The following is a 57,671-nucleotide window of genomic DNA, read 5'->3' on the forward strand; positions in this document are numbered from 1 at the left end:
GGTAACTATACAATTTTTTTCCGACTTCCTTTTTGTTAGTAAATTTTTAAAGATATAGTTACTTTCGAACTAAAATTTTTGATTACTTAACCTGTTATTATGGTTACTATACAATTTTTCATGATGTCCTTTAGCTAAGAATATCTTTCACTAAAAAGATTAGAATATTATCAATTGTTTTTATTTAATATTTGTTGAATATTGCTCCACATATCATTCGATTTGAACTTGAATGAGTCGGATTTCTTCATCAAATTCTAAACTAAAATCCTCAGGTAATTTTTCAATAATTATAAATTTTTTCATAATTCTCTTTGGGTATGAGGTATAGGAATATTGGTATCAGAAAGTAGCAGTACAATCTTACTCATGTGCAAATATATTTAAAGTATTTAAATATTGAATTACAAATTAAAAGTTAAATCAATTTTTCTCATAGGTGTGTGTCAGAGTGGTCAAATGAGATAGGTTCAGGGCCTATTGCTTAGTGCTTCGTGGGTTCGAATCCCATCACACCTACTTGAAATATTTTCAAAATAATTAAATCCAGAAAAGTATTATCCCATTTTCATCAACATCCCGAATGTTGGCGCTGATTTTACATACTAACATTCAAGAAAAGATTAGCGTGTTTTCACACAAAGTCACACTTCAAAAATATTTATTATTAATGACAATAAAGAAATATATGATATTCTTGCTTCAAAATTAGCTAAATTAATCAACATCGACAAACCAACTTTCATATTCATTGATAAATCAAAAAACAAACTGGAAAAGATAAATAATTTCAATGAACTATTTTTAAATAATTTAAACAATATTCAAAAGCAACCTATTAAAACATAAAAACATAAAAAATTTTCATGATTCTTATGTTTCTTATGTTTTTCAAGAATTTGGAAAATTTAAAATACACTTACTTCAAAAGTAAAATTCCTGATTACACAAATCCGATAAAAGGGTATCTATACAATTTTTCGCTGATTTCCTTTTTGTAAATAGAATTTCAAAAATTAAGAACATCCTATCGGTACTGTTTTCTCTGATTCCAGATTTTCCTTAAACTACTTAAACCGCCACAATTTTGGTCAAACGAGTCCATATTCGCAGTTAATTCAGCTACTTTAAGACTTGCTTTACAACCATTTTTAATTAAACGTTTGCCTTGAGGTTTTTTCATCCGGGAAACGGCATAATTTATATCCTGTGCGGAAGCAACATTTATTCCTAAATCCTGAGCCAAATCATTACTTGCATGTTGGGTATGGAAACCCAAAATTTTTACCGCTGGAACTCCTAAAGCCCCGACTTCGATTGTCAATCCCATTCCTGCACAATAAATTACTCCCTGTGAAGCATTCATCAAACTAATCAAATCAACATAACCTTCAACAACAAAAATATTGTTTTTGGTGATATGGGGTGTTATAGTGGATGTTTCAAACCTGAATGGAATGACCAGTATTGTTTTATCTATTTTTTCCACTTCTTTAATTATTTCGGGAATATCTGAAGCTCTTGTATCTCCGCCTAAAAAAAGAACATAAAAATCATCATGCCGATACTGTTCATATATTTTTTCAGCTTCCAATATTGGAACTCTCTTTACATATTCTGCCTGAGGATATCCTTTAATATTTACAGTATTTGTAATATCATACATCTCTTCTAACTGTTTTGCAGCTGTTTTATTCGGAACGGTGATTAAATCCGCATAGGCTATCATTTCTATGGGGTTATAAATATCCTGTTCTATATGAAGTTTGGGCAGATTTAATTTTTTTGATGCTGCGATTCCTTTACGAACGTCTCCTGCATTCCCGCATGTTATCGTTAAATCAACAGGATGTTTTTTTAAGGCCTTATATGTGCGGACAGTATCTCTTAAAACCAGTCTTGCGATTGTAAAATTGCTTCTTTTCTTTGTTGTGTTCCTTCGCCCTTCACCTATTGAAAAAATTTCATTACTATAGGGACTCAATAATTCCATTGCCCCGTCACTATGGGTTAAAGATAAAATATCTGCATTGACTTTTTCAATTATAGGAATTAAGGCTTTTGCCGGAGCGGTTTCTGCTACAACAGCGATATTCATTTATTACTCACCTTTTTAATATTGACCAGATAAATCATTATAATTATTGAAATTAAATAGAATAAAAATACGACCAGATCAGTAGGTCCTGTTTCTATCCATATTATTAAATGAGCCATCAATATCGCATACAATGCAATGAAGATGCTCCTGACATTAATCTGTACTTTATAGATTAAATTAATTATGAATCCCAAGATTGTCATTTGCAATAGCATTGCATATACTCCAAAATCCAGCAATGCCGGTCCAAAAATTGTTGAAGTTGTTGAATGCGCATATCCTAATGTGGTTGAGCCGACAATTACCCTTGGATCTGAAGATTTAAAAAATCCCATAAGGGTATTATATAATAACTGGCCGTGAGTGCTTCCCTGCATAAATGCTGCACGGTCTAGGACCTGTAAAGTGTATCCTGCCCTATAAAATAACAGTTCAATTGGAGTTGTTGTCCAGCTTTGCCATTCAATTGATTTAACCGCAATATATCCCACTACCATCAGCAATAGAAATATGGCAATTATGGATAATATCAGATATTTCCAGGCCAGATCCTTGGTATAATACAAGGTTATCAGCACGCTTATTACAATGGCTATTGCAGTTGTTCTATAACCGGTAGATACGAACAGCAGTAAACCCAATATAAAGAGCAGAAAATATTTTTTGTTATCGTATTTTGCCAGTAGGATATTAATCGAAGGTAAAAAGATTAAATAACTCAATAGCCATATCCTTGTTGCTGCACGGGCTTTAAGATAACCGCTAAATAAAGGAATTCCTCCCAAATAGATTAAATTCACTATCTGAAGCAATATTCCAATTATTACCAGTGATAAAACTAAGCGCTCTGAGAAAATCTTATCTGTTTTTTCAGAATTTATATTGATTTCTTTATTCTTAAGGAAATAATTTGACAATATCATTCCTATGATATAAAATAGGATTCCTAAGAATATTATTCCAATGGTGTATAAATCAACACCAATTAACTTATTTAAATGATAATTAAAGGCTATTCCTGAAGATATTAAATAAACAATGACCAATAGAACAAATACCATTGGTGAAAAAATATCATATTTTTTATAATCCATAATCATCTACCATAAAATAGTTAATTAGCCTCAAATAAATAGTAAATATATAATTATATTTTTATAAAGTTATATAAACATTTTATTTTGATGAATATATTCAATCAAGTGAGGAACATGTCTAATAAGGTACTTAGGAATAGTTTCATTTTAGTAGTGGGCAACTTACTTTTTAGAGTGGGCGGCTACATTAACAGACTATTAATGAGTAGAATGCTCGGACCGGAAGGATACGGTTTATATGGATTAACTTTACCGTTTCAGGGAATATTCCAAATTTTATCTGCCGGAGGATTGCCTCCTGCAATATCAAAATATGTTGCAGAATATAATGCAAAAGATGAAAAAGCTCTGACCCGGCAGGTTATTTATACTGCAACCAAGTTCATGGTTTTAATGGCAATATTGTTAAGCATTATCCTATTATTTTCATCAGATTTTATTGCAAACGTAATATTTCACAAACCGATGGTCGTATGGCCATTAAGAGCCGTTAGTCTAATAACTCCTTTTAGTGTAATTGTAGGGGCTATGAGAGGTGCATTTCAGGGAGTTTATAAAAATGAATATACTGTATATAACAGGATGGCCGAACAGTTAGCAACAATTGTTTTTGCTGTTGTATTTGTCTATTGCGGATTATATGCTATGGGAGCAGTATTGGGAGGAGCATTCGGTTTTATTGTTTCGGCTGTAACTGCAGTATTGTTATATAAAAAATTCATCAGTCCGATGTTCTATTCTGAAGATTCATTGGATTTAAGTCTTAAAGAGGAATTAAAATTATTGTGGATGTTAATCTGTTTTGCGGTGCCTGTAGCTATTACTGCATTATCTGAAATGGCAATTTATGATGTTGGCACATTGGTTATAGGTGTTTTAATGTTGTCTACCGATGTTGGGTTTTATAATGCCGCAGATCCTATTTCAAGAATTCCCTTAGTTATTTCACTATCAATTTCAACAGTATTGCTTCCCGCAACAGCGGAAGCTTATGTTTTAAAAAATCAAAAATTATTGCAGGAATATGTTGTGGACTGTTTGAGATATTGCATTCTTACAGTCATTCCAATGTGTGTAATGATAAGCATGTTCAGCATGCCTATTATTCAGTTACTGTTTGGAAATGTTTATACTCCGGGTTCAGGAGTTTTAAGCATATTGGTAATAGGAATGTCTTTTTATAGCATATACATGATTAGTAGCAGCATACTTCAGGGCACTGGAAATCCCAGATTGCCGATGTATATACTGCTTGGGGGCACTGTAATAAATATTGTGTTGAATGCAGTTTTTGTTAAACTGATGGGTATTGTAGGTGCTGCCATAGCTACAACAATAACTACATGTATATTGATGATTATTATAATGCTATTTGTAATCAGGACCACCAAAATATCAATTCCATGGAAAAATATATTGCTAGTGTTAATTTGCAATTTAATTTTAATGGCAGTTTGTTATTTAATTCCTAAAACATTAATTGGTTTGATTATAGGAATTGTAATTGGCAGTGCCATCTATTGCGTATCATTAATAAGGTTAAAAGTTTTAACAAAACGTGATATAACCTTTTTTAGCCAGTATATTAACAAAATACCTGTACTAAAAAAATATACTCCTAAAATAGTTAAATATATTGAAAAAAAGAACTACTATGCAAAATAGAAAAGTGATAAATCTGAATCACATGTTCGTATGCGTATTTTCAGATTCATAGTTCGAAATTAAAGCTTACGGTTGTAAATTTCATGCCGCTATCGCGGATTTTTTTAGATTTTATGTTGACGTCTCCGTATTTCTTTAAGAAAGTATTGATCTCTCTTGAAACAGAATTGTAATTTTTCCTGTCATAAACCCTGTAGTTTCCCATGAATTTAACAGTTTCATTTTTATTTAGGACATTTACTTTATCCATTCTGTATGATTCGTTATTTTTCTCTAAAACGGAGTTTACTTTGGTCACTATTTCCTCTTTAATTTTCTCTTTTTCCTCTACTGTAATCATGATTTCTCCCCCATTATTTTAAAATTATTTTTAACATTGTGTTCCAATAGTTTTTAAAGCCACTGGATGTTTTCAAAATCATTAATCGAATAATTCCTCCTTCGCACATTCTTTAGGAATAGGATTATTCTGCAACTGCTTTTGAGACTTTATGGGAATTATGGCTTAAATTATTTTGTCTTAAAAAAATTTAAAACAAAACTTTCCATTGCCTAGTTATTATTATTATCGCCATCCTGTTATTTAAATCATATCTCAGCATGTGATGAGCAAGGCTCCTAAGTTATAAATAGCTATAAAAAGAATATATTAACATGAATTTCATGAATGATGATGCAAGCATAAAACAGTTTCAAATGATTAAATTCATTAATGAAAATTGCGATGATGACCATGTGATGTCAAAAATTACGGTTGTGCTTCGTCGGGATAAGATTGAAGCTCCCTATTACATGATTACTAAAATCCGAATGTCTTCCTGCATTGACAGACCGGAAAAGGGACTTATTCATGCAATGGATGTATTCAACCATACAAGAAGGCATAATTTAACCGAGGATACATTCAATGAAATCAAATCATTAATCATTGCCGACGGTTATGAATCAAGTCTGGTGAAAATCTCTGAGGATGACAAACAGCTGAAGATGGTTTTAATGTCCAGAAATGATGATGAAATCGCTGATCTCTTTAAAAAATATGGAAAACTCTTTGATAAAATAGATAATTTGACAGACTAGTGTTTGGGTTTTGAGTTATTGGTCATGTTGAATATGAAAGCCAAAAATACAATTTTGCATCCGATCGAATTATTTTCCATGACTCTAGTCCTGGGAGTTGAAATAGGACTTGCCGCAATAATATTTCATTGCGCTCTCGCACCTTAAGATAATGGTAGTTTTCGCATTGTCCTGATATGTGGAATAATTTCTCTGAAATGAAAAAAGGGCATTGAAAATTACATTCAACACTTGATAAAAAAAGAAAATTTGAGGTGTTTTAATTAAATTGTTAAAACACTCTTTTCAGTCTCTTCTAAATAAATCTCTTGTGTATACCTTATCTGTAACATCGCCGAGGATATGTGAATCAAAGCGGTTTGCAATAATCACATCACTTTCGCTCTTGAAACGGTCAATGTCATTCACCACTTCGGATTTAAAGAATTCGCTTCCATCATCCAATGTTGGCTCATAGATGATTATTGGAATTCCTTCAGCTTTAATGCGTTTCATGACGCCCTGTATTGCTGATGCTCGGAAATTGTCACTGTTACTTTTCATTGTGAGTCTGTAAACACCGACAGTCTTAGGATTCCTTGAAATGATTTGGTCAGCAATGAACTCCTTGCGCACGGAATTGGAATGAACCACTGCCTCTATCATGGTCTGCGGAACGTCCTTATAATTTGCAAGCAGCTGTTTTGTATCTTTAGGTAAACAGTATCCTCCGTATCCGAATGAAGGGTTGTTGTAATGTCCTCCGATACGAGGATCCATGCATACTCCGTCTATTATCATCTGTGTATCAAGGCCTTTGGTCTGGGCATAGGTATCAAGCTCATTGAAGTAACTCACTCTTACGGCAAGGTAAGTGTTTGCAAAAAGCTTAATTGCCTCGGATTCAGTTAAATGCGCTAAAAGCACTGGAATGTCCTGTTCAGGAGAACCTGCTCGTTTTTCCTCTTCTCTTGCACCTTCCAGAAGAAGGTCTGCAAACATCTGCCCTTCTTCTTTTTGATTATCATCACATCCAACAACTATGCGGCTTGGATGGAGATTGTCGTAAAGCGCTTTGGACTCACGAAGGAATTCCGGACTGAATATTATGTTTTTTATTCCATATTTTTCTCTCACGGATTCTGTATAGCCAACAGGTATTGTTGATTTGATAACCATGAGAACGTCCGGATTGACCTTAAGGGTCCATTCTATAGCGTCCTCAACGGCAGAGGTATCAAAGAAATGGTTCACGTCATCATAATTTGTTGGTGTGGCTATGATAACAAGTTCGGCATTCTTGTATGCGGATTCCTTGTCGGTAGTTGTATTAAGATTAAGTTTTCTTTCTCCTTCACGTGCTTCTTTAAAAAATCTTTCAATCTCATCGTCCTGTATTGGACTGATAAACTGATTTAGTTTTTCTGCTTTTGATTCTGTAGTTGTGATTGCTGTAACATCATGTTTTTGAGCAAGTAGAACGGCAAGTGAAAGCCCTACATATCCCACACCTGCAACTGTAATTTTCATGTTAAGTTTTCTCCTATTTATCAATTTTTTTTTATCTTGATTGTGCAAAAGTACATCATTTCTTTGAGGTTGAATTGCACAAACGGCAGCACTGTCACTTTTGAAAATGCTCTTTTCAATTCTTAATATATGTATCATCTGATTTAAATAGTATATGCTATGATTGAAATTCAATGCCATACATTGTTTTGAAATCTTCAAAAATCAGAATTTTCACCCGGAGATGTGAAAAGTAAAGTTGATATCCATGATTCAATATATGTTTAAGCATGGCAGGTAAATTGAATGTTTATGGCATCGTCGAAATTGTTTGCGGAATCGTCATTCTTGTTGGATCTCATTTTCTCAGTGGAAGCGGAATGATGGGACCTTTCACAGCAGTACTGGCATTGCTAATCATTGTCGACGGAATACTTAGAAACAAGCATTTATTCAATAATTGAAGATATTGTGTAAAACATTGGATAAAGATGCGTTTGTATGGGAAATATCATATTTTGTTGTTCGTTGTTGAGGGTTTGATTCTTATAAGCGGATCCATATATAATATTCGCAAAATCGATAAAAGTAACTGTCAATGACAGATTTACCCAAGCATGGCATTTTTCGAAGGTCATGTTTTTTGATGTTATATCGGTTAGTGAAAGCTATTTCTTTCGGATAGACTATTTAAAATATGGATTATATAATATTGAATTAAGCATTAAAAAGGTTTTGAACATTATGAACATTTTAATAACTAACGATGATGGTGTTTTTGCACCGGGGATACTGGCTGCAAAACAGGCAATTGAGGATTTGGGAAATGTTGTTGTTGTGGCTCCCGATAAGAACAACAGCAGTATAGGGCGTCGTTTGTCATTATTTAATCATCTGGAAATTAATCGCTACAAACTTGATGATGGAAGCTTGGCCTATTCTCTTTCAGGCACTCCTGCAGATTCTGTAGTCGTTGGTGCAGACTACCTTATGGACGAAAAACCGGATTTGATTATAGCAGGGATAAATCAGGGCATAAATATAAGCTGTGATGTCACTTCTTCAGGCACTGTCTGTGCAGCTCTGGAGGCGGCCAGTTTGGGAATTCCTGCAATAGCTGCTTCGTTATTTGTAGACCCTAAAACTTCCTACAAACAGGATGAAAATGGGGAGTGGTATGTGGACTATGATTTTACATTGGCAAAAAAGGTTTTGCGCAATCTCGTTTTAAAAATAATCGATGAAGGATTTCCTGAGGGCGTTGACTTATTTAACCTGAATGTGCCTTCAAATTATGAATGTGAAGACGTTAAAATCACTCGCCTGTCCCATAAAATGCTTGATAAGAAAGTCATTGACAATACTGATGAGGAAAAAAAAGACATATTCAACTATCCTCTCGATGAAAGTCAGGACAGGGATGATTTAATCATGATAGTCTCTGATTTGGTTAGGGATTATGAGGTTGGAAGCGACGGATATGCGTTGACTGTGGAAAAAAGACCAAGTTTAACCCCACTTAATGTAAATATGACTTATACGGAATTGAATGACTGGAAAATATAGTCGATGAAAGAATTTCAGGCATCTGATTTTCAAACCGCATGCATGAATCTGCAATCAGTAATACTCGTCATCATCGTCTTCTTCACTGGAAGTTCTATCTATTTTTTTAATTGAGCGTATGACTTTATTGATTTCGTCTATTCCTTCTCCTTCAATGGCCGAAATAAATATTGAATTGTCGGCATTGTCAATGTATTCATTAAGATATTCCCTATCTTCAATCAGATCCATTTTATTAAAGAGGTAGTAAACGGGAATTTCAGAAAATATTTTCTCAATCTGCTTTAACAGGTTATACTGGTTGTCAAGGTGGAAACCGCAGGTTTCGGATGCATCAAAAATAAACAATATCGCATCGGCCAGATGTTCAAGCGCCACAATCGCATTCATCTCAATATCATTCATCTCTAAAACGGGCCTGTCCAATAATCCAGGTGTATCAATAATCTGTATGCTTCTCCAATGCATTTCAGTATGTCCGATTTGTATTCCCTTAGTTGTGAACGGATAATTTGCAACTTGAGGATCGGCACCGGTAATCTGTTTTAGGAGAGTTGATTTGCCCACATTGGGAAAACCGGCTATTACGATTGTAGTTGCATCAAAATCAATTGTAGGCATATTTCTCAGGTTCTGTTTTGCAAAATCCAAAAAATCCAAATCCTTTTTGATTTTATTTACAACAGATGAAATTCTTCCGTAAGCCTGTTTTTGAATTGCAGTTGCTCTTTCAGAAGGGTTTTTCCTGATTTTTGCACCATATTCTTTTTCAAGTTGGGTTATGATTCCGTAAGCCCAGTTAAGTGCACCAAGAGATTGTTTCATATCATCAACCCCTACGGTAATGTCAATATAATCCTGATAAAATGGATGAAGTTCTTCAATTTCAGGAACCGCATCGATAATTGATTTTAGTTTATCTTTAATAACCTGACAGGAAGTGACTACTCTTCTCTCTTCAATTCTTTTACCTTTCAAATGTTTTGGTATTTTCTGACTTCTGATTAGGTCTGCCTGTTTTTTACCTCTGCTGAATCCCTTGTCTAACAATTCTTCGGGAGTAGGTATTGTTGGTATCATCATTATATCACTCTAAATATCAGTTGCTTATATGCTTTCTCTCTCAACCTTTCTATACTATAGTTTAGATTTGGCAGGTTAATTAAATTTGTGGATAAGGTTGTGATATTTTAGTTGGTATATTATTTGTTTTATATAATAATTAATATGAAATGTTTACTATGGGAATTACTGATTATATTAAAACTAGATATAGAATAATCATGTAGGGCAGTACAATACAGGTGCAGTTATTTGGCTGGAGATAGAAGTCAAACTAATGTTTTGATGTGGATTGTGGTATACCACATGATAATTTCCTTTGGATGAATTTTCATCTCTATGCCAATGTTTTAAACATAAATTATAAAAAAATAAGAGTAATAGTTTAAATAATTAAACATAAGGAAAATAAATGATGCTTAAATTATTTTTACAACTAATGAAATAGGAGTTTATTTTAATGAAAAAAATATTTGAACCTGTTGAATTGAATAACCTGACTGTCCGCAACCGTCTGATACGCTCTGCCACTTGGGAAGGAATCGCAAATTCAGATGGCAGCTTGATGGAGGAAGCCTACGACATCTATTGCGAGCTGGCAAAGGGCGGTATTGGTGCAATCATCACAGGCTTTACAAGTGTTGTTCCACACGATCACAATTCGGACGGTACGATGAGGCTGTGTGATGATACGTTGATTGACCAATATCGTGAGTTGGTAGAAATAATCCACACTGAGGGCTGCCCTGTCATCACTGAGATTGCTCTTGGGGATTATCATCGGGAAAAGAACGGCAGGCACATGCAGGTGGAGCCGGATGATATGTATGTGGAGGAAATACAGATGGTAATCAGCCAGTTTGTCGATGCAGCTGTACGTGCAGAAGAGGCAGGCTTTGATGGTATCCAAATTCATGCCGCTCACTTCTTTTTCCTGAGCCGTTTCATATCTCCTGCAGCTAATCACAGGACAGATAAGTACGGCGGATCAACAGAAAATCGATGCAGGATTCTAGTTGAGATTATAGAGGGCATCCGTAAGGCTGCCCCGACACTTCATATCACAATAAAAATCAACTCCAGCGATTTCACTTTTGGAGGTGTGGATGAAAAGGAGTGCATTGCTATCTGTAAGATACTGGATTGCTCTGGAATTGACTCCATTGAGGTCAGCGGCAACGGCACTTCTGTTGCAGCAATCAGGGCACATGTCAATGAAGGATATTTCGTATCCGCTGCCATTAAGATTGCAGATTCAGTGTCATGCCCTGTATCTGTTGTCGGTGGATTGCGTAGCAAGGATACAATGGAATACATTATAAATAAGACAAATATAAGTATGATTTCACTATCACGGCCGCTCCTGCGAGAACCTGACCTTCCCAATAAGATGAAAAATGATTCTACTGTGATTTCAAAATGCATATCCTGCAATCGTTGTTACTCCTCACATTTACATAAATGCATCTTGCGGGAGATGGATTTGCCATGATAGTTGGGTGAATGTTTTGAATGAATATTTGGTTGTAAATATATTCTCAAGTAGCTCTTTATTCATACTTAAGACTTTTATAAGTTGATATTTTGAACTACCTCGAGCTGTGGAGCTCGAGGTAGTTCAATAGTATTAAGCATTTTCAGGACTAAAACCAAATACTTTAAATGCTAACTTGAAAGCAAGAGGTCTTACAATGAAATTAATTAAACAATAAGCTACAAACCAACGAATTGGCCACATTAATAAAAATTGGTCAATTGGCAAATTTGTTGTCACACCAAAAATTAGAGGTATGATAAAACTCATTTGCAAACTAATAAAAAAGGGCACTGGATTCCAAATTCCTGTTTTTTGTCCTGGTTGGAAGTTAAACACTTTAACGGCCAGTTTAAACCCTAACGGATTGCAAATAAAGTTAGCAAAAAAATATGCTACTGGCCATCTGATTGGCCATAATGCTACACATAACCAAAGAGGCATTCCAGTAGGCACAGCAAAGATTAAAGCCATTACTAGACTCATTATTAAACTTATAAAGAATGCTACCGGGTTCCAAATTTTCATATTAGATTTTTATATTTTTCCAGGGTATTAATATTTTTTGGCACATTTAAAAATGGAAAATAGGACAAAATTATTAAGGAAAAACAACTTTTAAAATTGCAAATGTTAATGTTAATGTTGAATCCAGTTGGGATATCATCGTAAATGCCCTCATAAAAAATTCATCTTAAACATAAGTTAATTAAGTAAAAGAAGAAAAAATAATATGTCGAGTATGTCCAAGAAATTTGATTCAAGTTAGAGAATATTCATTAGTCTTTAACGATGACGACTGTAAAGATTGCGATACATGCATTAATTCATATCCAAATGATGCTTTAAAAAAAGAGGAATGATTATATGATTGAAACTGATGTAATAGTAGTAGGTTCCGGACCTGCAGGTTCAAGTGCTGCAAAACACGCTGCATTAGGTGGCGCAAAAGTTATTTTAATGGATAAAAAATCTGAAATAGGTTCGCCAAAAAGATGTGCTGAAGAGGTACCGGTTGCAGGTCTTGAAAATTTGGGAATCGAACTTTCTCCTCGTTGGATTGCCAAAAGAATTGATGGTATGAGAATTCTAACACCCGACGGAACAGACATATGGTTAACAAAAGATGAAGTAAATCTTTCTGAAGCAGATTGTGTCCTTGAAAGAAAAGTATTCGATAAACACATGGCTATGGATGCTGCAAGAGCAGGTGCCGAAATCAGAATTAAAACTTTAGTAACCGGTATCGAAAAAATTGAAAACGGTTTTATTGTCAAAACAGAATCCATGGGTAAAAAAGAGGATTTCAAATGTAAAATACTGATTGCAGCTGATGGTCCTGAAGGACATGTCGCAAGATGGGCAGGTCTTCAACCGGCTGCAAAAGCAAAAGAAATGGGATCATGTGTACAATACGAAATGTGTAATGTTGAATTCGAAAAACTAGGTTTCAGTGAATTTCATTTTGGATCATGTGCTCCTGGAGGATTCGCATGGGTTTTCCCTAAAGGAGATGACATTGCAAATGTTGGTTTAGGGATTCTTCCTCACAAAGCAGAAAAAACAGCTAAAGAATACTTGGATGATTTCATCGCCAAGTCTCCATACTTAAAAAATGCTCAGGCTGTCGAATTAAATGTTGGAGGAGATCCGGCTGGAGGAATGACCAAAAAACTTTATGATGACAATATTATGGTTGTCGGAGCTGCGGCAGGTCAGGTAAACCCATTAACCGGTGAAGGAATTATTCCTGGCATGATTGGTGGGATGTATGCCGGTCAGGTAGCGGCTCAGGCTATTAAAGAGGATTGCTCTAAAAAATTCTTAAAATTATATGATAAAATGGTTCGTGAAGAACTTGACTATGAAAATAAAGGATATAAAGAAGTGCAGGATTATATATATTCCCTGTCTGATGAAGAATTAAATGAGATTGGTCATGCACTTCATGAAGAAAGCTTTGATGAGATTTCCGCTAATGAAGTACTTGAAAAAATAATTAAAATATCCCCAAAAGCTTCACTCAAATTAGGAAAATTAGTACAGTGAAAAAGCATTGCAATCATGGATTTTTTCAAATGGCTGGTATAAATATGAATCTGTTTATATCATCCATATTTAAAGTTTTGCAATATATATTTCAAATCTAATTTTCCAGATTATTGTTTTAAAATCACATATGAAGGGGATATAGATAATTTAGACTATTGAATACTCTATTGATTTTATGAATTGTTAAGCTAGAACAAATTATAAGTAATTGATATTTCCGATGGTATCGTCATTTGTAGCGCTATTTAAAAATTTGTCCTTGGAACTTATAGACGTCACAGCTTTCATCCATCCAGCTGTCAGCACTAATTCCTGCTTTCATACATGTATGTTCTAAAAAGTCTTCTATTGTAAAAGCATTTTCTGTTGCAACTTGTGGAAGTAAAAGACCTCTTGAATATCCTTTTTGAATAATCAGTCCGTCTCGGCCAATTTCAATTTCTTCAAAATACTGGTCAGGATGTGCCACATGGATTATTTCAGGTTTTGTAAGCACTGTAACTTCAAAATTAAGTATTTGAAATTCATCCTTTGTCACCGCACTGAATCTAGGGTCGTTAAATGCAGCGGCAATTGCCACTTCGATTGTTGCATTTATTGCAGGTTCTATCGGTTCGGCATATCCTATACATCCTCTCAAATCATTATTTTTATTTAATGTTACGAAAACTCCTAATTTTTCATCCAATTCAATAGGGTAATCTTCAGGAAGTTCTAATTTTTCTTTTGTTTCTATATAATGTTCTATTGCTTTTTTAGCTATTTCCACTAAGTATTGTCCAGCTCTATCGCTTATCATTATCCCATTCCTCCAACTAGTGCATTTAAAATTCTTGTGTGTGGTCCGCCATCTCCTACAGGTGCGGTTTGTCCGTCTTTTCCACAGAATCCCACGCTTAACTTAAAGTCATCTCCAATGGCATCAATATTTTTCAGAGTCTCCAGAATATTTCCGGAAAGTGACACGTCTCTTAGGGGTGTTGCAATTTCACCGTTTTTGATTAAATAACCTTCAGCGGCATTGAATTGGAAAATGCCTTTACCGGTATCTACCTGGCCTCCTCTTGAACCTTTAAGGTAAATTCCATCAGGAATATCCTCGATTAATTCATCAAAGGTATTTTCTCCTGGTTGCAGGTAGGTATTGCTCATTCTCACAATCGGTTGGTCGGATATTATTGATCTTGCATTTCCGGAGGATTTCATTCCTAATTTTGATGCGGTTTCTCTTGAATTTAAAAGTGAAATTAATTTTCCATCCTTAACTAACTGGTTGGGTTTTGTCCTGACTCCTTCAACGTCATACGGGTAGTATCCAAATCCGTCCTTTCGGCTTGCATCATCAAAGATGTTTACTATATCTGATGCAATCATATCTCCCATCTTGTCTTTCAGGATGGAATCGTTTTGCAGAATCAGGTCTCCTTCAACGGCATGGCCCAATGCTTCATGAATTAGAACGCCGGTCAGTTCAGGGTCTGCAATTACAGGGAATTTTCCGGATGGTGCTGCTTCGGCATCAAGCAGCCTTACTGCCTTTTGGCCAATTTTTCTGCCGAACTCTTCAATGTCTGTATCTTCAATCACTTCAAATCCTTTAACTCCGCCAATGCTGCCATGTCCGAATTGTATGATTGCACCGTCAGTTGCGGATGCATTCAGGGCCATTCTAACTTTACTTGTGATTGTTTGGATTTGGCTGCCTTCGCTGTTCATGAATATCTCATTTATTTCGCCATCGGAATAGCTTACTGTGGTACTGTTGACTTTGTCAATGGATGCGGCATCGCTTGCATCTTTCATAATCTCTTTTTTCTCTTCGATTGAAATATCTTTAAATGGTATTTTAACGTCTACTTTAACTTTATCTTTAATGATTTCAGCTTCACTTAACTCCACATCCCCTGTAAGTGAATTGGATAATTGAATAGCGGTATCTGTAATGTCATTTAATTTAGATAAATCTGTGGTGTATGCAAATCCCCAGGCTCCATTTTTTAACACTCTTATTCTTGCTCCTAAGCTCATTCCAGTGTTAATTTCATCTACATCGCCGTCTTTCATTAGTATGGAAGTGTTGTCACTCATTCCAGCTCTAATGTCGATGTAATCAACTTGGGGGATTGTTTGTGAAATAATTTTTTCAAATAAATCGATATATTCTTCCATCTTATCCCTCATGAATATTAATCTAATATTTATTTATGGTTACCTAGATAATAAAAGTTATTTATATGATAAGAATAAACATAACAATTGACATATTAAAATTAAAGAAATTCGGTGATTAGATGGTTGTTATTGTTGGAACGGGAGCTGGTGGAGCCATAATTGCTCGTGAATTGGCAAAAAAGGATATTCCAGTTACTATTATTGAAAAAGGACCTTATATAAAATCAAAAGATGCATTTAATTATTATGATTCCTATAATGATTCTGTAGATTTATTGACAGCTACATGCATTGGGGGCGCTACAATAGTGTCCATGTCCAATATGGTAAGGGCACTTGATGAGGAATTGCATGAGTTCGGCATAGATTTGACGGAGTATTATGAATATGTTGAAGATTTAATCAATGTGCATCAACTTGACGATTCGCATATTGGCAGAGGAACACAATTGTTTTTGGATGCAGGCCATGAACTGGGATTGAACACCCTTAAGATGCCCAAGGCTATTCGTGAAAAAGATTGCATCCAATGCGGAAAATGTGCATTCGGATGCCCGGCAGATGCAAAATGGTCTGGAAAAGACTTTGTTGATGAAGCAGTCGAAGCTGGTGCAACATTAATAACTGATGCTGAAGTTACAGATGTCATACTTGAAGATGGTGTTGCCTGTGGTGTTGTTTATTTCAAGGATGATGAAAGGCATTCGATTTTTTCAGATACTGTAGTCCTCTCTGCCGGAGCCATTGGATCTGCACTGATTTTAAGAAATCTAGGCATTGATGCCGGCCGTGAGATATTCTTTGACCCGTTTGTCACTGTTGGAGGATATCTAAAAGACATCAATTTCAACACCGAAGTGCAGATGGCTGGCCTGGTTGTCGGAAAAAACTTTGTTTTGTCTCCTCACTTCTCATCATTCATTAAATGCAATATTGATGATGAAACTGTCGAGGATAAGGATATCTTAAGTATCATGGTAAAGACTTCTGATGAATGCAAAGGGTATGTTGACGATGATGGAGATGTTGTAAAAATAAACACCATTCAGGATATAAGATGCCTGGCGGAAGGAGTAGCTGCAGCAGGTTTTATATTAGAAAAAGCGGGAGTCGACCCAAAAACTATCGGTTCAACAGTTTATAGGGGAGCACATCCCGGCGGAACCGCACCTATAGGAAAAATAGTCGATTCCAATCAGGAAACAGAAATAAAAGGTTTGTTTGTCAGTGATGCAAGCGTATTGCCAATATCTCCTGGAAAACCTCCAATATTGACAATCCTGGCGTTATCCAAAAGATTGGCGGATTATTTAATATCCGGTATGGAAGATTAATTAAAATCATGAAAAAAGCTATTATTATTCTTTCAAAAAAAAATAGATAAGAAGATTATTCGAACTGTTTGTCGATATCTTCTGTTTTTATTAATTTTTCACAGTAATGGCATCTGACAACTGGGGGATATTTATTAATTACATTAAAAATTGGGGTAATCGGTTCGTTTTTATAGTTGGTTATACATTTCGGATTTGTACATTTGATGATTGATGTGATTTTGTCCGGAAGTATAATCTTATCTTTTTTAACTGTTTCAAAATTCCTAATGATGTTTATTGTAGCTTTAGGAGCAATTAAAGCAACTTGATTAAGTTCCTTGTGATCCAATTCCCTATTTTCAATTTTTAAAATGTCTTTTCTGCCAATCTGTTTGGAGGAGACATTCATTGCTATTGTAACATTTTGTGTTTCATTGTCCGGAAGACCTAATATTTTAAGAATGTGCAATGCTTTATTGGCGCTGATATGATCTATTACAGTACCATTTTCAATAGCCTTGATTTTCAATTCGGATTTTTTGTCTCTTTTCAATTTAATCTACCTTTTATACATTTTTAAATCTTTCGTTTCGATTATTGCTTCAGTATCATTAACAATCTTTTCGGGACTTTTATTCTTTGTTGAAATTGCAAAACTTTCAATAACTCTGGCTCCACGCATTTTAACTTTCTCTTCAAGTCTTGCAAGGTTGGTTTCACCACGATTGCCGTCCATGGTGGCAAATAAAACAACATCTTTCCCTTTAAAGTTGCATCTGTCGATAATTGTTATTATTGCAGGGGTAGGATTTCCCGCCCATGTCGGAGAGCCTACATAAATTGTGTCAAAATCGCTCAGGTCTATTTTTGCAGGGTGAATATCAGTTTTTGTTTCTCTAAATGCATTGATGGATGACAATAATCTATTTTTAAAACCGTCACGATTTTTCAAATCATGAATTTTAACTAAACTTGCATTCAAATTTTCAGCCAGTGTTTTTGCAACCAATTCGGTTGTTCCTCCATTTGAATAATAAATTATTAATGTCGCCATATTCGTATCCCCTATTTAAGGATGAAGGCCAAAGTGTGTCAGTCCCGCCTGTTCGTCAATGCCTAGGATTATGTTCATGTTTTGTATGGCTTGACCGGATGCACCTTTAACAAGGTTATCAATAGCGGATAGCATTACAATTCTTCCGGTTTCATCTATTTCAAATCCGCCAATATGAACAAAGTTGGATCCTCTAACAGAACTTAAATGAGGCACTTCCCCATCATCCATAAGTTTGATGAAGTATTCTTCACCATATTCCTTTTCATATAATTTTCTTAATTCGTCTGGAGTGATATCATTATTTTCATCATTTAAAAAGCTATGGCTTGTAGTTTGGATACCTCTAATGACAGGCACAAGGTGCGGTGTGAATGATACTTTAACGCCTTCAAAGCCTTTTAATTCTTGTTGAATTTCAGACATGTGTCTATGTGAAGATATTTTATATGGATTTACATTATCTGCAATATTCGGATAATGTGTGGTTGCAGACGGGTTAACTCCCGCTCCACTAACTCCAGTTTTTGAATCGATGATAATTCTTTCAACCAATTCATTTTTAACTAATGGATATGATGACAGGATTGCACCTGTCGGGAAACATCCCGGATTTGCAACGAGATTTGCTTTTTTGATTTCATCTCTGTATAACTCGGGAAGTCCGAACACGCCTTTGTTTTCACTGTCGGTATGCTCCATTCCATACCATTTTTCATAAACTGCAGTGTCTCGGTACCTGTAATCTCCGCTCAAATCAACAACTTTCGCTCCGGTTTCTAGGATTTTCGGAACAATTTTCATTGATGCACCATGGGGAGTTGCGGTAAATACGACATCTGCATCTAGTTCGTCGGGGTTTTTGTTTTTAAAAACAAGTCCTGAATCTCTTATGTGCGGGTGGATTTTATGTGCAGGAGTTCCATCGTATTGTCTTGAAGTAATGTCTGTAATTTCCACTTCAGGATGGTTCAAAAGCATTCTTAATAGTTCTCCACCTGTATATCCGCTTGCTCCTATAATTGCCACTTTAAACATTCTATAATCTCCTTTTAATCTTCACAGTTATCTAAAATTTTTCCTTCAAAATCGGTATTCTTGATTTTTTTAATAATCTTGCAGCTGCTGTCAAGTTCATCTTTGTGGTAAACTTTAACACGCTGCACGCGTGCTTTAAGGCCTCTCTTGTCAATTTCTGCCTGTAGTTTTTCAACGTTATGGGTTTGGTCAGGGCCTATGGCTATAATGTCCGGGTCAATATCTTTCACAATTTTAAAGATATCTCCTTCTTCATTACCAAGATAAGCTTCATCTACGGGCTTTAACATTTTAACCAATTCCAAACGCTGGTTTTCACCAATGATGGGGACTCTTTTTCTTTTCTCGACTGTTGAGTCACGAGCCACTACAACATAAAGTTTGGATTTGTATCCTCCAAGGTTCTTTGCTTCTTCAAGATAAACTCCATGTCCTGGATGGAGCAAATCAAATGCACCGCTTGCCATTACTTTTTTCATTCAATTACCTCTTCTGGTATTTTAAAGCTTCAGTCAAATCAATTTTATTAGTATAAAGTGCAGAACCGATCACGATTCCTTCCACTCCGCTTTCATTCAATTTCTTAATGTCATCTATTGTTGTTATTCCTCCGGAATAAACTATTGGAATATCAACGGATTTCTTTAAATCTTCAACAGGTTGTGTGTAAAAACCACCTAAAAGACCTTCAACATCAACATTGGTGAATAATATGCTTCCGGCACCATGTTCCTTAAACTCTTGAGAAAGCTCAACGGGGGATTTGTCAATCTTTTCCTGCCATCCTTTTATCACGACTTTATTGTCTTTGCTGTCAAGTGAAATCATAATTCTCTCAGAACCGTATTCATCTGAAAGTTCGGTTATTGTTTCGGGGTGCTGAATTCCCATAGTTCCAATAATTATTCTTTCAATATCCAAATTCAGAAGCTTTTTAGCATAATCAATATCTCTGATTCCACCACCAAGTTGGATTGGGATGGAAACTTCTTTTAGGATTTTTTTGATTACTTCAAAACTGCTTTCACCGTCAATTGTTCCGGATAGATCAATAACGTGGATGTTTTTAGCTCCCAAATCTTGCCAATGGCTAGCAACGAGTTCCGGATTTTCTATTTTTACCATTTCACTTCCAGGTTTGCCTTGAACAAGTTGTACACATTTTCCATCTTTGATGTCAACTGCAGGCATGATTAGCATTTCATCTTTTTTAAATGACATTTACGATTTTTCCTGTATTTTATTATAATATAATTATATGTTTTGAGATGTTTTATAGGTTATTGTTAACATTAATTTAGGTATACCTAAATTTATATAGTATTTCAAACAAAGTTATATATAATTAATTAAAGAAGGAATATTGATGAGTACAATTATAGAATTTAAGAATGTGAACAAGGAATATAAATCTGGAGGTCACATCCTAAAAGCTATGGATAATGTTAACTTTACAATTGATGAAGGAGAGTTTGTTGTAATCCTCGGACCATCTGGAGCCGGAAAATCAACACTCTTGAACTTGTTGGGAGGATTGGATTCACTAACTTCCGGTCAGATAATTGTAAATGGACAAAACGTTGAAAGCTTCAATGACAATCGGCTTACAGAATACAGGGCTAAAAATGTTGGTTTCATTTTCCAGTTTTACAATCTAATTCCAAATTTAACCGCTCTGGAAAACGTTGAACTGATGAAGGATATTGTGGATGTGAACATTAACGGTCTTGAAGTTCTTGATTCAGTCGGGCTTAAGGACCATGCAAACCAATTTCCAGCACAGCTTTCCGGTGGTGAACAGCAGAGAGTATCAATTGCAAGAGCTGTAGCTAAACAGCCTACAATGCTTTTATGTGATGAGCCGACAGGAGCATTAGATTCTAAAACAGGTGTGTTAATCTTGAACTTGCTTCAGGATATGAGCAACAATAAAAACACCACAGTCGTGATTGTAACTCACAATGCAATACTGGCGGAGGCCGCCGATAAGGTTATCAGAATCAAAAACGGCCAGATAGAAAGTATTGTTGTTAATGAAAATCCGCAAAAGGTCACTGATTTGGAATGGTGAGCTATGCTTTTCAAAAAGATGTTGAGAGACATCCGGAAGCATAAAACCCAATTTTTATCTATTTTTTTAATGGCATTTTTAGGAGTTTTTGTCTTTTCGGGTGTCGGCGGAGAATCAGTAGGCCTTGAAGTTAATATAGATAACTTTTATGAGGACACTAACCTGGCGGACGGTTGGATTTATTCAGCCAATATAAGTGACTTGTTTTTATATCAGGTTGACTGTTTGGGTGCAACCACACAAATGGAAAGGCAGCTGGTGGTCGATTCGGTGGCGGACTTTGATAATGATCCGGACATTACCTTGCACTTTGTGGAAAACAATACGATATCCAAGTTTTATCTGCTTGAAGGTGAAAAATTGGATGTCAATGACAGTGAAGGCGTATGGCTGGATAAAAGTTTTGCAGATGCTAAAGGTCTGAAAGTTGGGGACAACATTTCCTTTGAGTTTCAAGGATATGAAATAGAAAAGGAAATTAAAGGATTGGGATATTCTCCGGAATATGTTTATCATGCATCCACTTCATCTGTCATTCCTGATTTCAACAAAATAGGCTTCGCATACCTGTCTTATAAAGCATTTCCAATGGATAATGTGTCTTATAACGTTTTGAATGTTAAATTTGATGGAACACCTGAAAACTATGAAGATTTATTGTCATATCATATGGACGGGTATTACAGCTCATTTATTCCGATGTCAGAACATTCAAGTGTCAGTCAGTTTTCAGAAGAAATGGACCAGCACAGAATGATGGGCGATATTTTCCCGGTTGTATTCATTTTGATTGCAATGTTGATTCTTTTGACAACAATGACAAGGATAATTGCACACCAAAGAACTCAAATAGGTATCTTAAAAGCCAGCGGATTTAAAAACCGTTCCATAATATTTCATTATGTTTCCTATGGGTTCTTGCTGGTTTTGATAGGTTCAATTTTAGGTTTGATTGTTGGGCCGATGACATTGCCGCAGCTTTTCTATCCTTCAATGAGTGCAACATATAAAATGCCTTCATGGGATCCTGCATGGAGCATGAATTTTGTCTATGTGGCAGCATTGATGGTCATAATGGCATTGGCGGTTTCATATTATGCCGCAAAAAGCATTTCAGATGAAAAGCCTGCTGATACAATAAGGCCAAAAGTGCCTAAGCTTTCTTCATCAGGCTTTGTTGAAAGATTGGGTATGTGGAAACATTTGTCATTCAATGCACGGTGGAATTGGCGTGATGCCAAAAGAAACAAGTTCAGGGCACTAATGACAATCATTGGTGTCATCGGATGCAGTGCACTTCTGATATGTGCATTCGGAATGTATGATGGAATGAATGATTTAAAGGAATGGGAATATAATCAAATCAATCATTACGATTCAAAATTAGTGATAGAAGAAAATGCAACAGATTCTCAAATAGATAGTGTTGCTGAAGATGTAAATGGTGATAAAATAATGGAAGGAGCTATTGAAATTGAATCTGACAACGCTAAAAAATTGGCTTCACTACTGGTGTTGAACAGCACTGATTTGATAACTCCAACTGATTATGACTGGAACAAAATAGAAATTGCAGATGATGAAGTGTCAATATCCCAGAAAATGGCTGACATGTTGGGAGTTAAAGTTGGAGATACTGTAAAATGGCACATGATGGGTTCAGACAAATGGGTTAAAACAAAAATCGATAAAATCCATGCAGACCCGATATCACAGGGATTCATAATGTCTGCCGATAAGCTAGAAGATCTGGATTTAAACTACACTCCAACAAGCATTGTCACAGCACAGCATATCAACCAAAGCTATGATGGGGTTAAAGCGGCAAATTCAATGAAGGATATGACTTCAAGTTGGGATGAGCTGACAGAATCAATGTGGCTTTTAATCTACATCTTAATATTCTTCGCATCTCTTTTGGCAGTGATAGTTCTTTATAATTTGGGTTTATTGTCATTTACAGAAATCGAAAGGGAGATTGCAACACTTAAGGTTTTAGGATTTAAAAGTGGCGCCCTTAGAAGATTGCTGTTAACACAGAACCTGTGGTTTACAGCTATAGGGTTTATATTGGGTCTTCCTGTCGGTTATGCTATTTTAGCAGTAATGTGGGAATCATCTGGAGATTCATTTTACATATTGCCTTCCATATCCCTTACAAATTTCATATTGACTGCACTGATAACCTTTGCATTGTCAATCATTGTAAACTTGATGTTTTCAAGAAAAATCAAGGGATTGGATATGGTCGAATCACTTAAAAGCGGTGAGTAGGTTCTCCTATTCACACTCACTTAGTGACAAAATATTTAAAAGGGAGTATTTGAAACTCTTAATTAGGTGATTTGATGATTGAAGTTACTGCCGAGTCAAAATATATGGATTTGTTGAATGAATTTCCACTTTTAAAAACAGACCTTGTTAAGAAAAACCATAAATTCAGGTTTTTGGTAACTCCTATGGGAAAAATTTCTCTATGGGAAGCTAATCTTGAAGAGGTAAGCGAACACGTTGAAATGAGTGTCGATGAAACAGTTTTGCTTTTCAGTGAACTGATTAGTTCCTATTAACTTTTTTTTGAAGATTTTTCAATTAATTTTTAAAGTTTTGTTTACTTATTTTTTTTTTTTTTTTTTTAATGATGTAAACAAATTTTGTCTAAGAAGAAAACGACGATGAAAGTCAGGATTTATTGGCTAGTAGTGAAAACGATTCAGTGTTGAGTCAAGATGGATCAAGTGAAGTTCTATCCACATATGGTGTTACATATAAGGACTACTCCATTGACTTTGAGGATAGCTATAAGATTTCATCAACAACTGGCGGGAAAATAACTTATTATATTGACCCTTGCAAAGTCAATGGGTACTATGCATATAATTTTTATTTTGAAATATATCAAGAGGATAATGACGAGGATTTGCATTTCGTTAAAAATATAACCTATTTCTACAGCACTACAGACAGAACATCCCGATATTATGCTTACACATTCGCCAAAAATTTCCTTCTTCCTGGAGAATATGTATTGGCAGCAATCAATGACTATGATGATAAGGTAATGGATGTGGCAACTTTAAAAGTTAGTGGAACTGAAGTAATCACTCCTACAAGTGCTTACAGCGCATATTATAATTCCGGTAAAAAGATGACCGTCACAGTCAAGGACAAAGTCACAGGAAAGCTACTGAAATACGTTAAAATTAATGCAGTATTTTCAAACGGTAAGAAGACCGTAACAAAAACATATTCCACCAACGCCAAAGGTAAGATTTCCTTCGTACCTCCTGTCGGCTTCGGAACATGGACAGTCACTTTCTCATCAGGAATGAGTTATATTAAAGCATCATCCGTTAAAAAGAAAGTTGTTGTCAAAAAATCCAATGTTGCTATTAAAGCTTATGGCGTTAGAGGATATGAAGGTTTGAAAGTAACTCTTAAAGCTGTTGTAAAAAGTCAGGGCAAAAACGTTAAAGAAGGCACAGTCACATTCATACTCAACGGTAAATCTTACGTTGCCAAAGTTAAAAACGGTGTTGCAACTAAAAAGATTGCATTGCCTGCATCAAAAGTATACAGATATTATGCAATATTTAAAGGAAGCAACTTCAACAGTCCTAAAAAGACTTATGCAACTGCAGTATCACTAAAAAGATATGCTACTAAAATACTCGCTAGAAATGTAGCTGCTTATCGTTCCACAGCTTCCTATCCATGTATGTGGGTGTAAGAACCACCACTGGTGCGATAGTCAATACAGGAATATTGCAGATTAATGGTAATAATTATAAGCTCAATAAATATGGATTGGTTAAAATCTCTTTGCCTATGGACATGACCTATGCGGGAATGAATGGATTCTATTCCACAATCTACTATAAAAAGGCAGCTTCTAAATTATACACCATCAGATACATTCCTTCCACTATCCAATTCAAAGCCAGTGCTGCAAAAATAAAATATACAGAACTGTATAGATGTACTTCATGTGGAAAAACAACCTCTCATGCGCATTCTGACGGCAGAGTGTTTATAGTATCTTAAATTATATTTATGTTAAGGGGATTGATTCCTCTTAATATCTTATTTTTTTTAGTTTGAATTTTTGGTCAAATTTGCCGTAAGACATCTATTTTTTCCATTTTGGGTAATTTTTAACAAATTATTAATATCATTTAAAATAGATTAACTATCATTAGGTATGTTTTACCTATCATTTAATTAGTTTTTAAAAGGGGAAAATATGTATGCGAAAAAAACAGTTTTGGTACTAATCCTATTATTGGTTAGTATCTGCACGATATCATCCGTCAGCGCGGCCGACAACGTGACTGACGTTGTAGCAACTGATGCTGATGTGGATGATGTAGCGATTTCTCTTAGCGAAGAGGTAAGTGATGACGCTGAAAGTCAAGACGTATTGGCCAGCAATGATGATGATTCTTCGTTAGCTAAAGCAGAATCAAGTGATATCCTTTCAGTTATGAATGCTAATTCTAATTTGTATTCTGTAAATCTTGAAGATAGTTATGAAATTTCTGGAAAAAATGGTGGAAATGTAAGGTATTACTTAACTCCTTATACTGCCTATTCTCCAATTTATGGGTCATGGGCGGCATATAATTTCAAGTTTGTACTATATCCTGGAGGTACTTCCAAATCATCTCCTGTTAATTTGGGTACTGTTGCAAGTGATTCTGACACTGCATCAGGATATCGTTACCTTAAGTTCAATGCAGGATCAATTGCTCCAGGTACATATGTTTTAAAAGCCATAAATACTTATGATAATGTGGTTATGGATTCTGCGACTTTAAAAGTCAGTGGAAATGCAGAAATAACTGCTACAGATTATAATCAATATTACAATTCCGGTAAAAAAATGTTTGTTACAGTTAAGGATAAGGATACAGGCTCACCTGTCAAGTATGCTAAAATAAAAGTGGTCTTTTCCAAGGGGAAGGATACCGTAACAAAATATTATACAACCAATGATAAAGGTCAATTTTCATTCATTCCTCCTGTTGGCATCGGAACATGGAGTGTTGTATATTCTTCAGATGTTAGCCATATAAAGGCCAGTGCAGTTACAAAAAAAGCAACCATTAAAAAATCTGATGTAGTTGTTAAGGCTGTTCCTATCAAATATTATGAAGGATTGGCTGTAACTCTTAAAGTGACTGTAAAAAGCCAAGGCAAAAATGTCAAAGAGGGTACTGTAACATTTGCATTTAACGGTAAGACTTACAAGGTAGCTGTAAAAAACGGTGTGGCAACCAAAAAGGTCACATTGCCTAAATCTAAAATATTCAACTATTATGCGAAATTCACTGCTGGAAAGAACTTTGTCAGTCCTAAAAAGGCTTCTGCAAAAGTCATCTCCATGAAAAGATATGCAACCAAATTGCTTCTTAAAAAAGTGAATGTCTATTATCGTAGTATTCAGGCTGCCAAAACACCGTTCTATGTATTTGTAAGAACTGCTGACGGTAAAGTTGTTCCTGGAGGTAAAGTTAAAATTATAGATTCAGTCAATGTTAATAGATATGGAATCGCTAAGTTTTACCTGCCTACCAACTTGGGTTATCTCGGAACCCAATTCATGGTAGTCCACTACTTCAAGAAGGTTGCAACAAAAATATACACTGTCCAGTACATTCCGGCTTCCAAGGCATATAAACCAAGCACTACAAAAGTGCTGTTCAGAGAATTCTATAGATGTACACAGTGCGGAAGGACAACTTCTCACGAGCATTCAGGTACAACAATTATAGTATCTTAAAGTATGTTTCTGTTAAGGGGATTGATTCCTCTTAATTTCTAATTTTTTTTAAATTCATATATATTTTAATTTTAAATATCATAGTTTTAACTAAACAGTCAATGTCAATGCGGTTCAACATTTAATATATGGCATTTTAAGCTCAACAAAGTCATTTTAATGAACTCTTTAATCATTTTGGTGTAACTTTTTATATTTCGTTTTTCTAATATTATAATATGTCACTGTCTAAAAAAATGCTGAGGGATATTAAAATCAACAGGACACAGTTCATTGCGATATTTCTAATGGCATTTTTAGGCATCTTTGCTTATTGCGGAATATACGGTGAGTATTACGGCCTTGTGCAAACTTCCAATGACTATTATGCCCAAACCAATATGGCTGATGGCTGGATTTACAATACTACTTTTGATGACCCATCATTGGATAAAATAAATGAATTTTCAACACAAACAGATCGGCAGGCAGTTATTCAGTCAGTGGCGGATCTTGAAAACAAGCCCGATATCAGGCTGCACTTTGTTGAAAATGCAACGATATCGAAATTTTATGTTGAGGAGGGAAATGAATTTGACCCTTCGGATGCATCTGGAGTATGGATGGATAAACGTTTTGCAGATGAGCGAAATTTAAACATTGGGGACAATATCACTTTCAAATTCAATGATTTGGAAATTACAAAAGAAATCAAAGGGATAGGATATTCTCCGGAATACATCTATGAATCATCCCCTAATTCATTGACTCCTGATTTTTCCCAAATCGGATTTGCTTATCTTTCACATGATGCATATCCTAATGACTTGGAATATGATACGTTACTTGTTAAATACAACTGCTCCGACAATGATTTTAAGGACAAGCTGGATGATTCAATTAGCTATTTGTCATTCACCAAAAAGGAAGACCAGATTAGTGTTGCCAAATTTTCCGATGAAATGGCACAGCACAAAATGATTGGGGACGTTTTCCCAATAGTGTTTATCTTAGTAACGTTTCTAACGCTCCTCACAACAATGACAAGGATTGTGACACATCAAAGGACTCAAATTGGAATACTGAAGGCTGTAGGTTATAGGAATAAAACAATAATCCTGCATTATGTCTCTTATGGATTTTGGCCGGTTCTGGCTGGAGCCATATTGGGATTGATTACCGGACCTATGATAATTCCGCAGATGTTTTATCCGACAATGGCTGCTACCTACAGCATGCCAAGCTGGAATCCTGGATTTGACATGATTTTTATTTACGTGGCAGCATTGCTGGTTGTTTCATCTGTTTTTGTCACGTATCTGTCATGTAGAAGAATTTCAAAGGAAAATCCTGCAAACACTTTAAGACCAAAAGCCCCTAACACTTCTTCAAATACATTCATTGAAAAATCAGGACTTTGGAGACATTTAAGTTTTAATCTTCGATGGAACTGGCGTGATGCAAGAAGAAACAAGTTCCGCGCATTAATGGCAATAGTGGGTGTTATGGGGTGTGTCGCACTTTTGATTGCGGCATTCGGCATGAATGATTGCATGGAGGATTTAAAAACATGGGAATATGATGATATCAGTCATTTTGAATCAAAGCTACTGCTTTCAAGTGAAGCTAATCCTCTGGAAGTGTATTATATTTTAAATTATACAAACGGCAGCTTTATCATGCAGCAGTCAATTGAAATTAAAGCTAATGACATGGAAGACACGGTAACGCTTTTGGTTTCAAATAACACTGATCTGATTTCATATACTGATGATAATAAAAATCCGATTGAGATTGATGAAGGGGATGTCTCAATATCCGCTAAACTTGCTGAGAGGTTTAATTTATCAATAGGAGACACGATTCGTTGGCATATTGTTGGAAGTGATGAATGGGTAAGTTCCAAAATAGGTCAAATCCATTCCGAACCGGTTTCACAAGGTTTGATTATGTCTCCGGATACATTGGAAGACCAGGGTCTAAATTTCACACCAACAAACATTATAACCCAAGACAAATTCTGTGAAAAATACGATTCCATCAAATCCGTTTCAACTATTGACGGCCTTAAAAAAAGCTGGGACCAAATAACAACATCCGTAATGATGATGGTTTATGTGGTGACATTTGTTGCCGTGGCACTGGCAATTCTGGTTTTATATAATCTGGGCATTTTATCATTCACAGAAATGGAGCGGGAAATCGCAACTCTAAAGGTCTTGGGATTTAAGACAAATGTCTTGAGGAAGTTACTCTTAACTCAAAACATAATCTTTACGGCTATTGGATTTATTTTAGGAATTCCACTTGGATTTTATTTCATGACATTGATGATGAATGCCGCAGGAGATTCCCTTTATTATATTCCAACTTTAACCTGGGGAAACATACTTCTGTCTGCTTTCATAACATTTACAATATCAATTGCGGTCAATTTATTGTTTTCAGATAAAATCAATGTTTTGAACATGGTTGAAGCTCTAAAAGATGTTGAATGATTACGGAAGTGCTGTTGTTTCAATCAATCGAATATTAATATTTAATATGATGTCAGATAATTAAATGGTGATGATATGATAAGGATTTCGTAGGTTATTTTTAAGGTTTGGTCATTTTCATAATTGGAATTCCATTTGTGATGTATTTGGTCTCCGCAAGTCCAAATCTGGATGAAATTACTTTAATTCGATGGGTTATATTTAGCATATTGGCAGTTGTAGGAATCGGATTAAGTGTTGGGTCAATCGTTTATATGAAAAGGTTGGTCAGGGCAATCCCTTTGATGCATTCAATCATGAAGTCGTACCGAGAACAACTTTTCTGATGACTCAAGGACCTTATGGAATATGCAGAAATCCGATGCTTCTAGGGGTTTTCATTTATCACGTTGGAGTGTTTGCGGCATTACTTTCAATAGGAGCATTAATTGTTTTCATGATTGAAGTTTTGATAATAAATGTCCAAGTTAAAAAAGAGGAGCAACGTCTCAAAAGAGATTTCGGAAAAGATTATGAGGATTATGTGAAAAATACTGATAGGTTTTTACCTTAATAATGCAAGAATGCCTCGATTTCTTTAAGTCGAGGATGAATTGCACTGTATGGGGAGAGTATGATTACTTTTCATGTGCTCTCTTGCTGATTTTTTATATGTGTTGATTGGTTTATATAATAAGTGTATGATTGTAAATAAAGGTTTGGTGGTGAGGTTGTATCCTGGTGAGGACATGGTCAATGTTCTTAATCAGAAATATTGGTAATGCTCGTTTCACCTGGAATCAACTCTTGGATGAGTACCAGAAGACATATAAATTGTTTAAACAAAATGGATATACTCGTTTAAAGTGCAATATGACTACCTTCAACACCATGTTAAATATGCTTAAAAAAAGCTATGACTTTCTCTATCGCAGTGAGTCTAGTAGTTTGCAGCAGGTTTATCGTGATTTATTGAATGCTTTTAAAAAGTTTTTCAATGAAGGTGCCGGTTATCCGTGTTTCAAATCTAAAAAACACCATAAACAATCATTCAGAATACAAAACAATAATAATATCAAAATAAAAGACAACATGATTGTTCTGCCTAAAATCGGATCAATATATTATCGAACAAGTAAGGAATACAAGAGAATATTGAACAGCAATGAAATCAAAATAAACAATGTCACAATAAAAAAAACAGAATGGTAAATATTATGCTGTATTCAATGTTGAAATGCCTGTAGAGTCTTTTGATAAAACATTCTTGAGCGTGGGAATTGACTTGGGATTAAAAACATTAGCAACTCTAAGCAACGAACTAAAGATAACCAATTTAGACCTAACTTACGAGAACAAAATGATAAAAAAATACCAAAAAACACTCTCAAGAAAAAAAATACAACAGTAACCGATACCAGAAAGTCCAAAAAACATATTGGAAATGGATAGACAAAAAAAATAATAAAATAAAAGACTCATACCATAAACTAAGCCACTACATAGTAAAATTTTATGATATAATCTGCATGGAAGATTTAGATATCAAAGAAATGTTCCAAGACCAGAATCAAAGCAGCAAACTACAAAAAATAGGATTAAGATCATTAGTGGACAAAATACACTACAAAGCACAATGGTATGGTAAAGAATTCATTCAAATCAGCAGATGGTTTGCATCAAGCAAAAAATGCCACCAATGCGGATACTACAATAAAAATCTCAAAAGAGAAGAACGAGAATGGACATACCCCGAATGCGGAGCACACCATGACAGGGACGTGAATGCATCAAAAAACATACTGTTGGAAGGTTTGAGAATATATCATGAAAATTTAGTGAACCTCAGGGACTGGGGGGATAGAACGGTAATCCTAGAAGCATTAGCATCTACAGCCCGTGAAGTAAGAATCCTCGAGCTCCACAGCTCGAGGTAGTTCAACAAAATTATGAGTGATTATGGATAACAAAAACGTAAAATTAATGAGAGGAGAGCCAGAAATAGCTATCAAAAAGTTAGTCATTCCCATAATAATCTCCATGCTTATAACAGCATCATATAATATTATTGAGGATATGTTGAGTGTTGGTATGGGTAGGATACTATTGTATGCATAGGATTCATCAATCCGATTAATGATATTTGTTGAGTTTTTGATAGGAGTTTGGTAGGTCTTGCAGGTGGCTTAAACTTCTTGTCTGCAGGATATGCTGTTAAAAGTTAATCCATGTTTTCAGCGAAAATGATATTAAATTATAATGATAGAAATAGTAATGGTGATTTCCATGGAAGATGTATATGACTGGAAAGGTTTAAATGGACAATTAGTCACATTTAAAAAAGAGGTGGGAGATGCCGAAAAAATCACATTCATTGGATCTCCTAGCGTTTGCACTCCATTTGCAGAGTTTCTCTCTTATGTCGTTAGAGATAAGGAGACTCATTTCATACCTTTATTGGATATTGATGAATGCCATGAATTTGAGTCTAAACCATATGCTATGGTTTTAAAGGACGAAGTGTCTGATCCCCATGGCTCTGATGCTGTTGTATTGTTGGGTGGTCTGTCCATGCCAAAATACGACGTCGATACTGATGAGCTGAATGACTTAATTAAGGAAATTCTAAAGGAAGACGGGCAGATTATCGGAGTTTGTTTTATGGACATGTTCACCAAAGCAGATTGGCTTGACAAGATCGATTTTGACTGCATAATCGACGGAACATTGATTGGTGTTGTTAAAAAATAATTTCTTTAAAGGGGTTTTCAAATGAAAAAAAAGACAGCTATTGCATTTGTAATTTTGCTTCTGGCTATTCTGTCGTTGGTTTCGGTTTATTCCACAGATGTCAATTCAACTGACGACATAAATAAGACTAGTTTAAATGTGTCCTCTGAAGGTCCAAAGGATTTGGGGGCGATTATTCAGGACATTAAAACTCTTGATTGTTATAAAGGATATGACAATGATACTTTGAAATGGATGGAATCATTAAGTTCAAGGTATGTTTTTCTTTCAAACGGTTCATTTGTTGTGATGAGTAAAGAAGATGCCTCTCAACTCGAGTCAATATATGTCACTGATGCATATATAGACGAGTTCATTGATTGTAAAATTATTGAAAACCGTTCTTTAGGAGATGTTAAGTACCCTAGAGATATTTTACTGGTCGAAGACGTAAAATACATGGGTCAGGAGATTCATTACCTTCAGGCGTAATGGGTCTTAGTTTATTTTTTTGACAATTACATATCACAATATCATGATATGACAACATTTAAATACATAAACATATCATAATATGTAAATATATAATATATGTGATGATAATGAAAAAAGATAATCTTGAAAATAAAAATGATGATGTATGTGAAGTATTCGATTCACATGAAGATGCAGTTGCCCGTGTAAAAGAGAGGATGCCTTCAGAAGATGAATACTCTGATTTATCAGAATTTTTTAAAATATTTGGAAATCCAACAAGATTAAAAATTATTTCACTGCTTTGTGTTGAAGATTTATGTGTATGCGATATCTGTGAAGCACTGGAATTAAACCAGACAACAGTTTCAAATCAGTTAAGAATATTGCGTGCAAACAATATTGTCAAATACCAAAAAGAAGGAAAAATGGCAAGATATTCACTGACAGATTTACACATTGAAATGATTTACAAAGTAGGTCTAGAACATATATTAGAATAATTTTTAATTGGTGATAATATGGTGGAAAATAGATGTTATGATTCAGATTGCGCTGATGAAAACTGCCGCAATCCAAAACATTACAATTACATCTGTTTTGACCCAAAATGTGAATATATTCACTGTGAAGATTCTAATCATTATAATAAACAGTTATTAAAAGATTTTCAAAAAAATACTGATTTAAGTGTATATGATCATAGAGAAGAGATTGATTATGATGAAGACGTAGATATAAGTCTTTGTGGTTGTCCTGATTGTGCAGATGACGACCACGACCATGAGCATCCTGATCACAATCATCATGGTCACGAGCATGAGCATAATCATGAGCATGAGCATGGACATGGGCATCATGATCACGTTCATCATGGTCACGAGCATAATCATGAGCATGAGCATGGACATGGGCATCATGATCACGTTCATCATGGTCACGAGCATGAGCATAATCATGAGCATAGTCATGAAGAGGATACATGCACGGATGATGATTGCGGATGCCATGACCATGACCACGCAGATGATGTTGAATTCAGCCTTTGTGGTTGTCCTGATTGCGCAGATGACGATGACCATGGTCATGAACATAGCCACGGAGATGGCGAATTGCTTGCAGAAGGAAAACCTCTAATTTATAACAGACCTATTCAAATCATTGTTGCAAGCGGTCTTTTATTCCTGTTTGGTCATATTTTGGAATTCTTATCATTTTCTCCAACAGTTGTTACTGTTGTGTATATGATTGGTGCTGTAATTGCAGGTTATGAAATTGCAATTCTGGCTTATAATTCGTTAGTCAAAAGACACACTGTCGGACCTGCAATGTTAATGTGCATTGCATGTGTCGCTTCTTTTATTATAGGTCATCCTGAAGAGGGTGCAGCAGTAACATTCCTTTACTATATTGCAGAATTTTTAGAAGACTATGCCGAACATAGGGCGAAAAGATCAATCAAATCGCTGGTTGAAATTGCCCCTGATACTGCAAGAGTTAAGGTGGAAGACAAAGAAGAAATCAGAAATGTTGATGAAGTAAACATAGGTGATATTGTCATCGTTAAACCTGGTGATAAGGTGCCGTTGGACGGTGAGGTCATTTTGGGTTCATCTTCAATCAATCAGGCTTCCATTACTGGTGAAAGTGTTCCTGTTTTAAAGAAAGTCGGTGACAGTGTCTTTTCAGGAACTGTTAATGAGGACGGATACTTGGAAATTAAAGTAACCACCGCAGCTAAGGATTCAGTCATCTCAAAGATTGTAACTCTGGTTAAAAGGTCACAGCTCAACAGGTCTGAAACAGAATCTCTGGTTGAAAAAGTTGCTAAGTACTACACTCCAATCATGATGGTTGCAGCGGCTATCGTAGCATTCGTTCCACCATTGCTGTTTGGCCAAAACTTGACTGACTGGGTTTACAAGGCTCTTTCACTCTTGGTAATTTCATGTCCTTGCGCATTCTTAATTTCAACTCCGGTCGGAATGGTTTCTGCGATTACTTCAGCTACCCGCAACGGTGTTATCATTAAAGGAAGTACCTATGTTGAAGAAATGCGTAATGTAAAAGCAGTCATATTTGATAAAACTGGTACATTAACAGAAGGAAAACTTGAACTGAGTGATGTTGAAGTTCTCGATGATGCATACTCCAAAGAGGATGTTGTTAAAATTGCAGCTTCTCTTGAATTCCAGTCTTCCCACCCGATTGCTCAGGCAGTTGTCAGTTATGCTGATGAAAACAGCATTGTTTTTGACAGTATCGAAGAGTTTAAAAACGTTCCGGGTAAGGGAATTGTAGCAAGCATTAACGGTGAACAGTTCTACGCCGCAAACGAATCACTGATTGAAGGATCCGGCTTTGACATCTCACGAGAAGACATTAACAGATACTCTGCTGAAGGCAAGACCCTGATATTCGTTGGAAATGCAGAAAAGGTATTGGGTATAATTACTGTATCTGATAAGATAAGGGATAATGCATCTGAAGTTATTGCAGATTTAAAAGAGCAAGGGGTGCAGACCGTCATGCTTACCGGTGATAACAAAATTGCAGCCAAAAGCGTTGCATCACAAATCGGAATTGACTATGTTTATTCTAATTTAATGCCTGAAGATAAGTTGAACATCCTGGATACAATCAGAAACAAATTCGGTGATGTTGCAATGGTTGGTGATGGAATAAACGATGCTCCTGCTCTGGCACGTGCAAACATAGGTATTGCGATGGGAGCGGCAGGTTCAGATGTGGCTATTGAAACAGCAGACGTTGCGCTGATGCAGGATGACATATCAAAACTTCCGTATTTGTTTGCATTAAGCCGTAAAACAATGAGAATCATTAAGGAAAATATCTCTGTTGCGATTGCAGTAAAATTACTGTGTGTAGTGCTTGCGGTTTTAGGTATCATCACATTGATGATGTCTGTCGGTTTCGGTGATTTGGGGCTAACCCTTTTGGTTATATTGAACTCATTTAGAATTGGAATGGTGAAAGACCCACTATTCTAATCTCTCTTTTTTTTTAATTTTCAAACCTCTTTTTTTCAATATTTTTTTCATAAAATTGATTTTAGTTTGTAATATTGCTTTCACATTGTAATATTATCTTTATTTATTACAAAAAGCTTATCATAATGAAAACTCAATGAATTAATAGATTATTATTTGATAAATTTAAAAAGAGGTTTTTAAATGGATAAAAATGAGATAACAAGGACTTTATTGTATGTTGGTGAAGAAGGTGAAGTGTCTATGGATGTTATCATAGACCATGAAAGAGAGACTATGTGGGCAACTCAGAAAACAATGGCTGAAGTGTTTAATGTAAAAGTTCCTGCAATAAGTAAACATTTGAAAAATATTTTTGAAGAGGGGGAATTAATTAAAAATTCAGTTGTTTCCAAAATGGAAATAACTGCATCAGATGGTAAAAAATATAATACAAATTTCTACAATCTCGATGCAATTATCTCTGTAGGTTACAGAGTAAACTCCAAAAACGCAACACATTTCAGAATTTGGGCCACTGGTGTATTAAGGGAATTTATCATTAAAGGTTTTGTATTGGATGATGAGCTGTTGAAAAATGGTTCAAGATTTGGAAAAGACTATTTCCATGATTTGCTTGAAAGAATTCGTGAGATAAGAGTTTCTGAAAGGCGGTTCTATGAAAAACTAACGGATTTGTATGCAACTAGTCATGATTATAACAAAAATGCTGAAATTACTAGAGAATTCTATGCAAAAGTTCAAAACAAACTTCATTATGCAATATCTGGAATGACTGCTCCTGAAATAATCAGAAATCGTGCAAGTAGTGATAAGGAGAATATGGGATTAACCTCCTGGAAGCATTCTCCTGAAGGTAAAATACAGTTGAGTGATACTAAAATTGCTAAAAATTATTTGACTGAAGAGGAATTGGCTGAACTCAACAAACTTGTAGAATTGTATCTCAATTTTGCCGAACTTCAAGCAACACGGGAAATCCCTATGAGTATGAAAGATTGGGCAAATCAATTGGACAAATTCCTGGATTTTGTTGGTTATCAGATATTGGAGGGAAAAGGAGAAATTAGTCGCAAAGAAATCAATGATTTTGTCAAAGGGGAATTTGACAAGTTCAGACCAATCCAGGATAAATTATACAAGTCTGATTATAATGAATTTGAAGAAAAAACTAGAAAGTTATTAAATAAGTAATTTTATATTTGAATAGATTTTAATATTTACTTATGCAAAGTAATGATAATTCAAATAGTGTAGACATAATGCTTGGAAATCCAAAAAAGGCATTGATAAGCATGTCTATACCTTTAATTATCTCATTACTCATTTCCAGCTTATACAATCTTATCGATGCGGCTTGGGTGTCCGGTTTGGGAGCCGATGCACTTGCTGGTGTTGGGTTTTTCACACCAATATTTATGATTTTAATAGGTTTCGGCAACGGCCTTGGAGCAGGTTCTGCTTTTGCAATATCAAAATATATAGGCGAAAACAATAAACTGAAGGCGGATAATGCATCCATTCATTCTATTTTAATTGATATTATCGCATCAGTTATAATAACTGTTTCTCTTTTTGTTTTGCTTGTTCCAATATTGAATGCAATGGGTGTAGATCAAACCATTTCTTATGCAACAGATTATGGAAATATAGTTGTTTTGGGCTCAATATTCATAATCCTTTCAAATGCTCTTTATGGAATTTACAGAGGTGAAGGAGATTCGACCAGGCCGATGTATGCTATGATTGCATCAGCTATTTTGAACATGGTTCTTGATCCTATTTTTATTTATACGTTAAATATGGGAGTTAAAGGAGCTGCCATTGCAACATTAATATCAGCAATTTCTGTAATTCTGATTTTGCTTTATTGGTTTTATATTAAAAATGACACTTACTTGAAGCCGGTTTTATCTAATTTCAAATATAAAAAGGAAATCGGGTTTGATATTATTAAAGTTGGTCTTCCCGCAAGTATCCAGCTTTTAAACAATGCGTTTTTTGCAGCAGTCTTTTCTGCACTTCTTGCGTTTTTATCATCAACAGATTCTGTAGCTGTTTATTCGACAGGATGGAGGATTGTAATTATAGGAACAACTCCAATTTTAGCTATCGGAACAGCCCTAATCAGTGTCATTGCAGCAAATTACGGTGCCAAAAACTATAAAAACATTCAAATCGCCCACAGGCATGCAATGAAAATCTCAATAATATTTGCTTTTGCGGTTGCAATCCTGACCAATGTGTTTGCCGGAGATATCGCTTCAATATTCGCTTCCAGTGGAAGCAGTGTAAGGATAGCTTCTGAACTTACAAGTTTTTTGGCTTGGATTGTAATATATTATCCTACAATGGCTGTTGGTGTAGCTTCAACTTATGTTTTCCAGGGTCTCGGTAAAGGAATAACTGCAATGTTTCAGACAATCATGAGGGAAACAGGATTTACAATATTCTTTGCTGTATTACTAGGTGTTGTTTTGAATTATGGTGTATGGGGAGCATGGATGGGTATTGTTTTAGGTGAAATAATTTCAAATAATATTACTTTAATCTGGGCTGATTGGGAGATTAAAAAGCTTTTGAAAAAATAGAATGAATAATAAGAGATCGCTCCCTTATTAATCAACTTTGTTTATGTCTTTTAGATAGATTACATCGTCACATATTGTATTTACCAAATCCATGTCGTGACTTACAAGCAGAAATCCCATATTTCTTTCTTTAACTATCTTTAATACGGAATCCAGGATTTGTACTTGTGTTATTGCATCCAGCATTGTTGTCATTTCATCAGCAATTAGGAATTTTGTCATAGGATTTAGTGACCTCAAAACGGAGAATCTTTGCAGTTCTCCTCCAGAAAGTTCCTGCGGAAATCTGGTAAGCCAAGATTTCTGAATACCGAAGTCCTCAAGAAGGTCATCTGGAACTTCCCATGATTCGCCTAATACACTGTCCATTTTCCACTTTGGATTCATAACTTTTTCAGGATGTTGGTAAATTAACTGTACTGGGCAAAACCCTTTTTTTGGGAGTTCTTCACCGTTTAAAGTAACTCTACCATCAAATTTTTGAACATGGCCTGAAAGAATTTTACACAATGTTGACTTCCCGCTTCCACTATCTCCAACTAAACCGGTTACTTTATTATTGTCCAGATATATGTCTATATCTTTTAATATGTAGTTTTTAGCTGAAGGGTATTTAAATGAAATATTCGAACCAATAAGTTCCATCTTATGCACCTTCCTCATATTTAAAACATCTGACTTTTTTATTTCCTATGCCGATAAGTTGAGGCCGTTCACTCTTACATCTGTCGAATGCCATTTCGCATCTGTCGTAGTATGGGCATCCGTTTGGTATTTCGCCGTGTAGTGGTTGGTGGCCTTTGGTCAGTTCGAATCCGTTTGCAGGCAGTGCTTTGTATAGTGCTTTGGTGTATGGGTGGAGCAGGTTTTCTCCATCTCCTGTGAAGTCTTCTTTCAGTGCTATTTCGATTACGTATCCTGAGTAGAATATTCCTATTCTGTCTGCTACTTCCAGTGCGGCGTGTATGTCGTGTGTGATTAGGAGTACTCCGATTCCGTCTTTTTTCATGTGTTTGAAGTGATTTAATGTTTCCTGTACTGTTTTTTCGTCCAGTCCTGGTGTTGGCTCATCTGCTACGACGAGTTTTGGATCAGACAGTAGTGCTGTTGAGACGAGTACTCTTCTTGCCATTCCTCTGGATAGCTGGAAGGGGTACATGCCATCCACTTCGGGACCTAAATTATAATGCTCAAAGATTTCCCTTTGCTGTTGCTTTTTTTGTTTTTTCTCTTCTTCACTTTCGGTGTGTCCGATTGCCTGGTCGGATATTTTCATCAGAGGATCAAGGAAGTTCACGGATTGGGGCACAAGTACTATGTCCTTTCCCCTTATCGCCTCTTTATCTGCTTGTGACAATTCCTTTCCTTTGTATTTTATTTTTCCGTTTAGGTTTGCGTTTTCAGGCAGTATTCCGAATATTGCATGTGCAAGAAGGCTTTTTCCAGATCCGCTTGAGCCCAGTACTGCCAGTATTTCTCCTTCGGATATATCTAAAGTTAAATCGGTGATAACTTTTAAATCTCTTTGATTTAAACCTTTAGTATATTGAATGAATGAAATCGATACGTTTTCAACATCTAATAATTTCTCCATGTTATCACCTATTCATTTGCACTTGTCGGATCAAGTATTTTCTTGATATTTTCTCCGGCAATATCAAATAACAATACAATTATCAGTAATGCCAAACCAGGGAATAATGCCAGCCACCAGTCACCTGTTGCAAGATATTTCATTGATTCTGATAAAATAATACCGATTGCAGGCTCGTGTGGTGATAAACCGAATCCCAGGAATGTCACGCTTGCTTCGTGCATGATTGCATGAGGGAAAATTAAAATTGTTCCAACAATTATCTGAGTAATCACTAAAGGAATTATATGCTTTCTTGCAATCCAAATCTTTGATTTTCCAAATCTTTCGGATAATTTAACAAAATCGGATGTTTGGATTTGTTTGATTTCCGCTCTTAAAACTCTTGCAAGTGATGTCCAGTGTGTTACTGCAACACCCATTGATACACCAAAAGCTCCACCACCCAAAGCAATGGAAATTAAAATAATCAGCAGGATGTGGGGAATTGACAGGAATAAATCAATTAACCATGAAACTATGCCATCAAGGAACTTATTTGTACTTCCGATTAATGCCATGGCAATAGCGATTAAACTACTTAAAATTGATGCTGCAGCACCAATCTGCACACTTAATCCCAATCCTTTCAACGTACGTGTAAACATGTCTCTGCCCATCCAGTCAGTACCGAATAAATGTTCGAAGGATGGGGGTTGATTCATTGCTTTAAAATTTGTGGTAATGCTTCCTGAATCAATCAGTAAACTTGAAATCACAATAACAACCAATATAAACACGGTTATTCCGATGGTTAACAGAGTTTTAGTTCTTAAATTCATGTTTGCAATTGGATTATAAATACTGCCTTTTTCTGAGCTAACCATCTTCATTACTCTCCTTAATTCTTGGGTCTACGAAATTATAAATCAAATCAGCAATTAAATTACCACAGTATACAAATATTGCACTGAAAATTACAATTCCTAAGAGTAACGGCACATCACTTTTAAGACCTGCTGAAACCGCTGCCTGTCCTATTCCAGGATAAGTGAATATCTGTTCCACAAGTACTGTACCTCCGAATAATTCTGAAAATCCTAAAAACTGTAATGTAATTGCTGGAAGTAAAACATTTCTTATCCCATGTCTTTTAATTAAATTCCAACCACTTTCACCTCTTGCTTTTGCAAATAAGAAATAATCACTGTTCATTTCTTCAATCAATTTATCACGGGTGTATAATGCAATTGATGCTACTCCAACAATACTTAATGTGACCATTGGAAGTATTAAACGATTTAACCAATCCCAGAAGGTAACGCTGTCACTTAATCTTCCAATTGGAACTCCTAAACCTGTCGGGAACCATCCAAGATATACACTGAATATCATTAAAATGATTAATGCAATCCAAAAGACCGGTGCTGATTGTAAGATGTAACAATAAACTTTAATTGCTTTGTCAACAATGGTGTCTTTTTTGAATCCGGCTACAACTCCTAATAAAAATCCTAAAATTCCTGACAGTACCCATGAGGATAACATCAGTGCCAATGACGCCATAAATCTTTCTTTAATAACGTCGATTACAGGTATTCTGAATATAAGTGATGTTCCCAAATCACCTTTGGCGATGTTTCCTAACCAGTTGAGTATTTTTGTGGTTATCGGTTCATGGACACCCCAATATGCTTCTAATTTGGCTATCTGGTCTTGGGAAATAATAACATTGCTTATATATGTTTTTACAGGATTTATTGGAGACATGTCTATGAGTAAAAAGCTTAACAGGATGACAAAAATAAGCAAGATTGCAAATCTGACAATCTTTTTTCCTAAAAATTTCAATAATCTTTCATAGTTCATCTATAAAACTCCTATAAAAAGGGAAAAAGAGGTGAGTTAAATTATATGAAATTTAACTCATTAGTTCAACTGTCTATTTTTCTATTGAGGAAACACGGGTCCAATCGTATATGTTACCGAATATATCTCCTCCGTGTGGTTGAATGAGTGCTGTATCCGTGGATATGTTTAAACTTTCGTCAACAAAGTATCCATATTTGATTTCTCCAGCCCATAACCATGCAGCATCACCTTTAGGTGAAACACCTGTGCTTCCATCCCAAGAAGCAGCAGACCATTCAGCAAATGAGGAATTTCTGTCCATTCCCATAGCTTTGTCCATGTGAGCATCTACAACACTGTTGTTGTAGTGTCCTGGGTTTCCGATTCCGTCAGTGAAACTGCTGCTGTAATATTCACCTTTCATTGTTGAAGGGTCGGTTGAACCGTATCCCCATACAACAAGATCACTGTATTCATGTTTGTAAATTTCATCCCATTCTGCACCGGTTGCATTGATTTCTATTCCAAACTCTTTTGCTTGTTCACTAATCATTACAGCAATAGCTTGTCTTTCAGGTGCTGATGCGGAGTAGTATACATTAAGTGATGCTTTGGTACCGTTTTTCTCTACGATTCCATCGCCGTCAGTATCTTTCCATCCGGATGCATTTAAAAGTTCTTTAGCTTTTGTAATGTTACCGTCTTCGATTGCAGATTCGTTATTTGCCCATGGTAATGAGTGAGATACTCCATCGTAGTTAGGATATCCGAATCCGTTTAATGCTCCTTCAGCAATAGCGGTTCTGTTAATACCATAGTTTAAAGCTTGTCTTACTGCTTTGTCTGCGGTTACATTGTTACCTACAGGTGCGTCATCTTTCATTTCACCTGTGTTGTTGGTCATTGGGAAGGAAATACCTCTTACGTCAATGGTGTCTAGTAATTCCATTGTGTATCCGTCAACAGTTTCATTTGCGTATGCTAATGGTACTGCTGCAACATCCACTTCTTTGTTTTTAGCAGCATTGAATGCAGCTTCATTTTGTGCAAATAATATGGTTAATTTATTGAATTCAGGTTGTTTTCCATAGTAATCTGGGTTTTTCTCTAAGATTACTTGTTGGCCTTTGTCCCATTGTACGAATTTGTATGGTCCAGATCCGATTGGGTTGGATCCATAAGTTTCGTTGTTGTATGAATCAGATGGCACAATACCTAAGTATGCTAATTTATCAACAAATGATGAATCGGATTGGTTTAATTCAAATTTGACTGTAGTCTTATCTACTGCAGTAGCTTTAATGAAATTGCTGAAATCCAATTCGCTTGTTCCATTGTTTTTAGCTTCGTTATATGTGAATGCAACGTCTTCAGCGTCTAAAGTGGTGTTATCTGTAAATTTAACTCCATCTCTGATTTTTACAGTATATTCTGTAAAGTTGCTGTTTGCTGTCCAATTTGTTGCCAAATCGTTTCTATAATTCATGTCGGGGGTCATTTTCAATAATGTTGATTGAATTAATGGTTCTGCTAAGTAGTTCCACCCGAGTATAGGATCGAAACCTGATTCAGGTTCTCCTCCATGACTGTAAGCGGCAACTACAAGTTCGTCGTCAGCTCTTTCAGGACTGGATTGTCCCATAAAGATTGCTCCGCCTATAATTGCGATTATTATTACGGCGATAATTCCAATAATGTATTTTTGATCCATTATGTTTTCTCCATAATTTTAAAATTTTAATTGTTATTATAAGTTTATAAAAAAGTATTATTTTAATTAATAACAATTGATTAAATATTATTATTTAAGTATATTTAAATATTTCTAAATTAAGTATTACTTTAATTAGAATTTTATAAAAAAAGTATTAATTATTACAAATTTTTGGATAATTTATATACGTTGTATTATTTTTAGGTGAGGTAGTTTAAAATTAGGGATATTAATGATTAGGCACCATTAATATCTTTTAAATATATTCTGTCGTCACAGATTGTATCAACTAAATCCATATCGTGACTTACAAGCAGAAATCCCATGTTTCTTTTTTTAACTATCTTCAAAACGGAATCCAGGATTTGTGCTTGTGTTATTGCATCAAGCATTGTTGTCATTTCATCTGCAATCAGGAATTTTGTATTCGGATTCAGTGATCTTACAACTGAAAATCTTTGCAGTTCTCCACCGGATAATTCTTGGGGAAATCGTGTTAACCATGATTTTTGAATTCCGAATTCGGATAATGCCTCATCACTAACGTCCCATGATTCTTCTAAAACTTGTTTCATTTTCCATTTTGGATTCATAACTTTTTCGGGATGTTGATAAATCAGTTGAACAGGCTTAAATCCATTTTTAGGAAGAGGATGCTCATCTAATGTAACGCTACCTTCGTATTTAGTCACGTATCCTGATAAAATTTTACATAATGTTGACTTTCCGCTACCGCTGTCTCCAATCAGTCCAATGATTTTCTTATTGTCTAATTCAAGGTTAATGTCTTTTAATAAGTAATTTTTAGCAGATGGGTATTTAAATGAAATATTCTCAGCCTTAAGTTTCATATTATGCACCTTCCTCATATTTAAAGCATCTAATTTTTTTATCGCCTAAATCTATTAATTCTGGTCTTTCTTCCCTACATCTATCGAATCTCATTTCGCACCTGTCATAATAAGGACATCCTTTTTGTATTTCTCCGTGTAGTGGTTGGTGTCCTTTGATTATTTCGAATCCATTTGCGGGCAGTGCCTTGTATAGTGCTTTGGTGTATGGGTGGAGCAGGTTTTCTCCCTCACCACTGAAATCTTCTGTTTTGGCAATTTCGATTACGTATCCTGAGTAGAATATTCCGATTCTGTCTGCTACTTCCAGTGCGGCGTGTATGTCGTGTGTGATTAGGAGTACTCCGATTCCGTCTTCTTTCATGTGTTTAAAGTGGTTTAATGTTTCTTGTACTGTTTTTTCGTCGAGTCCTGGTGTTGGTTCGTCTGCTACGACGAGTTTTGGGTCGGATAGTAGTGCTGTTGATACGAGTACTCTTCTTGCCATTCCTCCTGATAGCTGGAATGGATACATGTTGTCGACATCGGGACCAAGATTGTAGTGTTCAAAGATTTCTCTTTGCTTTAGTTTCTTTTGTTTTTTCTCTTCGTCTGTTTCTGTGTGTCCGATTGCCTGGTCGGATATTTTCATTAGGGGGTCAAGGAAGTTTACTGATTGTGGTACGAGTACTATGTCTTTTCCTCTGATTTCTTCTTTGTCTTTTTGTGTGAGTTCTTTTCCTTTGTATTTTATTTTTCCGTTTAGGTTTGCATTTTCTGGAAGTATTCCGAATATTGCATGTGCTAGAAGGCTTTTTCCAGATCCACTTGAACCCAAAACTGCCAATATCTCTCCTTCGGATATGTCCAATGTCAAATCGGTGATGACTTTTAAATCTCTTTGATTTAGTCCTTTTGTGTATTGTATGAATGAAATTGAAACATTTTCAACATCTAATAATTTTTCCATTAAATCACCTTTATCTTTCAAAGATTTTCAAATGATAAATTTTATATACTAATTTGTACTTTATCAATATTAAAGTTATTCAAAATTTATAAAAAAGTATTACTTTTTACATAATAATGTTATTAAATGTAATACTTTTTTTATGGGGTTAAAAATGAAGGTTATTATTAGGAAATTGGTTGATGATTCTAAGCAAATTCAAGATGTCCAAAAATTTTTATTTAAAATGATTAAACTTGAATTTGGTTATGATTATGTTCCAGAATGGCATCAGGACATAATAAAAATGGATGAATATTATATTAATCCTAACAGAAATAATTTTTTTATAGCCTATAGTGAAGAAACTGGTGAAATATTGGCAACAATTGGTATTCGTGCTTATGATAAAGATTTTTTAGAATTTATGCATTTATACTCAAAAGATACTACCTCCAGTATTTGGAGATTGTTTGTTGATAGAAGATGTCGCCGTTGTGGCTTGGCCTCCAAAATGTTTAGTATTGCCGAGAATTTTGCAAATAACATGGGCTATGACGATATTTACTTGCATACTCATAAAACATTGCCTGGGGCTATTCAATTTTGGAAAAAGATGGGCTTTGTTGTTGCTTTAGATGCAGATGATGAACTTGAAACTGTTCATATGGATAAAAAAATAGTCGGATTGGATATTAACCCTTTAGCTAATGATTTTTCTTATGCTGTAAAATTATGATTTTTTGATATATCTCTGTGTGTGTGGGCAAGCAAAGATGCATTTTCCACATACGGTATCTGGTTTTCCCAAGTTTTCCTCACTTACTTTCAGTGCATATTTTTCACATTTTTTATCATCGTAAAATTCGTTTCTCTTAAGTTTATAATTCCAGTTTAATCCGCTTACCGCTCCTCCGGGGCAAGCATTCATACATTCCATGCATTTTCCACATTTGGACTTAAGTATAGGTATTCCAATATCTAATGGTGCATCTGTTAGGACTGAGGACAGTCTAAGTGCTGATCCGTAATTTTTTGTTGTAAATAATGCAGATTTTCCAATCCATCCTAGTCCGGATCGTGTAGCTATTGTTTTGTGTGGCAGTTTGAATGAATTAAATTCTCCAAAATCAGTTCCCAATCTTTTTTTTGTTTGAGCATATGCATTATATCCTTTATCTATTAAAAATTCCTCACATTTCATTCCAAGATAATCTAATCTTGAATTTAAGCTAATCAATTCTTTAAGATATTCGGGAGTTGGTGCGTTTTCCATGTTTCTTATGATTTCTTTCGGGTAAGTTATGTAAAAGACCACTCCTGTGTTTAGTGGGGGTTTTGGTGTAAAGTTTGTGATGTCTGCATAACCTACTTCGCAGGCACCATTTTTTATTAAAAATTTTTTTAATTCAATAGACAGAGCCATGGGCGGATATTTGCAGATTATATTATTTAAATTTAAAGTTAGTATTACTTTTCATATAATTTTTATTTTTTCAGGGATTATTTTGTACTTAGTTTTTATTTATTAATGTATAAATCCGATATGTGATGTTTTTTTAACTGTTCAGTTTTATTTCTTTTTATTAAAAAAATTTTATAATTAAATTGAAGTTTAAAAGTAATAAATATGTTTTTATACTTGGAGGTGTATATTATATATAATATTAAAATATGTAAAAAATGTATTACTAATTAAATATTTTTTTGATTAAAAGTAATACTTTTGTTTTAATATTATTTTAATTGTGTTATGGTGAAAATTATGGATAAAAAAACAATGATGATTATAGGTGCGGTTGCAGCGATCCTTGTTATTGTTGTCGCAGCTTTTGCTTTAATGGGCGGATCTTCTGATGATGACCCAACTCATTTGACTGTGGCGGCACACAGTAATTTAAAAGAACCGGAATCTGGTTTTAATCCAATTACTGGGTGGGGATGTGGACACCAAAACTATAATCCTTTAGTACAAAGTTGTTTATTTAAAACAGATAAAAATGGAAGTATCGTTCCTGATTTAGCTACTGATTATTCAATTAGTAGTGACGGTAAAACATGGACAGTAAATGTGAGAGATGACGTTAAATTCTCAGACAATTCAACATTCGATGCTGAAGATGTAGCATTCACATTTAACACAGGAAAAGATACAGAATCCGAAATAGATTTAACAAATATTGAAAATGTAACCGCTAAAAACAGCACTTGTGTTGAATTTAACTTAGTTGAACCAAGATCAACATTTATTTATGACTTAAGATATGTTGGTATTTTGCCTTCTGATTCCTATGACAACAATACTTACGGTGAAAACCCAATTGGAACAGGACCATATGTATTGGATCACTGGGATAAAGGTCAACAAGCTATCTTCAAAGTAAATGACAACTATTATGGTGATAAACCATACTTTACTCAAATTACCTTATTATTCCCTGAAGAATCTACTTGGTTAGAACTCGCTAAATCTGGTCAAGTTGATGTTGTGCCTGTTGCAACTTCTGCATTAAACCAAACTGTAGACGGATACCAATTCTATCAAGTATCTGCTGGAAGAGCACAAGGTATATCATTCCCTTACCTCAATGACACTGGTCTTACAAGTCCGGCTGGTTCCAAAATAGGTAATAATGTAACTGCAGATCATGCAATTAGGGAAGCATTGAATGTAGGTGTTAACCGTCAAAAAATGTGTGACGATATATTCTCCGGACATGCAACTCCAGAATATACTAGTGTAGATACAAGAGACTATGCAAACCCTGATGCCAAAGTAAATGATTCAAATGTTGATGAAGCAAAGAAAATCTTGAACGATGGCGGATGGAACGACACTGATGGTGATGGAATCGTTGAAAAAGATGGTTTAAAAGCATCATTTGATTTATATTATCCACCTGATTATCTTGACAGACAATCTTTAGCAACTGTATTTGCTGAACAAGCAAAAGAAATTGGAATTGAAGTAAATCTTAAAGGTGCTGACTGGGATACAATCTATGCAAACATGTATAGTTCCCCTGCAGTAATGCAACAAACTTCTCCAGACCCATATAAATCTATCTATCAACAATACTACAGTAAAGAACCAGATGATTTCTATATGAACCCAGGTTTGTATAACAATTCTGCTTCTGACGCTTTAATGAAACAAGCTATGCATACTACTGATTTAACCCAAGCTAATACTCTATGGGCTCAATCTGCACTCGTTAACGGTGGAGGTTGGGGTCCTGCCGGTGATGCTCCATTTGTATGGCTTGTTAACTATGACTATAACTACTTCATTAAAGATGGTATTGATATAGGTGAACAACCAGACGGTTTAGGAAATGATGTTTTAATAAATGTGGTTGATTGGACTAGAACCAATTCAACAGCATAAACATCTTTTTCCTTTTTTATTTTTTTAAAATTTTTCAAGGGGGTTTATTTCATTGAATAAACAAAAATTAGCAAAATATTTTGGTTTTAAATTAGTACGTTTCATAATTTTGATTATTGCAGTTGCAATTTTTAGTTTTGTGTTATTAGATTTATCCCCTATTGACCCAGTTAATGCTTATTTAAAAGGTGCTGCGGTATCTGAAGCACAAAGGCAAATTTTAGAACAGTATTTTGGTACTAATGTTCCTTTGCCAACAAAAATATATCATTGGATTTTAAATTTGATTCAAGGAAATCTTGGAACTTCATTAATATATCGTGCCCCTGTCGTTGATGTTATTTACCAAAAGTTCTCTGCTTCTGTAGTTTTAATGGCATTGTCATGGATATTCAGTGGAGTCATTGGTTTTGCATTGGGAATACTTGCAGGTAAAAATAAGGGATCATGGATTGATAAAGTAGTTAAAGTTTATTGTTATGCAATTCAATCTGCTCCATCTTTTTGGGTTGGAATGCTTATTTTAATGGTATTTTCAGTTTATTTAGGATGGTTCCCAATTGGATTTGGTGTGCCTATTGGTGTTAAAAGTACTGATGCAACATTTATGGAGTGGGCGACAAGACTTGTTCTTCCTACATTGACACTGAGTTTAGTTGGTCTGGCTCCGATTGCAATGTATACCCGTAATGAATTAGTGCAAGTTTTATCATCAGATTATGTATTGTTCGCAAAATCCCGTGGTGAAAAAGGTTGGGATTTAGTTAAAAATCATGGAATAAGAAATATTTTACTTCCTGCAGTCACATTACAATTTTTATCATTTTCGGAATTGTTTGGTGGTGCAGTCATGGTAGAACAAGTGTTTTCTTATCCTGGTATAGGGCAGACGGCTGTTGCTGCAGGTCTTCAAAATGATGTTCCATTATTTTTAGGAATTGTGGTAATTAGTGCAATTTTCGTATTTGTCGGTAACCTGCTTGCGGATATCTCTTATTATCTGATTGATCCAAGAATCAAGGAGAGTGAGTTCAATGATTAGAAAAAAAACTGATGATAAAAAGCAGTGGTTTTTATACTCGGCCAATCTTAGGACAAAAACTTTAGTAATCATTGTTCTTTCCTCTTTGGTTATAATAAGCATTTTTGTAAGCGGTTATTTCATAAGAGACATTCCATCAAGCTTTGTTAATGCTAATCAGATGCCTTCCTTAGAACATCTTTTCGGAACAGATTGGATGGGGAGAGACATGTTTCAGAGAACCATTGCAGGACTTGGATTAAGTTTAATGGTAGGTTTTATTGCATCTGCTGTAAGTACATGTATTTCCATTATTTTCGGACTATTTTCAAGTTTCAATAAGTTTGCTGATGAATTTGTTGCGGGTATTATTGATTTATTCGGTTCAATTCCTCATATCCTTTTAATTATTATAGTATCCATTATGTTTGGTGGTGGAGTATATGGTGTTATTATGGGTGTTGGTTTAACTCATTGGACGCCTCTTGCGAGGGTTTTAAGGTCTGAGGTAAAGGAAATCAGGACTAAGGAATATATTCATTTAGCTCATAATCTAGGTAAATCTAAGATGTGGATTGCTCTTAAACATATTTTGCCTTTAATTGTATCTCAAATTATTGTGGGAGTAATATTGATGTTTCCTCATGCCATCATGCACGAAGCAGCGATAACATTTTTAGGATTCGGTTTGCCTCCTCACGAACCGGCTATTGGAGTGATTTTATCAGAGTCAATGCACTATTTATCTTCAGGATATTGGTGGTTAGCATTCTATCCGGGTATATCATTATTGATAGTTGTATTGCTGTTCGATTTAATCGGCGAAAATGTTGAAAAATTACTCAATCCCGAAACAGCTCAAGAATAAGATAAATTATCTTATTTTTTTCATTTTTTTTTTAAGATTGGAGGTATAATATGAACATTCAAATTAGGGAAATTAAAAATAATTATAATGAAATCTGTGCGGTTAAATCTTTCTTATATGACCAAATTAGAAAAGAGTATGGTATAGGTCCTACTCCGGAATTCCATTATGATATTGAGGGAATAGAAGAGTATTACATTTCTCCTAAACGAAATAATTTTTATGTCACATTTTGCGGTGAAAAAATTGTAGCAACTGCAGCCGTTAGAGCTTATGATAAGGATTATGAGTTTTTTAGAGATTCATATTCTCAGGAAAACACTGCGAGTATCTGGAGACTAATGGTGGACAAGGATTACAGGAGACATGGTCTTGCACGTAGGTTAGTTTATGAAATGGAAGAATTTGCTAAAAAAGAAGGATATGAAAAAATGTATTTGCATACTCATAGGTATCTTGATGCGGCGCTTCCTTTTTGGAAATCCCTTGGATATGAAGTAACTGTCGAAGAAGATGATTATGATGAAACAAGCCATATGATAAAAAAGTTATGAGTTTTTCCTAAAACTTATTTTATATTATAATCAATATTTAATTGATGAAGCGAACTGCACTAAAAATCGGATATATCGGAACTAATTTTCATGGATTTCAAAGACAGCCCAATTTGAGGACTGTTGAAGAGGAATTAATTTATCATCTGCGCAAACTGGACTACATTGATGATCTGAAGAAATCCCGATTCAGAATTGCCGGCAGAACTGATGCGGGTGTCCACAGTTTGGGAAATGTAATCAGTTTCCAGTCAGAAAAGGAAGTCCGTGTAAACGAAATCAATAATTCCCTGCCTGATGATATTCAGATTTTGGCATCAGCACCGGTGAGATATGCGTTCAAACCAAGATATGCTCAAATGAGACAATATCGTTACATGCTTTTTCAGGACTTGGACATTTACAAATTAAATGAGTGTGCTGAAATCTTTAAGGGAACCCATAACTTTACAAATTTCACCAAACGTTTCCAAAAGACAACAACCCGCACAATCGATGACATTAAAATCACGAAAGTTGATCTGGATGATTATCACAAAAGAGAATTCCCTAATCTTCATGAGACTCTATCTCCTATCTTCATTGACATTTATGGTGAATCATTCTTGTGGAATATGGTAAGAAAAATGATGAGGGTCTTTGTTGATGTTGCCCGAGGAAAGATGGATTTGGACGAGGTTGAAAGATTGTTGAATCCGGAAGAAGGCGAACCGAGAGCATATATTAAGGTTATGGAACCGGAATATCTGATTTTGATGGACATACAGTATGACGGAATAAAATTCACATATGATGATTATGCCTGCGAGAGATTCAAGAGGGATTTGGTTGATTCTCTGAGTGATTTACAAAAAAAATATGCCATTCGTGAATCAATGATAAAAAGTTTAAATGATGTACGTATATAATATATTAATAGAGGGGTAAGTAATGGGTAAAGTATACAATATTTTTGACAAGTTTTCCATTATCAGTATAATTATAGGTCTGGCTTTGGGAGTTTATCTTGCAGTTAACCATAATGATACAAATCTATGGATAGAATCAATTCCGTTTATTTTATTATTCTCTTTAATCATGACAATAATACCAATTGCTTCTTCAATAAAGGATTATGTTAAAGAAGGTGAAAAGTTTCCAGTTACAGACCTTATTGAAGCGTTTTTACTCAATATTGCTATTATAACTATTTGTATGGCATTTGGTGTTGTTTTTGGTTCGTTCTTTATTGGTAATGTGATTTATGATAATGGAAAATTGCCTGACATAGTTGATATGCTTTTATACGGCAGGCAAGTTTAAAAATGTTTTTTAAACTATTATTTTAATTTTTTCATGATATTTCAAATAAATAGATGATGTGAGTGATGTTTATGAAGATTGCGACTATTTTGGGTACACGGCCGGAAATTATTAAGATGGCTCCAATTATTGATGAGATTTCTAGTAGGAGTATTGATCAGGTTGTTTTGCATACAGGTCAGCATTATGATAAGGAAATGTCTGATAATTTCTTTAGGGATTTGGAGATTCCTGCTCCGGATTATAATATTCATGTGGGTTCAGGTAGTCATGCCAAGCAGACAGGTTTGATGATGCAGGGTATTGAAGATGTTTTGTTGGATGAAAACCCTGATATTGTGTTGGTTCAGGGTGATACCAATGCTGTTTTGGCTGGTGCGTTGGTTGCGGCTAAGTTGCATATTGCTGTGGGTCATGTCGAGGCAGGTCTCAGGTCATTTGACATGACAATGCCTGAGGAGATTAACCGTAGAGTTGCTGATGTCTGTTCAGCAATGTATTTCATTCCGACTGAAGAGTCAGCTTTAAATCTTTTGGCTGAAGGTTATTCTAGAAAGAATTTGATTATTACTGGTAATACTGTTGTCGATGCTTGCTTCAGGCATTTGGAGATTGCTAAAAAGAGAGGTTTTGAAGAAGAATCCTTGGCTGATTTGAATATTGAGGATATGAATAATATTTTAACCTTAACAATGCATAGAGCTGAAAATGTTGATGATAAAAGGAGGGTGGCAAGTATTATCGAGGCTTTAAAAGAGCTGACTGATATGAACATTATTTTCCCGATTCATCCAAGAACCAAGAATACTCTGCAGAATTTCGGTCTGTTTGATGAGTTGAATAATATGGACCATATTCATATTGTGAAACCTATAGGTTATCTTGATTTCTTATTGCTGAGCTCAAAGTCCACATTGATTTTAACAGATTCCGGAGGTCTTCAGGAAGAGGCGATAACACTTAATGTGCCTGCACTGACTTTAAGATACAATACTGAAAGACCGGAAACAGTAACTGCTGGGGGAAATATTCTTGTGGGATCTGACAGGGATGTGATTTTAGAAAATGCAAATAAAATCTTGAATGATGATGAATTTGCAGACAGGATGAAAAATGCTGAAAATCCATATGGTCAAGGGAATGCAGCGAAATTAACTGTCGATGCAATAGAAGACTATTATAACAGGGGACTGCTTAATATTGAAGCTCCGGACGACATCATGACATCATTTACAAGAAAAATGGTGCTTGTTGATGAGGACATCACTGTTAAGGACTTTGAAGACAGGGAAAATGCGCTGATACACATGCTGTTCGATGGGCAGAAAATGCGTTTTCCAAAAGATGACTTAAAAATAAAAGGTATGATGATTACTTATGATGCAAGAGAATAACGATTCAATTTTGGTATTCGAATACTTCACTGCTTCCGGTGAAAAGGATAAATGCATAATTTCTGAAGCAGAAGCAATGATATTCGCACTTCTAGATGACTTGTCAGATTTGAAAATTGATTTGGTAATCAACGAATCCTATGGGGATGTCGTTAAGGATTATGAAAATGTCAACCCTATTTTAATAGATGTTGATGTCATCGACTGGTTGGCCGATAATGCCTCAGATTTCACTAAAGCCATTTTCATCGCAGCGGAAAACAACAACAATCTGTTCAATATCGCAAAAATCCTTGAGGAAAATAATGTAAAAGCATATAATTCTTCCTCTGATGCATGCTTTAAATCTTCAGACAAATCAGAATCATACGAAGCGCTTTCAAACATAGTTCCGCAGCCGAGAACATTCCGCTTTAAAATAGATCCTAAGGGGTACTGGAAAAGAGCAATCGAAAATCTCCATGAAAAATGGCAGGCTGAAGACCCATTAACTCCATTAAAACTTATTATCAAACCTCTTATGGGAGTGGACTGTGAGGATATAGTTGTAATTGAAAAGATTGAAGATTTGACTCTTGATTTGGACAGGATATTTAAACCTGGTTCCAGAGTAATTGTTCAGGAGTTCATTGAAGGAACAGACGTTAGCGTTAGCCTAATATCCGATGGTAAAAAAGCAATTCCGCTAAGTTTGAATGAACAGTTTGTTGAGCTGAAAGATGATAAGGGAACTTATGTTGGCGGAAAACTGCCATTTGAAAGCAAATACAAAAATGAAGCATTTGAAATAGCTACAAAAGCAGTTGAAGCCATCGATGGTCTAAAAGGTTTTGTTGGAGTTGATTTGATAATTAACGCCGATGAAAAAGACATTTATTCAGTATATCTTTTAGAGATAAATTCAAGGTTCACAACACCTTATGTCGGATTAAAAGAAATTGCCAACTTTAACATAGGCAAATCAATCATTGATTTAATTGATGGAAAGATAAGCATTAATGACTTGGACCTCTCTTTGGATGGTGAAGTTGAATTTAAAAAATCCGGCGACAATTTAGTAATTAGGAGAGTATGATATGAAAGTGGCAGGTTTTGATATAGGTGGAGCAAACACAGATTTGGCAGTAATTGACTTTGAAAATGGTGAGATTAAAAATATTGAAGTTGATTTTGCTTATCTTCCAATGTGGAGCAACAATGATGATTTATCAAGAGTATTGGTGGAACTAATTGAAAATATATGCCCGCTCTCGCAGATTGATGCCGTTGGAATTTCAATGACTGCAGAACTTGTTGACGCCTATGACACTAAAAAGGATGGAGTTTTGGATGTAGTCAGAAAATGCGAGGAAACTTTTGATTGTCCGATAGCTTATGTCGGCATCGAGGGTATGATGGGCAAAGAGGAAATAGAAAAAACTCCACTCAAAGCAGCTGCAGCTAACTGGATTGCAACAGCTCAAATAGCTACTTTAATTTCTGACAACTGCATATTTATCGATACTGGAAGCACTACAACAGATATTATTCCGATTAAAGACGGTAAAGAATGCGCAATAGGAAAATCTGATTTTGATAGATCCGCTACAGGCGAGCTGGTATACACAGGCACTTTAAGAACAAACCTTGCAAGCTTTTTAGATAAAGTGGAGTTGAATGGAAAGGAATACCGTGTAGCCAGTGAGCTATTTGCACAAACTGCTGATGTTTATATGGTGCTGGATTTAATAACTGAAGAGGACTATGTTTGCGATACTTTTGATGGTGAGTCAAAATCAAAACTGGATTGCGCTAAAAGAATTGCCCGTGTGGTCTGTGCCGATTTGGAAATGCTGTCAATGGATGAAATCGTTGAAATGTCCAAATTTATTCACGCAAAACAAATAGAACAAATCGCCGACGGCCTAAAACAGGTTCATGAAACTCAAAACCTGGATTTGATTGTTGTAACAGGACTTGGTAAAGATATCCTGGATAAAAAAGCAGCTGAACTTTTGGGTTTGAATGTTAAATCAATGGGAGATATTCTAACTGATGAGGAATGTGTGGTTGCACCGGCTGTTGGAACAGCAGTCATGATGAACAAGTATTTGAATTAAGATTCAAAGAGCAATTAATACAAAAAACAGTTTTCATTGGGTTGATTTTGAATTCATGAATTTAAACTAATACCATACATCTTTTAAGCCGAATAGATATGCACAGGTATTTGTTATCAAATGGATAACCAATGTCAACACAACAGCTATTATAATGAATGTGAAATCAAGTTTCACTATAAATGAGACTAAAATTAAAGCAACAATTAAAAAATCTAACTGATCAAGAATTGGTGCAGGTTTTCCTCTGCCAATTCCAAGTCTTCTTTTTAAAAAACTTCCAAGTGCATCCCCTAAAAGAGCACCGAAACCAAGTAAAAATCCAATCAGGATTCCTGAGTATAAATCACTGGCCATGGGTGTTATAATGTATGGACCAAATGTCTGGATTATTTGCGGAGCGAAATATCCTTGAACTGCACCTGTTAAGGTTCCGATAACGGTTCCGGCGATTAAACCTCTCCAAGTCACTCCATCTCCAATCCAACGATTTCCGGAACTGTCTGATTTTCCGAAGTCCACCGGGGTGCCTCCACCAAACAATAGTCCGCTGCCATTTGAAAAATACGCAGGGAGGATGAAATAGAGAGTTGTAACACATGCAATTAAAAACATTTGAAAATCCATCATAATTTAATCTCGAGTCATGTTTATTTTAAGAATATTATGTTATATATAAGAATTTTCTAGTATATATTAATTAAGTTTAAATATTAAATTATTTTAAATATATAATATTATTGTAAGTTTATACTAATGATACAGAATTGTTAGTAAGGTGATTGATTTGATAATTAAAACTACAAAAAGTTTATGTCCGGAGTGTGGCAAACCACTTGAAGCGGAGGTTTATGATGAGGACGGTAAAATTTTCATCAAAAAAACTTGTGACGACCATGGTGAATTTGTAAACACTTACTGGAGTGATGAAGATTTATACAACAGGGTGGAAAAGTTTACTCCTTCAATAACCTCTATTGAAAACCCTTCAGTTGAAGATACTGCATCATGCCCAAGTAATTGCGGGTTATGTTCAAAACATGAGACTTCCACAGTATTAGGATTGATTGATGTAACCAATAGGTGTAACTTAAAATGTCCGGTTTGCTTTGCCAATGCGGCTGCTGCAGGATACTTATATGAACCTACTATGGAAGAAATAAGGCAAATGCTTAGAAATTTAAGAAACTTAAAACCTCATCCATGTCCTGCTATTCAATATGCGGGCGGTGAACCTACTGTCAGAAAAGACATCATTGATTTAATCAAGATGGCAAAAGAGGAAGGTTTCACTCACGTTCAAATAGCAACTAATGGTATTAGATTAGCTAAAAGAGAAAATTTGGCTAGTGATTTAAAGAAAGCCGGTTTGAACACTGTTTATCTTTCTTTTGAAGGTGTAACTCCAGAACCTTATATTCAAAATAAGGGAAGGGATTTGCTTCCTGATAAACTTCAGGCTATTGAAAACTGTAGAAAAGCAGGTTTAGGAGTTGTTCTAGTTCCTACATTGGTTAAAGGTGTTAATGACCAGCAAGTCGGTGAGATAATCAAATTTGCTTTTGACAATAACGATATCATATATGGTGTTAACTTCCAGCCGGTTTCATTTTCAGGAAGAACACCATCAGAACATGTTGAAGAGCAAAGGATTACTATTCCTGATTTTGTCAACATCATTGAAAGCGAAACTGATGGTCAAGTTCCAACAGATGCATTTTATCCGCCTTCATTCGTTGAACCAATTGCAGAGTTCATTTCCCTATTGGATGGTGAGGAATCAGCTAA

At 35.2% G+C, this 57,671-nt stretch carries 58 protein-coding genes and 1 pseudogene (1 of these 59 running past the window's edge); 37 read left to right on the forward strand and 22 right to left on the reverse strand.

What is annotated here, in order from left to right; translation table 11 throughout:
- Positions 1 to 1,027: 1,027 nt before the first annotated feature.
- Together Q4Q55_RS01765 and Q4Q55_RS01770 are read right to left on the reverse strand one after the other, a co-directional pair.
- Entirely contained in the window at positions 1,028 to 2,098 is a 1,071-nt protein-coding gene (locus Q4Q55_RS01765) for a hypothetical protein (protein ID WP_303371099.1), read from the reverse strand.
- On the reverse strand, positions 2,095 to 3,195 hold the full coding sequence (locus tag Q4Q55_RS01770) for an oligosaccharide repeat unit polymerase family protein (RefSeq protein WP_303371100.1): 1,101 nt from the start codon (positions 3,193 to 3,195) through the stop codon (positions 2,095 to 2,097). Before Q4Q55_RS01770 ends, Q4Q55_RS01765 begins: the two co-directional genes overlap by 4 nt.
- A 117-nt stretch (positions 3,196 to 3,312) precedes the next feature.
- On the opposite strand from Q4Q55_RS01770, the gene Q4Q55_RS01775 reads away from it, so the two are divergent.
- A complete protein-coding gene (locus Q4Q55_RS01775; protein ID WP_303371101.1) occupies positions 3,313 to 4,863 on the forward strand; it encodes a flippase in 1,551 nt (516 codons plus the stop codon).
- Between the two features lie 46 nt (positions 4,864 to 4,909).
- Here the strand turns inward: Q4Q55_RS01775 and Q4Q55_RS01780 are convergent, their stop codons facing one another.
- Positions 4,910 to 5,203, reverse strand: a complete 294-nt coding sequence (locus tag Q4Q55_RS01780) for a hypothetical protein (protein WP_303371102.1) — start codon at positions 5,201 to 5,203, stop codon at positions 4,910 to 4,912.
- 314 nt (positions 5,204 to 5,517) lie between these two features.
- On the opposite strand from Q4Q55_RS01780, the gene Q4Q55_RS01785 reads away from it, so the two are divergent.
- Positions 5,518 to 5,943 carry a hypothetical protein gene (locus Q4Q55_RS01785; RefSeq protein ID WP_303371103.1) on the forward strand — a complete coding sequence of 142 codons (426 nt, stop codon included), beginning with the start codon at positions 5,518 to 5,520 and terminating at the stop codon, positions 5,941 to 5,943.
- A gap of 285 nt (positions 5,944 to 6,228) precedes the next feature.
- Here the strand turns inward: Q4Q55_RS01785 and Q4Q55_RS01790 are convergent, their stop codons facing one another.
- Positions 6,229 to 7,452, reverse strand: a complete 1,224-nt coding sequence (locus Q4Q55_RS01790; protein ID WP_303371104.1) for a nucleotide sugar dehydrogenase — start codon at positions 7,450 to 7,452, stop codon at positions 6,229 to 6,231.
- A 269-nt stretch (positions 7,453 to 7,721) separates the two neighbouring features.
- Between Q4Q55_RS01790 and Q4Q55_RS01795 the strand changes: the two genes are divergently transcribed.
- Together Q4Q55_RS01795 and surE are read left to right on the forward strand one after the other, a co-directional pair.
- Positions 7,722 to 7,895 carry a hypothetical protein gene (locus tag Q4Q55_RS01795; protein WP_303371105.1) on the forward strand — a complete coding sequence of 58 codons (174 nt, stop codon included), beginning with the start codon at positions 7,722 to 7,724 and terminating at the stop codon, positions 7,893 to 7,895.
- 280 nt (positions 7,896 to 8,175) lie between these two features.
- On the forward strand, positions 8,176 to 8,997 hold the full coding sequence (surE, locus tag Q4Q55_RS01800; RefSeq protein ID WP_303371106.1) for a 5'/3'-nucleotidase SurE: 822 nt from the start codon (positions 8,176 to 8,178) through the stop codon (positions 8,995 to 8,997).
- A 54-nt stretch (positions 8,998 to 9,051) separates the two neighbouring features.
- Here the strand turns inward: surE and Q4Q55_RS01805 are convergent, their stop codons facing one another.
- Complete coding sequence (locus tag Q4Q55_RS01805) at positions 9,052 to 10,080, reverse strand: NOG1 family protein (RefSeq protein WP_303371107.1); 1,029 nt, start codon at positions 10,078 to 10,080, stop codon at positions 9,052 to 9,054.
- Positions 10,081 to 10,519: 439 nt separating this feature from the next.
- Between Q4Q55_RS01805 and Q4Q55_RS01810 the strand changes: the two genes are divergently transcribed.
- Positions 10,520 to 11,551 carry an NADH:flavin oxidoreductase gene (locus Q4Q55_RS01810; RefSeq protein WP_303371108.1) on the forward strand — a complete coding sequence of 344 codons (1,032 nt, stop codon included), beginning with the start codon at positions 10,520 to 10,522 and terminating at the stop codon, positions 11,549 to 11,551.
- 135 nt (positions 11,552 to 11,686) lie between these two features.
- Here the strand turns inward: Q4Q55_RS01810 and Q4Q55_RS01815 are convergent, their stop codons facing one another.
- Positions 11,687 to 12,121, reverse strand: a complete 435-nt coding sequence (locus Q4Q55_RS01815) for a hypothetical protein (protein ID WP_303371109.1) — start codon at positions 12,119 to 12,121, stop codon at positions 11,687 to 11,689.
- Between the two features lie 200 nt (positions 12,122 to 12,321).
- On the opposite strand from Q4Q55_RS01815, the gene Q4Q55_RS01820 reads away from it, so the two are divergent.
- Positions 12,322 to 12,456, forward strand: a complete 135-nt coding sequence (locus Q4Q55_RS01820; protein ID WP_303371176.1) for a ferredoxin — start codon at positions 12,322 to 12,324, stop codon at positions 12,454 to 12,456.
- 4 nt (positions 12,457 to 12,460) lie between these two features.
- Entirely contained in the window at positions 12,461 to 13,642 is a 1,182-nt protein-coding gene (locus Q4Q55_RS01825) for an NAD(P)/FAD-dependent oxidoreductase (protein ID WP_303371110.1), read from the forward strand.
- A 244-nt stretch (positions 13,643 to 13,886) separates the two neighbouring features.
- Here the strand turns inward: Q4Q55_RS01825 and Q4Q55_RS01830 are convergent, their stop codons facing one another.
- Both Q4Q55_RS01830 and Q4Q55_RS01835 read right to left on the reverse strand, forming a co-directional pair.
- Positions 13,887 to 14,444 carry a TIGR00296 family protein gene (locus Q4Q55_RS01830; protein ID WP_303371111.1) on the reverse strand — a complete coding sequence of 186 codons (558 nt, stop codon included), beginning with the start codon at positions 14,442 to 14,444 and terminating at the stop codon, positions 13,887 to 13,889.
- Positions 14,444 to 15,814, reverse strand: coding sequence for a TldD/PmbA family protein (locus tag Q4Q55_RS01835; RefSeq protein WP_303371177.1), 1,371 nt, complete (start codon positions 15,812 to 15,814; stop codon positions 14,444 to 14,446). The genes Q4Q55_RS01830 and Q4Q55_RS01835 overlap by 1 nt, the downstream gene beginning before the upstream one ends.
- A 122-nt stretch (positions 15,815 to 15,936) precedes the next feature.
- On the opposite strand from Q4Q55_RS01835, the gene Q4Q55_RS01840 reads away from it, so the two are divergent.
- Positions 15,937 to 17,151, forward strand: coding sequence for a GMC family oxidoreductase N-terminal domain-containing protein (locus tag Q4Q55_RS01840; RefSeq protein WP_303371112.1), 1,215 nt, complete (start codon positions 15,937 to 15,939; stop codon positions 17,149 to 17,151).
- A gap of 55 nt (positions 17,152 to 17,206) precedes the next feature.
- Here Q4Q55_RS01840 and pyrI read toward each other — a convergent pair whose 3' ends face one another.
- Genes pyrI through hisA form a run of 5 tightly spaced genes read right to left on the reverse strand, consistent with a single transcriptional unit; the run spans position 17,207 to position 20,446 of the window.
- Positions 17,207 to 17,686, reverse strand: a complete 480-nt coding sequence (gene pyrI, locus Q4Q55_RS01845) for an aspartate carbamoyltransferase regulatory subunit (protein ID WP_303371113.1) — start codon at positions 17,684 to 17,686, stop codon at positions 17,207 to 17,209.
- Between the two features lie 6 nt (positions 17,687 to 17,692).
- Positions 17,693 to 18,187, reverse strand: coding sequence for a flavodoxin domain-containing protein (locus tag Q4Q55_RS01850; protein WP_303371114.1), 495 nt, complete (start codon positions 18,185 to 18,187; stop codon positions 17,693 to 17,695).
- Between the two features lie 15 nt (positions 18,188 to 18,202).
- Entirely contained in the window at positions 18,203 to 19,225 is a 1,023-nt protein-coding gene (gene argC / locus Q4Q55_RS01855; protein WP_303371115.1) for an N-acetyl-gamma-glutamyl-phosphate reductase, read from the reverse strand.
- Positions 19,226 to 19,239: 14 nt separating this feature from the next.
- Positions 19,240 to 19,704: an adenylyltransferase/cytidyltransferase family protein gene (locus Q4Q55_RS01860; RefSeq protein ID WP_303371116.1), complete on the reverse strand. Its 465-nt coding sequence runs from the start codon at positions 19,702 to 19,704 to the stop codon at positions 19,240 to 19,242.
- Between the two features lie 4 nt (positions 19,705 to 19,708).
- Positions 19,709 to 20,446, reverse strand: a complete 738-nt coding sequence (hisA, locus tag Q4Q55_RS01865) for a 1-(5-phosphoribosyl)-5-[(5-phosphoribosylamino)methylideneamino]imidazole-4-carboxamide isomerase (RefSeq protein ID WP_303371117.1) — start codon at positions 20,444 to 20,446, stop codon at positions 19,709 to 19,711.
- 145 nt (positions 20,447 to 20,591) lie between these two features.
- Between hisA and Q4Q55_RS01870 the strand changes: the two genes are divergently transcribed.
- The 18 genes and pseudogenes from Q4Q55_RS01870 (at position 20,592) to Q4Q55_RS01955 (ending at position 38,340) form a co-directional block, all read left to right on the forward strand.
- On the forward strand, positions 20,592 to 21,296 hold the full coding sequence (locus Q4Q55_RS01870; RefSeq protein ID WP_303371118.1) for an ABC transporter ATP-binding protein: 705 nt from the start codon (positions 20,592 to 20,594) through the stop codon (positions 21,294 to 21,296).
- 69 nt (positions 21,297 to 21,365) lie between these two features.
- A complete protein-coding gene (locus Q4Q55_RS01875; RefSeq protein ID WP_303371119.1) occupies positions 21,366 to 23,570 on the forward strand; it encodes an ABC transporter permease in 2,205 nt (734 codons plus the stop codon).
- 74 nt (positions 23,571 to 23,644) lie between these two features.
- The gene (locus tag Q4Q55_RS01880) at positions 23,645 to 23,866 is read left to right on the forward strand and encodes a hypothetical protein (RefSeq protein WP_303371120.1); all 222 of its coding nucleotides are present in this window, start codon (positions 23,645 to 23,647) and stop codon (positions 23,864 to 23,866) included.
- A gap of 122 nt (positions 23,867 to 23,988) precedes the next feature.
- Positions 23,989 to 25,026, forward strand: coding sequence for a hypothetical protein (locus Q4Q55_RS01885; protein WP_303371121.1), 1,038 nt, complete (start codon positions 23,989 to 23,991; stop codon positions 25,024 to 25,026).
- Positions 25,011 to 25,340: a hypothetical protein gene (locus tag Q4Q55_RS01890; protein WP_303371122.1), complete on the forward strand. Its 330-nt coding sequence runs from the start codon at positions 25,011 to 25,013 to the stop codon at positions 25,338 to 25,340. The genes Q4Q55_RS01885 and Q4Q55_RS01890 overlap by 16 nt, the downstream gene beginning before the upstream one ends.
- A 199-nt stretch (positions 25,341 to 25,539) precedes the next feature.
- Positions 25,540 to 27,078, forward strand: a complete 1,539-nt coding sequence (locus tag Q4Q55_RS01895; protein ID WP_303371123.1) for a hypothetical protein — start codon at positions 25,540 to 25,542, stop codon at positions 27,076 to 27,078.
- Positions 27,079 to 27,296: 218 nt separating this feature from the next.
- Positions 27,297 to 29,555: an ABC transporter permease gene (locus Q4Q55_RS01900; RefSeq protein WP_303371124.1), complete on the forward strand. Its 2,259-nt coding sequence runs from the start codon at positions 27,297 to 27,299 to the stop codon at positions 29,553 to 29,555.
- 146 nt (positions 29,556 to 29,701) lie between these two features.
- A complete protein-coding gene (locus tag Q4Q55_RS01905) occupies positions 29,702 to 29,881 on the forward strand; it encodes a hypothetical protein (RefSeq protein WP_303371125.1) in 180 nt (59 codons plus the stop codon).
- Entirely contained in the window at positions 29,881 to 30,108 is a 228-nt protein-coding gene (locus Q4Q55_RS01910) for an isoprenylcysteine carboxylmethyltransferase family protein (RefSeq protein WP_303371126.1), read from the forward strand. Before Q4Q55_RS01905 ends, Q4Q55_RS01910 begins: the two co-directional genes overlap by 1 nt.
- 167 nt (positions 30,109 to 30,275) lie before the next feature.
- Positions 30,276 to 30,746, forward strand: coding sequence for a helix-turn-helix domain-containing protein (locus tag Q4Q55_RS01915; RefSeq protein WP_303371127.1), 471 nt, complete (start codon positions 30,276 to 30,278; stop codon positions 30,744 to 30,746).
- A gap of 179 nt (positions 30,747 to 30,925) precedes the next feature.
- A pseudogene (locus Q4Q55_RS01920) lies at positions 30,926 to 31,471 on the forward strand (RNA-guided endonuclease InsQ/TnpB family protein); the annotation flags it as partial.
- A 22-nt stretch (positions 31,472 to 31,493) separates the two neighbouring features.
- The gene (locus Q4Q55_RS01925; protein WP_303371128.1) at positions 31,494 to 31,652 is read left to right on the forward strand and encodes a hypothetical protein; all 159 of its coding nucleotides are present in this window, start codon (positions 31,494 to 31,496) and stop codon (positions 31,650 to 31,652) included.
- A gap of 168 nt (positions 31,653 to 31,820) precedes the next feature.
- A complete protein-coding gene (locus Q4Q55_RS01930) occupies positions 31,821 to 32,285 on the forward strand; it encodes a DUF2124 domain-containing protein (RefSeq protein ID WP_303371129.1) in 465 nt (154 codons plus the stop codon).
- Positions 32,286 to 32,306: 21 nt separating this feature from the next.
- Positions 32,307 to 32,756, forward strand: coding sequence for a hypothetical protein (locus tag Q4Q55_RS01935; RefSeq protein ID WP_303371130.1), 450 nt, complete (start codon positions 32,307 to 32,309; stop codon positions 32,754 to 32,756).
- Between the two features lie 110 nt (positions 32,757 to 32,866).
- Positions 32,867 to 33,241: a helix-turn-helix transcriptional regulator gene (locus Q4Q55_RS01940; protein ID WP_303371131.1), complete on the forward strand. Its 375-nt coding sequence runs from the start codon at positions 32,867 to 32,869 to the stop codon at positions 33,239 to 33,241.
- 18 nt (positions 33,242 to 33,259) lie between these two features.
- Positions 33,260 to 35,749: a cation-translocating P-type ATPase gene (locus Q4Q55_RS01945; protein WP_303371132.1), complete on the forward strand. Its 2,490-nt coding sequence runs from the start codon at positions 33,260 to 33,262 to the stop codon at positions 35,747 to 35,749.
- Between the two features lie 183 nt (positions 35,750 to 35,932).
- A complete protein-coding gene (locus Q4Q55_RS01950) occupies positions 35,933 to 36,943 on the forward strand; it encodes a virulence RhuM family protein (RefSeq protein WP_303371133.1) in 1,011 nt (336 codons plus the stop codon).
- 32 nt (positions 36,944 to 36,975) lie between these two features.
- Positions 36,976 to 38,340 carry an MATE family efflux transporter gene (locus Q4Q55_RS01955; protein ID WP_303371134.1) on the forward strand — a complete coding sequence of 455 codons (1,365 nt, stop codon included), beginning with the start codon at positions 36,976 to 36,978 and terminating at the stop codon, positions 38,338 to 38,340.
- Between the two features lie 27 nt (positions 38,341 to 38,367).
- On the opposite strand, the gene Q4Q55_RS01960 is transcribed toward Q4Q55_RS01955, so the two are convergent.
- The 7 genes from Q4Q55_RS01960 to Q4Q55_RS01990 all read right to left on the reverse strand — a co-directional run bounded on the left by Q4Q55_RS01960 (position 38,368) and on the right by Q4Q55_RS01990 (position 45,278).
- Positions 38,368 to 38,985, reverse strand: coding sequence for an ABC transporter ATP-binding protein (locus Q4Q55_RS01960; RefSeq protein ID WP_303371135.1), 618 nt, complete (start codon positions 38,983 to 38,985; stop codon positions 38,368 to 38,370).
- A 1-nt stretch (position 38,986) separates the two neighbouring features.
- Positions 38,987 to 39,934 (reverse strand): ABC transporter ATP-binding protein, encoded by a 948-nt coding sequence (locus Q4Q55_RS01965; protein ID WP_303371136.1) that lies wholly within the window; start codon positions 39,932 to 39,934, stop codon positions 38,987 to 38,989.
- Positions 39,935 to 39,942: 8 nt separating this feature from the next.
- Positions 39,943 to 40,800 (reverse strand): ABC transporter permease, encoded by an 858-nt coding sequence (locus tag Q4Q55_RS01970; RefSeq protein ID WP_303371137.1) that lies wholly within the window; start codon positions 40,798 to 40,800, stop codon positions 39,943 to 39,945.
- Positions 40,793 to 41,782 (reverse strand): ABC transporter permease, encoded by a 990-nt coding sequence (locus tag Q4Q55_RS01975; RefSeq protein WP_303371138.1) that lies wholly within the window; start codon positions 41,780 to 41,782, stop codon positions 40,793 to 40,795. The genes Q4Q55_RS01970 and Q4Q55_RS01975 overlap by 8 nt, the downstream gene beginning before the upstream one ends.
- A gap of 73 nt (positions 41,783 to 41,855) precedes the next feature.
- Complete coding sequence (locus tag Q4Q55_RS01980; protein ID WP_303371139.1) at positions 41,856 to 43,475, reverse strand: ABC transporter substrate-binding protein; 1,620 nt, start codon at positions 43,473 to 43,475, stop codon at positions 41,856 to 41,858.
- A 239-nt stretch (positions 43,476 to 43,714) separates the two neighbouring features.
- Positions 43,715 to 44,329: an ABC transporter ATP-binding protein gene (locus Q4Q55_RS01985; protein WP_303371140.1), complete on the reverse strand. Its 615-nt coding sequence runs from the start codon at positions 44,327 to 44,329 to the stop codon at positions 43,715 to 43,717.
- A 1-nt stretch (position 44,330) separates the two neighbouring features.
- Positions 44,331 to 45,278 (reverse strand): ABC transporter ATP-binding protein, encoded by a 948-nt coding sequence (locus Q4Q55_RS01990; RefSeq protein ID WP_303371141.1) that lies wholly within the window; start codon positions 45,276 to 45,278, stop codon positions 44,331 to 44,333.
- A 154-nt stretch (positions 45,279 to 45,432) separates the two neighbouring features.
- On the opposite strand from Q4Q55_RS01990, the gene Q4Q55_RS01995 reads away from it, so the two are divergent.
- A complete protein-coding gene (locus tag Q4Q55_RS01995) occupies positions 45,433 to 45,996 on the forward strand; it encodes a GNAT family N-acetyltransferase (RefSeq protein WP_303371142.1) in 564 nt (187 codons plus the stop codon).
- Here Q4Q55_RS01995 and Q4Q55_RS02000 read toward each other — a convergent pair.
- The gene (locus Q4Q55_RS02000; RefSeq protein WP_303371143.1) at positions 45,991 to 46,683 is read right to left on the reverse strand and encodes a 4Fe-4S double cluster binding domain-containing protein; all 693 of its coding nucleotides are present in this window, start codon (positions 46,681 to 46,683) and stop codon (positions 45,991 to 45,993) included. The two genes, Q4Q55_RS01995 and Q4Q55_RS02000, sit on opposite strands and share 6 nt — an antisense overlap.
- 339 nt (positions 46,684 to 47,022) lie before the next feature.
- Between Q4Q55_RS02000 and Q4Q55_RS02005 the strand changes: the two genes are divergently transcribed.
- From Q4Q55_RS02005 to Q4Q55_RS02045, 9 genes are all read left to right on the forward strand, one after another.
- Positions 47,023 to 48,645, forward strand: coding sequence for an ABC transporter substrate-binding protein (locus Q4Q55_RS02005; protein ID WP_303371144.1), 1,623 nt, complete (start codon positions 47,023 to 47,025; stop codon positions 48,643 to 48,645).
- Positions 48,646 to 48,697: 52 nt separating this feature from the next.
- Positions 48,698 to 49,687 carry an ABC transporter permease gene (locus Q4Q55_RS02010; protein WP_303371145.1) on the forward strand — a complete coding sequence of 330 codons (990 nt, stop codon included), beginning with the start codon at positions 48,698 to 48,700 and terminating at the stop codon, positions 49,685 to 49,687.
- Positions 49,680 to 50,534: an ABC transporter permease gene (locus tag Q4Q55_RS02015; protein WP_303371146.1), complete on the forward strand. Its 855-nt coding sequence runs from the start codon at positions 49,680 to 49,682 to the stop codon at positions 50,532 to 50,534. Before Q4Q55_RS02010 ends, Q4Q55_RS02015 begins: the two co-directional genes overlap by 8 nt.
- A 50-nt stretch (positions 50,535 to 50,584) precedes the next feature.
- A complete protein-coding gene (locus Q4Q55_RS02020; protein WP_303371147.1) occupies positions 50,585 to 51,088 on the forward strand; it encodes a GNAT family N-acetyltransferase in 504 nt (167 codons plus the stop codon).
- A 44-nt stretch (positions 51,089 to 51,132) separates the two neighbouring features.
- Positions 51,133 to 51,996, forward strand: coding sequence for a tRNA pseudouridine(38-40) synthase TruA (gene truA, locus Q4Q55_RS02025; RefSeq protein ID WP_303371148.1), 864 nt, complete (start codon positions 51,133 to 51,135; stop codon positions 51,994 to 51,996).
- Positions 51,997 to 52,018: 22 nt separating this feature from the next.
- Positions 52,019 to 52,390 (forward strand): hypothetical protein, encoded by a 372-nt coding sequence (locus Q4Q55_RS02030; protein WP_303371149.1) that lies wholly within the window; start codon positions 52,019 to 52,021, stop codon positions 52,388 to 52,390.
- A 71-nt stretch (positions 52,391 to 52,461) separates the two neighbouring features.
- Complete coding sequence (gene wecB / locus Q4Q55_RS02035) at positions 52,462 to 53,784, forward strand: non-hydrolyzing UDP-N-acetylglucosamine 2-epimerase (RefSeq protein WP_303371150.1); 1,323 nt, start codon at positions 52,462 to 52,464, stop codon at positions 53,782 to 53,784.
- Positions 53,768 to 54,859, forward strand: coding sequence for an ATP-grasp domain-containing protein (locus Q4Q55_RS02040; RefSeq protein ID WP_303371151.1), 1,092 nt, complete (start codon positions 53,768 to 53,770; stop codon positions 54,857 to 54,859). The genes wecB and Q4Q55_RS02040 overlap by 17 nt, the downstream gene beginning before the upstream one ends.
- A gap of 1 nt (position 54,860) precedes the next feature.
- Positions 54,861 to 55,883: a hydantoinase/oxoprolinase family protein gene (locus tag Q4Q55_RS02045; RefSeq protein WP_303371152.1), complete on the forward strand. Its 1,023-nt coding sequence runs from the start codon at positions 54,861 to 54,863 to the stop codon at positions 55,881 to 55,883.
- 66 nt (positions 55,884 to 55,949) lie between these two features.
- On the opposite strand, the gene Q4Q55_RS02050 is transcribed toward Q4Q55_RS02045, so the two are convergent.
- Positions 55,950 to 56,513 carry a CDP-2,3-bis-(O-geranylgeranyl)-sn-glycerol synthase gene (locus tag Q4Q55_RS02050; RefSeq protein ID WP_303371153.1) on the reverse strand — a complete coding sequence of 188 codons (564 nt, stop codon included), beginning with the start codon at positions 56,511 to 56,513 and terminating at the stop codon, positions 55,950 to 55,952.
- Between the two features lie 157 nt (positions 56,514 to 56,670).
- Here Q4Q55_RS02050 and tes point away from each other — a divergent pair, with 157 nt between their 5' ends.
- Positions 56,671 to 57,671: the 5' portion of a tetraether lipid synthase Tes gene (gene tes, locus Q4Q55_RS02055; RefSeq protein WP_303371154.1), read on the forward strand. It continues 496 nt past the right edge of the window; only the first 1,001 of its 1,497 coding nucleotides appear in the window; its start codon is at positions 56,671 to 56,673; its stop codon lies off the right edge, out of view.

Origin of the sequence: Methanobrevibacter sp., from assembly GCF_030539555.1 — an archaeon.
Lineage (GTDB): Archaea > Methanobacteriota > Methanobacteria > Methanobacteriales > Methanobacteriaceae > Methanocatella.

What these genes read in the sequence shown, in the direction of transcription:
- argC (WP_303371115.1), bottom strand. Translation starts at nt 19,225, where the DNA reads ATGTTTAAAGTGGCAATTATAGGAGCAAGCGGATATACAGGTGGAGAA.
- Q4Q55_RS01795 (WP_303371105.1), top strand. Translation starts at nt 7,722, where the DNA reads ATGGCAGGTAAATTGAATGTTTATGGCATCGTCGAAATTGTTTGCGGA.
- Q4Q55_RS01815 (WP_303371109.1), bottom strand. Translation starts at nt 12,121, where the DNA reads ATGAAAATTTGGAACCCGGTAGCATTCTTTATAAGTTTAATAATGAGT.
- Q4Q55_RS01930 (WP_303371129.1), top strand. Translation starts at nt 31,821, where the DNA reads ATGGAAGATGTATATGACTGGAAAGGTTTAAATGGACAATTAGTCACA.
- Q4Q55_RS01980 (WP_303371139.1), bottom strand. Translation starts at nt 43,475, where the DNA reads ATGGATCAAAAATACATTATTGGAATTATCGCCGTAATAATAATCGCA.
- Q4Q55_RS02045 (WP_303371152.1), top strand. Translation starts at nt 54,861, where the DNA reads ATGAAAGTGGCAGGTTTTGATATAGGTGGAGCAAACACAGATTTGGCA.
- Q4Q55_RS02050 (WP_303371153.1), bottom strand. Translation starts at nt 56,513, where the DNA reads ATGATGGATTTTCAAATGTTTTTAATTGCATGTGTTACAACTCTCTAT.
- Q4Q55_RS01950 (WP_303371133.1), top strand. Translation starts at nt 35,933, where the DNA reads ATGGATAAAAATGAGATAACAAGGACTTTATTGTATGTTGGTGAAGAA.
- Q4Q55_RS01970 (WP_303371137.1), bottom strand. Translation starts at nt 40,800, where the DNA reads ATGGTTAGCTCAGAAAAAGGCAGTATTTATAATCCAATTGCAAACATG.
- Q4Q55_RS01825 (WP_303371110.1), top strand. Translation starts at nt 12,461, where the DNA reads ATGATTGAAACTGATGTAATAGTAGTAGGTTCCGGACCTGCAGGTTCA.
- Q4Q55_RS01835 (WP_303371177.1), bottom strand. Translation starts at nt 15,814, where the DNA reads ATGGAAGAATATATCGATTTATTTGAAAAAATTATTTCACAAACAATC.
- Q4Q55_RS01925 (WP_303371128.1), top strand. Translation starts at nt 31,494, where the DNA reads ATGGATAACAAAAACGTAAAATTAATGAGAGGAGAGCCAGAAATAGCT.
- Q4Q55_RS01910 (WP_303371126.1), top strand. Translation starts at nt 29,881, where the DNA reads ATGACTCAAGGACCTTATGGAATATGCAGAAATCCGATGCTTCTAGGG.
- wecB (WP_303371150.1), top strand. Translation starts at nt 52,462, where the DNA reads ATGAAGATTGCGACTATTTTGGGTACACGGCCGGAAATTATTAAGATG.
- Q4Q55_RS01790 (WP_303371104.1), bottom strand. Translation starts at nt 7,452, where the DNA reads ATGAAAATTACAGTTGCAGGTGTGGGATATGTAGGGCTTTCACTTGCC.
- Q4Q55_RS02005 (WP_303371144.1), top strand. Translation starts at nt 47,023, where the DNA reads ATGGATAAAAAAACAATGATGATTATAGGTGCGGTTGCAGCGATCCTT.
- Q4Q55_RS02015 (WP_303371146.1), top strand. Translation starts at nt 49,680, where the DNA reads ATGATTAGAAAAAAAACTGATGATAAAAAGCAGTGGTTTTTATACTCG.
- Q4Q55_RS01830 (WP_303371111.1), bottom strand. Translation starts at nt 14,444, where the DNA reads ATGATAAGCGATAGAGCTGGACAATACTTAGTGGAAATAGCTAAAAAA.
- Q4Q55_RS01945 (WP_303371132.1), top strand. Translation starts at nt 33,260, where the DNA reads ATGGTGGAAAATAGATGTTATGATTCAGATTGCGCTGATGAAAACTGC.
- Q4Q55_RS01960 (WP_303371135.1), bottom strand. Translation starts at nt 38,985, where the DNA reads ATGGAACTTATTGGTTCGAATATTTCATTTAAATACCCTTCAGCTAAA.
- Q4Q55_RS02030 (WP_303371149.1), top strand. Translation starts at nt 52,019, where the DNA reads ATGGGTAAAGTATACAATATTTTTGACAAGTTTTCCATTATCAGTATA.
- Q4Q55_RS01785 (WP_303371103.1), top strand. Translation starts at nt 5,518, where the DNA reads ATGAATTTCATGAATGATGATGCAAGCATAAAACAGTTTCAAATGATT.
- Q4Q55_RS01880 (WP_303371120.1), top strand. Translation starts at nt 23,645, where the DNA reads ATGATTGAAGTTACTGCCGAGTCAAAATATATGGATTTGTTGAATGAA.
- Q4Q55_RS01870 (WP_303371118.1), top strand. Translation starts at nt 20,592, where the DNA reads ATGAGTACAATTATAGAATTTAAGAATGTGAACAAGGAATATAAATCT.
- Q4Q55_RS01985 (WP_303371140.1), bottom strand. Translation starts at nt 44,329, where the DNA reads ATGAAACTTAAGGCTGAGAATATTTCATTTAAATACCCATCTGCTAAA.
- Q4Q55_RS02020 (WP_303371147.1), top strand. Translation starts at nt 50,585, where the DNA reads ATGAACATTCAAATTAGGGAAATTAAAAATAATTATAATGAAATCTGT.
- Q4Q55_RS01955 (WP_303371134.1), top strand. Translation starts at nt 36,976, where the DNA reads ATGCAAAGTAATGATAATTCAAATAGTGTAGACATAATGCTTGGAAAT.
- Q4Q55_RS01780 (WP_303371102.1), bottom strand. Translation starts at nt 5,203, where the DNA reads ATGATTACAGTAGAGGAAAAAGAGAAAATTAAAGAGGAAATAGTGACC.
- Q4Q55_RS01875 (WP_303371119.1), top strand. Translation starts at nt 21,366, where the DNA reads ATGGCATTTTTAGGAGTTTTTGTCTTTTCGGGTGTCGGCGGAGAATCA.
- Q4Q55_RS01895 (WP_303371123.1), top strand. Translation starts at nt 25,540, where the DNA reads ATGTATGCGAAAAAAACAGTTTTGGTACTAATCCTATTATTGGTTAGT.
- Q4Q55_RS02040 (WP_303371151.1), top strand. Translation starts at nt 53,768, where the DNA reads ATGATGCAAGAGAATAACGATTCAATTTTGGTATTCGAATACTTCACT.
- Q4Q55_RS01770 (WP_303371100.1), bottom strand. Translation starts at nt 3,195, where the DNA reads ATGGATTATAAAAAATATGATATTTTTTCACCAATGGTATTTGTTCTA.
- truA (WP_303371148.1), top strand. Translation starts at nt 51,133, where the DNA reads ATGAAGCGAACTGCACTAAAAATCGGATATATCGGAACTAATTTTCAT.
- Q4Q55_RS01810 (WP_303371108.1), top strand. Translation starts at nt 10,520, where the DNA reads ATGAAAAAAATATTTGAACCTGTTGAATTGAATAACCTGACTGTCCGC.
- Q4Q55_RS01900 (WP_303371124.1), top strand. Translation starts at nt 27,297, where the DNA reads ATGTCACTGTCTAAAAAAATGCTGAGGGATATTAAAATCAACAGGACA.
- Q4Q55_RS01935 (WP_303371130.1), top strand. Translation starts at nt 32,307, where the DNA reads ATGAAAAAAAAGACAGCTATTGCATTTGTAATTTTGCTTCTGGCTATT.
- Q4Q55_RS01890 (WP_303371122.1), top strand. Translation starts at nt 25,011, where the DNA reads ATGTATGTGGGTGTAAGAACCACCACTGGTGCGATAGTCAATACAGGA.
- Q4Q55_RS01765 (WP_303371099.1), bottom strand. Translation starts at nt 2,098, where the DNA reads ATGAATATCGCTGTTGTAGCAGAAACCGCTCCGGCAAAAGCCTTAATT.
- Q4Q55_RS01805 (WP_303371107.1), bottom strand. Translation starts at nt 10,080, where the DNA reads ATGATGATACCAACAATACCTACTCCCGAAGAATTGTTAGACAAGGGA.
- Q4Q55_RS01850 (WP_303371114.1), bottom strand. Translation starts at nt 18,187, where the DNA reads ATGGCGACATTAATAATTTATTATTCAAATGGAGGAACAACCGAATTG.
- Q4Q55_RS01995 (WP_303371142.1), top strand. Translation starts at nt 45,433, where the DNA reads ATGAAGGTTATTATTAGGAAATTGGTTGATGATTCTAAGCAAATTCAA.
- Q4Q55_RS01965 (WP_303371136.1), bottom strand. Translation starts at nt 39,934, where the DNA reads ATGGAGAAATTATTAGATGTTGAAAACGTATCGATTTCATTCATTCAA.
- surE (WP_303371106.1), top strand. Translation starts at nt 8,176, where the DNA reads ATGAACATTTTAATAACTAACGATGATGGTGTTTTTGCACCGGGGATA.
- Q4Q55_RS01940 (WP_303371131.1), top strand. Translation starts at nt 32,867, where the DNA reads ATGAAAAAAGATAATCTTGAAAATAAAAATGATGATGTATGTGAAGTA.
- Q4Q55_RS01860 (WP_303371116.1), bottom strand. Translation starts at nt 19,704, where the DNA reads ATGAAAAAAGTAATGGCAAGCGGTGCATTTGATTTGCTCCATCCAGGA.
- Q4Q55_RS01840 (WP_303371112.1), top strand. Translation starts at nt 15,937, where the DNA reads ATGGTTGTTATTGTTGGAACGGGAGCTGGTGGAGCCATAATTGCTCGT.
- Q4Q55_RS02000 (WP_303371143.1), bottom strand. Translation starts at nt 46,683, where the DNA reads ATGGCTCTGTCTATTGAATTAAAAAAATTTTTAATAAAAAATGGTGCC.
- hisA (WP_303371117.1), bottom strand. Translation starts at nt 20,446, where the DNA reads ATGTCATTTAAAAAAGATGAAATGCTAATCATGCCTGCAGTTGACATC.
- Q4Q55_RS01775 (WP_303371101.1), top strand. Translation starts at nt 3,313, where the DNA reads ATGTCTAATAAGGTACTTAGGAATAGTTTCATTTTAGTAGTGGGCAAC.
- Q4Q55_RS01990 (WP_303371141.1), bottom strand. Translation starts at nt 45,278, where the DNA reads ATGGAAAAATTATTAGATGTTGAAAATGTTTCAATTTCATTCATACAA.
- Q4Q55_RS01975 (WP_303371138.1), bottom strand. Translation starts at nt 41,782, where the DNA reads ATGAACTATGAAAGATTATTGAAATTTTTAGGAAAAAAGATTGTCAGA.